We start from the raw sequence: 57,671 nt of genomic DNA on the forward strand, positions 1-57,671 counted from the left end.
GAGCTTGCTCGCGATGGTGTGTCAGTCTGCACCGCGGTGTCTGACACTCCATCGCGAGCAAGCTCGCTCCTACAGGGTCATTGATCCTGACCGCTGGCAATCGCCGCCGACGCCGCCAGCATCGCCCGCAACAACACCGCGCACCCGGCCGCGAGGTCATCCGGTGCGGCGTTTTCGATTTCGTTGTGGCTGATGCCACCTTCACACGGCACAAAAATCATCCCGGCCGGACCCAGTTCGGCGAGGAAGATTGCGTCATGCCCTGCCCCGCTGACGATGTCCATGTGCGACATGCCCAACCCTTGGGCGGCGCCGCGTACCGCTTCGACGCAGCCCTTGTCGAAATACAGCGGCGGGAAATCAGCCGTGGGGGTGAGCTCGTAGGTCAGGCCGTGTTCCTCGCAGGTGGCTTCGATGACTTCGCGGACCTCGGCAATCATCGAGTCCAGTCGCGCCGGTTCCAGATGCCGGAAATCGAGGGTCATGCGCACTTCGCCGGGGATGACATTGCGCGAGCCCGGATAGGCTTGCAGGCAGCCGACGGTGCCGCAGGCATGGGGTTGATGGCCGAGGGCGGCGCGATTGACCGCGCCGACAATTACGGCCGCGCCGACCAGCGCGTCCTTGCGCAGGTGCATCGGGGTCGGGCCGGCGTGGGCTTCGACGCCGCGCAGTTTGAGGTCGAACCATTTCTGGCCGAGGGCGCCCATCACCACGCCGATGGTTTTGTGTTCGTCTTCAAGGATCGGGCCCTGTTCGATGTGCGCCTCGAAATAGGCGCCGACCGCATGGCCGCTGACCTTGCGCGGGCCGGCGTAGCCAATCGCGTTCAGCGCTTCGCCAACTGTGACGCCATCGGCGTCGACTTTGGCCAGGGTTTCTTCAAGGGTGAATTTCTCCGCAAACACGCCGGAACCCATCATGCACGGGGCGAAGCGCGAGCCTTCTTCGTTGGTCCAGACCACGACTTCCAGCGGTGCTTCGGTTTCCACGCCGAGGTCGTTCAGGGTGCGCAGCACTTCGACGCCGGCCAGCACGCCGAAGCAGCCGTCGAATTTGCCGCCGGTGGGTTGGGTGTCAATGTGGCTGCCGGTCATCACCGGCGGCAGGTTCGGGTTGCGGCCCGGGCGGCGGGCAAAGATGTTGCCGACGGCGTCGATGCTGACAGTGCAACCGGCGGCCTCGCACCACTGGACGAAAATGTCCCGGGCCTGGCGGTCGAGGTCGGTCAGGGCCAGGCGGCAAACGCCGCCCTTGACCGTGGCGCCGAGCTGGGCGAGTTCCATGAGCGACTGCCACAAACGGTCGCGGTTGATGTGCTGATGGGTGGACTGCAGAACGTCTACGGCAGCGTTCATGGTGATCTCCTCAGGCAGTTGTTATAGGTTTCTTCAGGCGTATTTTTAGTGTTCTTGCGGCCGCCATCGCCAGCAGGCTAGTTCCCACAGGGAAATGCATTTCAAAATGTGGGAGCTAGCCTGCTAGCGATGACGGCCCTCACTTACACCGGCAATTTCAAGGCAGACTGGCTTGGCCGCATCACGCACAACCCGTAATAAATCACCCCACCCAGCGCCGAGCCAGTGAACCAGCCATAGCTGTAGAACCAGCTGAACGCATCGCTGCCCAGCGACAACAACGTCAGCACCACCGGCACACCAAAAGCAATAAACCCGAACCAGTTCCACGCCGGATACACGTCATCGCGGTACAGCCCGGCCAGGTCCAGCTGTTGTTTCTTGATCAGGAAATAGTCCACCACCATGATCCCGGCGATGGGCCCGAGCAGGCTGGAGTAGCCCAGCAGCCAGTTGGAATACACGGTTTCCAGGCTCACGTCGGACACAATCAGGCCAAGCTTTTTCAGCAACTCATGGCCCATCAGCAGTAGCCCCACCAAACCGGTGAGCAAAACCGCTTTGGTTCGGTTGATCACCTTCGGCGCGATGTTCTGAAAGTCGTTGGTCGGCGAGACGATGTTCGCCGCCGTGTTGGTGGACAGCGTGGCGATGATGATCAGCGCCATGGCCACGGCGACCCACACGGGGCTCTGGATATGACCGATCAGGGTGACAGGGTCCGAGACCGTAACACCGACCAGTTTGACGGATGCGGCGGTCATCACCACACCGAGTGAAGCGAACAGGAACATGGTCAACGGCAGGCCGAAAATCTGCCCGAGGATCTGGTCCTTCTGGCTTTTGGCGTAGCGGCTGAAGTCGGGAATGTTCAGGGACAACGTGGCCCAGAAGCCGACCATCGCCGTCAACCCGGCCGCGAAGTAACTGACCACGCTGGCACCTTCCGGACGCTTGGCCGGAATCGCCAGCAGTTCGGTCATCGACACGTTCGGCATCGCCCACACCAGCAATCCCAGGCCCACCAGGACCAGCAACGGTGCCGAGAGTGTTTCCAGCCATTTGATCGACTCGGCGCCGCGCAGTACCACCCATAAATTCAGTGCCCAGAAGATCATGAAGCCGATCACTTCACCGGTGCCGCCAAGGGATTTCCAGCCTTCGAAAATCGACCCCAGAAACAGGTGAATGGCCAGGCCACCAAACATCGTCTGGATACCGAACCAGCCGCACGCCACCAATGCCCGAATCAGGCACGGCACGTTGGACCCGAGAATGCCGAAGGATGAGCGCAACAGCACCGGGAATGGAATGCCGTACTTGGTGCCCGCGAAGGCGTTCAACGTCAGCGGGATCAGCACAATGAGGTTGGCAAACAAAATGGCCAGTAACGCCTCGCCCACGGTCAAACCGAAATACGCCGTCAGCACACCGCCGAGGGTGTAGGTCGGCACGCAGATCGACATGCCGATCCACAGCGCGGTGATGTGCCATTTGTTCCAGGTTCGTTCGTGCACCTTGGTCGGTGCCATGTCGTGGTTGTAACGGGGACTGTCGAGGACGTCGGTGCCGGCTTCGAGCTCAAACAAGCCGTCGCGCTCGGTCACTTGCGATCTGATCTGTTGCATGGCCGCTCCACTGTTCTTTGAATTATTTTTTGCTCATCAGGGGCAGTCGGCATCAATAAACGTGCCGGGCTCCCCGATTGCGCATCGGGCAGTTCCATAAAACTTTGCAAGCAACTGATGTTTATCAGTTTTATTTGTTTATCCAGCGAGTCCGCGGTGACGTGCCTGTTCACTCAGGCTAAAGGCCAGGCAAGTTGTCCGAAAGGTCAGGACTCAATCTGGTGCAACCCCTCTTTTTTCAACGTTGCGCATCAACCATAGACCCTCCTCAAGCGGCTGATTTCACATAGGAAATCTCGTCTATTTTTAGAACCTGTCAAGTGCGTCAAAATGGTGAGCGGTCGAACCATTTTGGTGATTTATGTATTTAATCGTTATTTATCAATACGTTATTACAGCTATAAGCTTATAAAAAATAATCTTGAACAATCCTTAAACTCAGACTAGCTTCTATTCCTGACAGCGCTGACAGGAATATGTCTGTTGACGTTGGCTTCATATAAAACAGTTAGAACCGGCACAAGTCGGTCATTGCCTGCGAGGAACTCGGAATGTCTCTGTTGATCCGTGGCGCCACCGTTATTACCCATGATGAAAGTTATCGCGCCGACGTCTATTGCGCCGACGGCGTGATAAAAGCCATCGGTGAACATCTTGATGTTCCGGCAGGTGCCGAAGTGCTCGACGGCAGCGGCCAATACCTGATGCCCGGCGGCATCGACCCTCACACCCATATGCAGCTGCCCTTCATGGGCACGGTCGCCAGTGAAGATTTTTTCAGTGGCACCGCTGCCGGTCTCGCCGGTGGCACCACTTCAATCATTGATTTCGTGATTCCCAATCCGCAGCAATCACTGATGGAAGCGTTTCATCAGTGGCGCGGCTGGGCTGAGAAGTCGGCGTCAGATTACGGCTTCCACGTGGCGATCACTTGGTGGAGCGAGCAGGTTCGCGAGGAAATGGCCGAGCTGGTCAGCCACCACGGGGTCAACAGCTTCAAGCATTTCATGGCTTACAAGAACGCGATCATGGCCGCCGACGACACCCTCGTGGCCAGTTTCGAGCGCTGCCTGGAGCTCGGCGCGGTGCCGACCGTGCACGCGGAAAACGGCGAGCTGGTTTATCACCTGCAACGCAAGTTGATGGCCCAGGGCATCACCGGGCCTGAAGCGCATCCGCTGTCGCGGCCTTCGCAAGTGGAAGGCGAAGCGGCCAGTCGGGCCATCCGCATCGCCGAAACCCTGGGCACACCGCTGTACCTGGTGCACGTTTCGACCAAGGAAGCCCTCGACGAAATCACTTACGCGCGCAGCAAAGGCCAACAGGTTTACGGCGAAGTATTGGCCGGGCATCTGCTGCTGGACGACAGCGTCTACCGGCACCCGGACTGGCAGACCGCCGCCGGTTACGTGATGAGCCCGCCCTTCCGTCCCCGCGGCCATCAGGAAGCGCTTTGGCATGGCCTGCAATCCGGCAACCTGCACACCACGGCCACCGACCACTGCTGTTTCTGCGCCGAGCAAAAAGCCGCGGGGCGTGACGATTTCAGCAAGATCCCCAACGGCACGGCCGGTATCGAAGACCGCATGGCGGTGCTGTGGGATGAAGGCGTGAACACCGGGCGTTTTTCGATGCAGCAATTCGTCGCGCTCACCTCCACCAACACCGCGAAGATCTTCAACCTCTACCCACGCAAGGGCGCGATTCGCGTCGGTGCCGATGCGGACCTGGTGCTGTGGGACCCCGAGGGCACACGCACGATTTCAGCGAAGACCCATCACCAGCAAGTCGACTTCAACATCTTCGAAGGCAAGATTGTGCGCGGTGTGCCGAGTCATACCATCAGCCAGGGCCGCGTGGTGTGGGCCGATGGCGATCTGCGCGCCGAGCGTGGTGCCGGGCGGTATGTCGAGCGGTCGGCGTATCCGGCGGTGTTTGATTTGCTGAGCAAGCGGGCGGAGTTGAATCAGCCTGTTGCAGTGAAACGCTGAAAGCGGCCTTCGGCCTATCGCGAGCAGGCTCGCTCCCACAGGTTGCATAGATCCTTGTAGGAGCAAGGCTTGCCCGCGAAGAGGCCGGCCCAGACAACAAAAAAACCAATGCCCACCAGAGGCAGTTACCTCAATAACCGTGAGGCCAACACCGTGATCAAGACCCTGAACCACCTCCCGCATCCCTACGAGAATGCGGCCGCCCTCGCCGGCCATTTCACCGACCTGGCGCCCCCGCTCAACGACCGCCAGGCGCACCTCGAAGCGTCGCGCTGCCTGTACTGCTACGACGCGCCGTGCGTGAATGCCTGCCCGAGCGAGATCGACATTCCGTCGTTCATCCGCAACATCCATCAGGAAAACGTCCAGGGCGCCGCGCAGAAAATCCTCTCGGCGAACATCCTCGGCGGCAGTTGCGCCCGGGTCTGTCCGACGGAAATCCTGTGCCAGCAAGCCTGCGTGCGCAACAACGATCATGAGTGCGCGCCGGTGCTGATCGGCCTGCTGCAACGCTACGCCGTGGACAACGCGCATTTCAGCGAACACCCGTTCCAGCGCGCCGCTTCCACCGGCAAGCGTATCGCCGTGGTCGGTGCGGGTCCCGCCGGGTTGTCCTGCGCCCATCGCAGCGCCATGCACGGTCATGACGTGGTGATTTTCGAGGCACGGGAAAAGGCCGGAGGTCTCAACGAATACGGAATTGCCAAATACAAACTGGTGGATGACTACGCGCAGAAGGAGCTGGATTTCCTGCTGCAAATCGGCGGCATCGACATCCGTCACGGGCAGAAACTGGGTGAGAACCTGACCCTGAGTGAACTGCATCAGCAGTTCGATGCCGTGTTCCTCGGCATCGGTCTCAACGCCAGCAAGCAATTGGGTTTGGCGCATGAGGACGCCCCCGGCCTGCTCGCCGCCACCGACTACATCCGCGAACTGCGCCAGGCCGATGACCTGACGCAACTGCCGCTGGCCGACCATTGCATCGTCCTCGGCGCCGGCAACACCGCGATCGACATGGCCGTGCAAATGGCGCGCCTCGGCGCTCGCGATGTCAATCTGGTGTACCGCCGGGGTGTCGAGGACATGGGCGCTACCGGTCACGAACAGGACATCGCCAAGGCCAATCAAGTACGCCTGCTGACGTGGGCACAACCCGAAAAAGTGTTGCTGGACGATCAGGGCCAGGTTCGCGGCATGCGTTTTGCGCGGACGAGAATGATCGAAGGTCGCCTGCACACCACTGGTGAAACGTTTGAGTTGGCTGCGGATGCCATCTTCAAGGCCATCGGCCAGGCCTTCGACAGCAGCGCCCTCGCCGACCCGCTGGCCCGGGAATTGAAGCGCCAGGGCGAGCGCATCCAGGTCGACGAACACCTGCGCACCAGCATTCCCGGCGTGTATGCCGGGGGCGATTGCACCAGCCTCGATCAGGACCTCACCGTGCAAGCGGTGCAGCATGGCAAACGCGCCGCCGAAGCCATCAACGCTCAACTCATGCTCAACGTGGAGGCTGCGTAAATGGCCGATCTCTCGATTGTCTTTGCCGGCATCAAAGCCCCCAATCCGTTCTGGCTGGCCTCCGCGCCGCCCACCGACAAGGCCTACAACGTAGTCCGCGCCTTCGAGGCCGGTTGGGGTGGCGTGGTCTGGAAAACCCTGGGTGAAGACCCGGCGGCGGTTAACGTGTCGTCGCGTTACTCGGCGCACTTCGGCGCCAACCGTGAAGTGCTGGGTTTCAATAACATCGAACTGATCACTGACCGCTCGCTGGAGATCAACCTGCGGGAAATCACCCAGGTCAAAAAAGACTGGCCCGACCGCGCGCTGATCGTGTCGTTGATGGTGCCGTGTGTCGAAGAGTCGTGGAAATACATCTTGCCGCTGGTGGAAGCCACCGGTGCCGACGGCATCGAGCTGAACTTCGGCTGCCCCCATGGCATGCCGGAACGCGGCATGGGTGCGGCGGTTGGTCAGGTGCCGGAGTATGTCGAGCAGGTCACTCGCTGGTGCAAGACCTATTGCAAACTGCCGGTGATCGTCAAGCTCACGCCGAACATCACCGACATTCGCGTCGCCGCCCGCGCGGCCCACCGTGGCGGGGCCGATGCCGTTTCGCTGATCAACACCATCAATTCGATTACCAGCGTCAACCTGGAACGCATGGTCGCCAACCCGATGGTCGGCAGCCAAAGTACCCACGGCGGTTATTGCGGTTCGGCGGTGAAGCCGATTGCGCTGAACATGGTCGCTGAAATCGCCCGTGACCCACAGACCCAGGGCCTGCCGATCTCTGGCATTGGCGGCATAGGCAGCTGGCGCGACGCCGCCGAGTTCATCGCGTTGGGGAGCGGCTCGGTGCAGGTGTGCACGGCGGCGATGCTGCACGGCTTTCGGATTGTCGAGGAAATGAAGGACGGCTTGTCACGCTGGATGGACAGTCAGGGCTACCGCAGCGTGTCGGATTTTTCCGGGCGGGCGGTGGGCAACACGACTGACTGGAAGTACCTGGACATCAACTACCAGGTCATCGCGAAGATAGATCAGGAGGCGTGCATTGGTTGCGGTCGCTGCCATATCGCTTGTGAGGATACGTCGCACCAGGCGGTGGCCAGCCTGAAACAGGCGGACGGGACGCACACGTATGAAGTGATCGAGGATGAATGCGTGGGCTGCAACCTGTGCCAGATCACGTGCCCGGTGCAGGATTGCATCGAGATGGTGCCGATGGAGAACGGCAAGCCGTTTCTGGACTGGAATCATGATCCGCGCAATCCCTATCATGTAGCCGTCTGAAATCCGAGTTGGCTGAACTGATGCCATCGCGAGCATGCTCGCTCCTACAGGGTTCTGTGGTGTACATAGCGTTTGTGTACAGCATAAAACCACTGTAGGAGCGAGCTTGCTCGCGATGAGGCCGTCAGCCGCACAGAACATCTCACGGCTCCAACCCGATCCCCCGCAAAATCACACTCGTCACCGTCTGCACCGCCCGCTCGAACTGCATGTCCGACAGCGGCTGGTGATCATTCAGGATATTCACCTGGTGATCGAAGTCCGCGTAATGCTGGGTCGACGCCCAGATCATGTACAGCAGGCTTGAAGGCTCCACCGGCAGGATGCGTTTGTCGTCCACCCACTGGCGAATTTTCGCTTCTTTCATCTTGGCCCAGTCGTACAGGCTGACGTCCAGTTTCTCACCCAGGGTCGGCGCGCCGTGGATGATCTCGTTGGCCCAGACTTTCGAGCCATGCGGCCGGCTGCGGGAGTGGTTCATCTTGGCGCGGATGTAGCTGCTGAGGACCACGCGCGGGTCGTCGAACATCTCGAAGCACAACGCGTCCTGTTTCCAGACCTCCAGCAGATCGAACAGCACCGCGCTGTACAGTTCGGTTTTGGTGCTGAAGTAGTAATGCAGGTTTGAACGCGGCAGTTGCACTTCAGCGGCGATGTCGGCCATGGCGGTGCCGCCGAACCCTTTTTCCGCGAACACCTTCTCGGCACCCAACAGGATTTTCTCGACGTTACTGCGACGAATCTCGATCTTGTGATTGCCCATGAGGGCTCCCTGACAACAGCGTTGGCCAAGACTAGCATCCGCTCTACATCGCGGCGACAGGGGAAAACGAAACTTCGTACTCAGGCCTTCCCGACGCTAAACTGACCCTTTTCAGAACCTGCCTCAGAGGGATTCCACGATGCTCAAGAAAACCCTGACCACCGTCGCACTGCTCGGCTCACTCTTCGCCGCCTCGTCGGTGTTTGCCCACGCGCATCTGCAAAGCCAGACACCGGCCGCCGACAGCACGGTCAGCGCGCCCAATGAACTGCGCCTGGTGTTTTCCGAGGGTGTTGAAGCTGCTTTCAGCAAGGTCACGATCACCAAGGACGGCGCCGACGTGCCGGTGAAAGGCGTGACCACTGAAGGCAGCGACAAGAAAACCCTGGTCGTCACCCCGGCCGCACCGTTAGCCGCGGGCGCCTATAAAGTCGAGTGGCATGCGGTCTCGGTCGACACCCACAAAAGTGAAGGCGCCTACAGCTTCAAGGTCGGCCAGTAATTGATGACGAGCGCGATGGTGTTGTGTCGTTTCCTGCATTTCACCGTGGTGCTGATGCTGTTCGGGGCCTGGATGTTCAGGCCTTTGCTGTTAGGTCGTGAAGCGGTACTGGAGCCATCGCTGGCGCGCATCGCACGCTGGCTCGCCGTGGTGGCGCTGGTCAGCGGTGTCGGTTGGTTGCTGCTGATCACTGCGAGCATGGCTGGAAATGCGAGTGCGGCCTTCGACCCATCGACGCTGGGCCTGGTGCTGGGCAAGACGTTTTTCGGTCAGGTCTGGAGCTGGCACCTGCTGATCAACGGGTTACTGGTAGCGCTCCTGCTGACCCCATGGCGTTCGAATTTCCCGCTGCGCATCGGCCTGGCCGGTCTTCTGCTGGCCACCCTCGCCCCGGTTGGTCACGGCGCAATGCTGGATGGTCTTAGCGGCCAGTTGCTGATCCTCAATCAGATCATCCACCTGATCTGCGTCGGTGCCTGGCTGGGTGGGCTGATGCTGTTGGTGATGATCCTGCGTGCACCTGCCGGCCTGGCTGTCGGCGATGTCCTGCGGCGATTCAGTGGTGTCGGTTACGTCTTGGTCGCGGGGTTGGTGCTGACCGGACTGATCAATGTGCGGGTGCTGACCGGGGCCTTTTGGCCGACGCCGTTGCTGAGCGGGTTCGCGTTGATTCTGTTGATCAAGGTCTCGCTGGTTGGGGTGATGTTGGGATTGGCGTTGTTCAACCGATTGCAGGTCAAGAACTGTGAGCAGCGCCTGTCGATGTTGCATGCCAGCGTGATCATCGAGTGGTTTCTGGGGATGGGCGCGGTGGCGGCGGTTTCGCTGTTGGGGACCATGCCACCGATGATCGCCGGTTGAAACGTAGATCAAATGTGGGAGCGAGCCTGCTCGCGATGGGGCCAGCACATTTAACATCGATGGTGGCTGATCGTCCGCCATCGCGAGCAGGCTCGCTCCTACAGGGTTCGTGTTCCAGCCTTTAGTTCAATCTTGGTCATCGTACAACTTCTGATTGACAACCCCGGAACACCTCGCAAATAATCGCCCCAATGTTGTACGACGACGTATGACAATTATAAAAACAATAAGCACAAGGGAGCGTTTCTGTGACCAAGCTCGTCCGCAATTCCGTCTGCACCCCTCGCCCGACTTTCGCACGCCGTCACACCCTGAGCCTGATTGGTTGGAGCGGCCTGGCCCTCGCCCTGCCGATGACTGCCCATGCCGAAGGGTTCGTCGATGACGCCAAAGCCACGCTCAACCTGCGCAACTTCTACATCAACCGTAATTTCACCAACCCGGCCAAGCCTCAGGGCAAGGCTGAAGAGTGGACGCAGAGCTTCATCCTCGATGCAAAGTCCGGTTTCACCCAGGGCACCGTCGGTTTCGGTCTGGATGTGTTGGGCGAATACTCGGTGAAGCTCGACGGCGGTAAAGGCACCGGCGGTACGTCGTTGCTGCCGCTGGACCACGATGGTCGCCCGGCCGACAACTACGGTCGCACCAACGTGGCGTTCAAGGCCAAGCTGTCCCAGACCGAAGTCAAGGTCGGCGAGTGGATGCCGGTGTTGCCGATCCTGCGTTCGGACGACGGTCGCTCCCTGCCCCAAACCTTCCGCGGCGGCCAGATCACCTCGAAAGAAATCGATGGCCTGACGCTCTACGGCGGGCAGTTCCGCCAGAACAGCCCGCGTGACGACAGCAGCATGACCGACATGTACATGAACGGAAAAGCGGGGTTCACCTCCGACCGTTTCAACTTCCAGGGCGGCGAATACCTGTTCAACGAGAAGCGCACCCAGATCGGCCTGTGGAACGCGGAACTGCAGGATATCTACAGCCAGCAATACATCAACCTGACGCATACCCAGCCCGTCGGCGACTGGACCCTGGGCGCCAACCTCGGGTATTTCTACGGCAAGGAAGACGGCAGCGCACTGGCCGGCGACCTGGACAACCGGACTATGTCGGGCATGTTCTCGGCCAAGTACGGCGGCAACACCTTTTACGTCGGCCTGCAAAAGTTGACGGGTGACAGCGTCTGGATGCGGATCAACGGCACCAGCGGTGGCACCCTGGCCAACGACAGCTACAACTCCAGCTACGACAATGCCCAGGAACGCTCCTGGCAACTGCGCCACGACTACAACTTTGTCGCCCTCGGCATTCCCGGCCTGACCTTGATGAACCGCTACATCAGCGGCGACAACGTGCACACCGGTGCGATCACCGACGGCAAGGAGTGGGGTCGCGAATCGGAGTTGGCCTACACCGTGCAGAGCGGCGTGTTGAAGAACCTCAACGTCAAATGGCGTAACGCGAGCATCCGTAAAGACTTCAGCACCAACGAATTCGACGAAAACCGGATTATCATCAACTACCCGCTTTCGTTATTGTAAAACCGGCAAGATCGAACTCTGTGGCGAGGGAGCTTGCTCCCGCTGGGCTGCGCAGCGGCCCCAAGCCCAGGGATTGGGAGCGCTTCGTGCTCCAGCGGGAGCAAGCTCCCTCGCCACAGGTTTGTGTGCGGCTGACCCTCCGTCATTTCCAGCCGAACCCGCGTTGACAACACCCGGACAGCCTGACGATACTTCAGCGCAGTCATACGACAACCTACAACGATTCAACAACAATAATTGCGCCAAGGGATTTTCCATGACCACCACGCCTACCGCCCCTTTCAATCGCCTGCTGCTGACCGGCGCCGCCGGTGGCCTCGGTAAAGTACTGCGCGAAACCCTGCGCCCTTACGCCAACGTGATTCGCCTGTCCGACATCGCCGACATCGCGCCGGCCATCGATGACCGCGAAGAAGTCGTCATCTGCGACCTGTCCGACAAACACGCCGTGCACCAACTGGTCGAAGGCGTCGATGCGATCCTGCACTTCGGCGGCGTATCGGTTGAGCGTCCGTTCGAGGAAATCCTCGGCGCCAACATTTGCGGCGTGTTCCATATCTACGAGGCCGCACGCCGTCATGGCGTGAAGCGCGTGATTTTCGCCAGCTCCAACCACGTCATCGGTTTCTACAAACAGGATGAAGTGATCGACGCGCGCTCCCCTCGCCGCCCGGACAGCTACTACGGCTTGTCCAAGTCCTACGGCGAAGACATGGCCAGCTTCTATTTCGATCGCTACGGCATTGAGACGGTCAGCATCCGTATCGGCTCGTCGTTCCCGGAACCGCAAAACCGCCGCATGATGAGCACCTGGCTGAGCTTCGGCGACCTGACTCAATTGATCGAGCGCGCGTTGTCCGCGCCGAACGTCGGCCACACCGTGGTCTACGGCGCGTCCGACAACAAGAATGTCTGGTGGGACAACCGCTACGCCACGAGCCTTGGTTACCAGCCACAGGACAGCTCCGAAGTGTTCCGCGAAAAAGTCGAAGCGCAACCGATGCCGGCCGCCGATGATCCGGCCATGGTTTACCAGGGTGGCGCATTTGTCGCGTCGGGCCCGTTCGGCGACTGAATCACCGCGCACCGCTTGAGCCCCACAACGAAACAAGGGTATGAGTTGCCATGCAAGCCGAATTGATTGTCGATGCCCGCAACGCGGTCGGTGAATGCCCGGTCTGGGTCCCCGAGGAAAACGCCCTGTACTGGGTGGATATTCCTGCCGGCACACTCCAGCGTTGGCGTGCCGACACTGGCCAGGTGGACCGCTGGACGGCGCCGGAAATGCTCGCCTGCATCACCCGCAGCAGCACCGGCGGTTGGGTGGCAGGCATGGAAAGCGGCTTTTTTCACTTGCGTACACACGACGACGGCAGCCTCGACAGCCATTTGCTGGCCCACGTCGAGCACGCCCGCACCGACATGCGCCTGAACGATGGCCGCTGCGATCGTCAGGGCCGTTTCTGGGCAGGCAGCATGGTGCTGAACATGGGCGCCAACATCGCCGACGGCACGCTCTATCGCTACAGTGCCGGACAACGCGGGCCGGTCGACGCACAGCTTGGCGGGTTCATCGTGCCCAATGGGCTAGGCTTCAGCCCTGACGGCAACACCCTGTACCTGTCGGATTCACATCCGCTGGTGCGGCAGATCTGGGCGTTCGACTACGACACCGAGACTGGCACGCCCTCCAATCGCCGGGTGTTCGTCGACATGACCCAATTCCCCGGCCGCCCCGACGGTGCGGCTGTCGATGCTGAAGGTTGCTACTGGATCTGCGCCAACGATGCCGGGCTGGTTCATCGTTTTACCCCGGATGGTCGACTCGATCGATCGCTGACGGTGCCGGTCAAGAAGCCGAGCATGTGTGCTTTCGGAGGCAGTCGACTGGACACCTTGTTCGTGACCTCGATCCGCCCCGGTGATGATCAGGATGAACAGTCGTTGGCCGGTGGGGTGTTTGCGCTGGATCCTGGGGTGAAGGGTTTGCCGGAGCCGCATTTCAACGATTCGCTGTAATTACGTTGCAGGACTTGAAGTCATGCCCAATGAAGATGCTCCGAGGGCACAATCCTTTGTGGCGAGGGAGCTTGCTCCCGCTGGACGCGAAGCGGCCCCGGCAACCACTCTGACGGACCGGGTTGACTGGATTTACGACTGCTTCGCAGCCGAGCGGGACGATGCGGCGTTCCGACAAGCTCCCTCGCCACAACAGCCCATCAGCATGCAGGAAAAACATGACGCCAACGATTGTTGATCTCCAAGACGAACTCACCCACCTCACCCTCGCCCCCGAGCTGGGCGGCAGCATCGTCAACTGGGCGGTGCGCGGCACGGGTCAGCCGCTGTTGCGCCACAACGACGTCCACGCGCTGAACACCGGACTGCCGGGCAAACTCGGTTGCTATCCGTTGGCGCCGTGGTCGAACCGGATTGCCAACGGCGGCTTCGAATGCCCCGATGGCTGGCTCGCCCTGACACCCAACAGCCTCACCGATCCACTGCCGATTCACGGCAGCGCCTGGCAGCAACCGTGGCAAGTGGTTTCGCAGACACCGGATGAGGTTGTCCTGCAACTAGACAGCGTCACGCCTTTCGCCTACCGCGCAACCCAGCGTTTTCAACTGCGCCAAGGCAAGCTCAGCATCGATTTGCAGGTCACCCACCTCGCTGAACAGGCGGCTTGGCACGGGCTCGGTTTGCACCCTTACTTCCCGCGCACCGCCAACACCCGGTTGCAGGCGCTATCCCGGCAAGTCTGGCAGTGCGATGCGAGCAAACTGCCGACCCATCTCGATTCGTTGCCCGCCGACTGGGATTTCCAGCAGCTCAAGGGCTTGCCCGAAATTTTGGTCGACAACGGTTTTTGTGAGTGGGATGGCCACTGCCTGATCCAGCAACCGGAGCTCGGCTATGAACTGGAATGCCAGGCCAGCGGCAGCGATTACTACCTGCTCTACTGCCCGGTGGGCCTGGGGTTTTTCTGCATCGAACCGGTGAGCCACCCGGTCAATGCGCACCATTTGCCTGGCCATCCTGGGTTGCGCTTGCTGGAGCAAGGCCAATCCGTCGCGTTGGGTTTCAGCCTGCAGTATCGAGGGATTTGAGTCTCAGGCCCGAAACAGCATGTACACCGCGACAATCAGGCAGACACTGGCGAAACCCAACTGTATTGCCCGGGGCGGTACATGCGCGCAAATCTTGCGGCCCAGGATCATGCCGACAACGCTCGCCCCGATGAAGGTGTAACCGAGGCCGTCGATCCGCACCCCGACCTGGAATGCGCCGATCACGCCAATGGCGGAAATCAGGCTGATCACCATCAGCGACGTGGCGACGATGCCGCGCATCTGCACGTCGGTCAGTTGCTTAAACGCCGGGACGATCAGGAACCCCCCGCCCACGCCAAGCAAGCCTGAAACCACCCCCGTCACCGCGCCCAGCGCAGCCAGTGTCGCAGTGCACTTGGCGGTCCAGGAAAAGCGTCCGGTCTGCTGATCGAGCATGCAGTTTTTCTGGCCCCAGTTGGCGTGGCCGTGATCGCTCGGGCCTTCGTCCTGACGCTCCTTGCGCAACATGCGCCAGGCGACCATGACCATCAGCAGGCTGAACAGGATCATCAAGACCTTTTCCGGCAACTGATGGGCGAAGAAGATGCCCATCGGCGAAAAGATTGACCCCAGCAGCGCAATCAGCAACGCCGCGCGATAGCGCACCAAACCGTGTCGCAATCCGTCGATGGCCCCGACTGCGGCGGCACTGCCCACCGCAAACAGCGCGACCGGCGCGGCTTGGGTCATCGTCAAACCCAGCCCCAGCACCAACGCCGGTACCGCAAGAATGCCGCCACCAGCCCCGGTCAAACCGAGTACCAGGCCCATGACCACACCAAAAAAACTTGCCAGCAACATAAAACACTCGTGATCCGCAATTGAGTCCGGGGCCGCCCGGTGTCGATGGATGACAGGATAGAGCGCGCGCAGCTTTTTTCCTTCATTCAATTGAACGAGGGCTGGTCAGCGCAGGGAAAATGAATCTACCCTCAAGGCTCGTCCAGCCAGAAACGGCCGCCATGTCAGCCTTGATTGAAGCTTTTTTTGACCCCGCCTCGTCGACCTACAGTTATGTCGTCTACGAACACGATGGCGGGCACTGCGCAATCGTCGACCCGGTGCTCGACTACGAACCGGCCGCAGGGCGCACGGCAACCGTTCAGGCAGACAAGATCATCGATTTTGTCCGCGCACACCAGTTGCAGGTGCAATGGCTGCTGGAAACCCACGCCCACGCGGACCATTTCTCCGCGGCTTGTTATTTGCGTCAGGCACTGGGCGGCAAGATTGCCATCGGCCAATCGATCAGCAAGGTTCAGGGGGTGTTCAAAGGCTTGTTCAATCTGGAACCGGAATTTGCCGTGGACGGTTCGCAGTTCGATCACCTGTTCGCGCCGGACGAGTCGTTCAAGATCGGCAACCTCAAGGCCACGGCGTTGCATGTGCCCGGCCATACCCCGGCCGACATGGCCTATTTGATCGACGGGGACGCAATTCTGGTGGGCGATACGCTGTTCATGCCGGACGTGGGCACTGCGCGCTGCGATTTTCCGGGTGGGAATGCCAATCAGCTGTTCGCGTCGATCCAGAAACTGCTGGCCTTCCCCGCGAGCGTCAGCCTGTATGTCTGCCATGACTACCCGCCTGAAGGCCGGGGCCCCAAGTGCATGACCACAGTGGGCGAACAGCGCAAAAGCAACATCCACGTCCATGATGGCATCGACGAAACAGCCTTCGTCGCCATGCGCACCAAGCGTGATGCCGGGCTAGGCATGCCGACGCTTTTACTGCCGGCGATTCAGGTGAACGTGCGGGCGGGCAATCTGCCCCCGCCCGAAGATAACGGTGTCTCGTACCTGAAAATCCCTCTGAATAAATTCTGAAGGTTTACGACGGCTTCGCCGCCGGACGCAGCCTCGCGTTGCTCGTCAGCTGCTACGGAAGGTTCGTGTTCCCCGCCTTTGTAGCAGCTGACGAGCAGCGCGAGGCTGCGTCTGCGGTCTGTCTGGAGAAACACTGTCCCCCGTTCAGTTATTGAGCGTCAGGCCATTCGCCGGTAGCGGCAGCGCGGTTTTATAGCGCACCTGCTTGAGCGCGAAGCTTGAGCGGATGTTGGCGACGCCGGGGACTTTGGTCAGGAAATCCATCATGAAGCGTTCCAGCGACTGGATGGTCGGCACCAACACACGGATCAAATAGTCCGGGTCGCCGGCCATCAAATAGCACTCCATCACTTCCGGGCGATCCGAGATCGCCTCTTCAAAATGCGCCAGCGCTTCCTCCACCTGTTTCTCCAGGCTGACGTGGATGAACACGTTGACGTGCAGCCCCAGCAGGTCGGGATCCAGCAGGGTCACTTGCTCGCGAATCAGGCCCAATTCCTCCATCGCCTTGACCCGATTGAAGCATGGCGTCGGCGACAGGTTGACCGAGCGAGCGAGGTCGGCGTTGGTGATACGGGCGTTCTCCTGGAGGCTGTTGAGAATGCCGATATCGGTACGGTCCAGTTTGCGCATGAGACAAAACCACCTGTTTTTTATGTTTATGCAGATTTTTTATCCTCAAATGATCTTCAGCGCAACGAAACAGAGATAAATATTCTTCTGGGGCCGGCCTATGATTGTTGTAGGACAAGATTCCTTTTACCGAAGGAAATCCTGTCAGCTCACTACAAGAAATTCACAAGATCGAGCGTAGAAGCCATGAACCAAGCGTACGAACCGCTGCAACTGCACGTTCCCGAACCATCGGGTCGTCCTGGCTGCAAAACCGACTTCTCCTACCTGCGTCTGACCGACGCCGGCACGGTGCGCAAACCCGCCATCGACGTTGAACCTGCCGAAACCGCCGATCTGGCCAAGGGCCTGATTCGCGTGCTCGACGATCAGGGCAATGCCCTTGGCCCATGGGCTGAAGGCGTGCCTGTCGAGGTCCTGCGCAAAGGCATGCGCGCCATGCTCAAGACGCGGATCTATGACAACCGCATGGTCGTCGCCCAGCGTCAGAAGAAAATGTCCTTCTACATGCAAAGCCTTGGCGAAGAAGCCATCGGCAGCGGCCAGGCCCTGGCCCTGAACGTCGATGACATGTGCTTCCCGACCTACCGCCAGCAAAGCATCCTGATGGCACGCGACGTGCCAATGGTGGACCTGATCTGCCAACTGCTGTCCAACGAGCGCGATCCGCTCAAGGGACGTCAGCTGCCGATCATGTACTCGGTCAAGGACTACGGTTTCTTCACCATTTCCGGCAACCTGGCGACCCAATTCGTACAAGGCGTGGGCTGGGGCATGGCGTCGGCGATCAAGGGCGACACTAAAATCGCCTCGGCCTGGATCGGTGATGGCGCTACCGCCGAAGCCGACTTCCACACCGCACTCACCTTCGCACACGTTTACCGGGCGCCAGTGATTCTCAACGTCGTCAACAACCAGTGGGCCATCTCCACGTTCCAGGCGATTGCCGGTGGCGAAGCGACCACCTTCGCCGGTCGCGGCGTCGGCTGCGGGATTGCCTCCCTGCGGGTCGACGGCAACGACTTCGTCGCCGTTTATGCCGCCTCTGCCTGGGCCGCCGAACGTGCGCGCCGCAACCTCGGCCCGACCATGATCGAATGGGTCACCTACCGCGCCGGCCCTCACTCCACCTCCGATGATCCGTCCAAATACCGTCCTGCCGACGACTGGAGCCACTTCCCGTTGGGCGATCCGATTGCGCGCCTTAAGCAGCATCTGGTGAAAATCGGCCAGTGGTCGGAAGAGGAGCACGTCGCCGTCAGCGCCGAACTGGAAGCCGAAGTCATCGCCGCACAGAAGGAAGCCGAGCAGTACGGCACCCTCGCCGGCGGTCAGATTCCGAGCGCCGCGACCATGTTCGAAGACGTCTATAAAGAGATGCCGGAGCACTTGAAGCGCCAGCGTCAAGAGTTGGGGATCTGACATGAACGACCACAACAATAATATCGAGCTGGAAACCGCCATGACCACGACCACCATGACCATGATCCAGGCCCTGCGCTCGGCCATGGATGTGATGCTTGAGCGTGACGACAATGTCGTGGTGTTCGGCCAGGACGTCGGCTACTTCGGCGGCGTGTTCCGCTGCACCGAAGGCCTGCAGACCAAATACGGCACCTCCCGGGTGTTCGACGCGCCGATCTCCGAAAGCGGCATCGTCGGCGTTGCCGTCGGCATGGGCGCCTATGGCCTGCGGCCGGTGGCTGAAATCCAGTTCGCCGACTACGTCTACCCGGCGTCGGACCAGATCATTTCCGAAGCCGCCCGCCTGCGTTATCGCTCGGCCGGCGAGTTCACCGCACCGATGACCCTGCGCATGCCTTGCGGCGGTGGCATCTACGGCGGCCAGACCCACAGCCAGAGTATCGAGGCGATGTTCACCCAGGTCTGCGGCCTGCGTACCGTCATGCCCTCCAACCCTTACGACGCCAAAGGTTTGCTGATCGCCTCCATCGAAAACGATGACCCGGTGATCTTCCTTGAGCCAAAACGCCTGTACAACGGCCCGTTCGACGGCCACCACGATCGCCCGGTAACCCCGTGGTCGAAACACCCGGCCGCCCAAGTCCCGGACGGTTACTACACCGTGCCGCTCGACGTCGCCGCCATTACCCGTCCGGGCAAGGACGTGACCATCCTGACCTACGGTACCACCGTATATGTGTCGCAAGTGGCCGCCGAAGAAACCGGCATCGACGCTGAAGTCATCGACCTGCGCAGCCTGTGGCCGCTGGACCTGGAGACCATCGTCAAGTCGGTGAAGAAGACCGGCCGCTGCGTGGTCGTCCACGAAGCGACCCGCACCTGCGGTTTCGGCGCCGAACTGGTCGCCCTGGTGCAAGAACACTGCTTCCACTACCTCGAAGCGCCTATCGAGCGCGTAACCGGTTGGGACACGCCCTACCCGCACGCACAAGAGTGGGCGTATTTCCCTGGCCCGTCCCGAGTGGGCGCGGCTTTGCATCGGGTCATGGAGGTCTGAATGGGCACGCACGTGATTAAAATGCCGGACATTGGTGAAGGCATTGCAGAAGTTGAACTGTCGGTGTGGCACGTCAAGGTTGGCGACATGGTCGTCGAAGATCAGGTGCTCGCCGATGTCATGACGGACAAGGCGATGGTGGACATCCCTTCTCCCGTCCACGGCAAAGTGATTGCCCTGGGCGGCGTGCCCGGCGAAGTCATGGCCGTGGGCAGCATCCTGATCAGCATTGAAGTCGAAGGCGCAGGCAACGTTAAAGAGTCGGCCCAGCCGGCGGCTGCCGCTGCCGTGAAAGAGGCACCGGTTGCGCCAGCGAAAGTGGCAGCCGTTGAGCAAAGCAAACCGGCTGCGGCCCCTCGCCCGGCTGCCGTTTGCCAGGGTCCGATGGTGGCTCGCGAGGCCGATGAGCGCCCGCTGGCCTCCCCGGCCGTGCGCAAACATGCGCTGGACCTCGGTATCCAGTTGCGTCTGGTGCGCGGCACCGGCCCTGCCGGTCGTGTCTTGCACGAAGACCTCGACACTTATCTGGCCCAGGGTCAGTCGAATGCGTCGACCGCTACCGCCGCTTACGCCCAGCGTCTCGACGAAGAGCAAATCCCGGTGATCGGCATGCGCCGCAAGATTGCCCAGCGCATGCAGGACGCTACTCAACGTGCCGCTCATTTCAGTTATGTCGAAGAAATCGACGTCACGGCGGTGGAAGAGCTGCGTGCGCACCTGAACGAAAAACACGGTGCTACCCGCGGCAAGCTGACCTTGCTGCCGTTCCTGGTCCGCGCCCTGGTCGTCGCCCTGCGCGACTTCCCGCAGATCAACGCCCGTTACGACGACGAAGCCCAGGTCATCACCCGCCTCGGCGCCGTACACGTCGGCATCGCCACCCAGGCCGACATCGGGTTGATGGTGCCGGTGGTGCGGCACGCCGAAGCCCGCAGCCTGTGGGATAGCGCTTCCGAAATCTCACGCCTGGCCACCGCCGCGCGCAATGGCAAGGCCAGTCGCGATGAGCTGTCCGGCTCCAGCATCACCCTGACCAGCCTCGGCGCCTTGGGCGGAATCGTCAGCACGCCGGTACTGAACCTGCCGGAAGTGGCGATCGTCGGCGTCAACAAAATCGTCGAACGCCCGATGGTCGTCAAAGGCCAGATCGTGATTCGCAAGATGATGAACCTCTCCAGCTCCTTCGATCACCGCGTGGTCGATGGCATGGACGCGGCGCAATTCATCCAGGCTGTACGTGGCCTGATCGAACAACCCGCCACGCTGTTCATGGACTCTTTTTAACTGGAGCAGACATGCAAACTTTGAACACCACGCTGCTGATCATCGGTGGCGGCCCCGGCGGTTACGTGACGGCGATCCGTGCCGGCCAACTGGGCATTCCGACCATTCTGGTGGAAGGCGAATCCCTGGGCGGTACCTGCCTGAACATCGGCTGCATTCCATCGAAAGCGCTGATCCACGTCGCTGAACAGTTTCACCAGACACAGCACCACAGCCAACACTCGGCGTTGGGCATCAGCGTATCGGCACCGACCCTCGACATCCGCAAGAGCGTTGAATGGAAGGACGGCATCGTTGATCGCCTGACCACCGGCGTTTCGGCACTGCTGAAAAAGCACAAGATCCAGGTCATACAAGGCTGGGCGAAGGTGATCGACGGTAAAACCGTCGAAGTCGGTGACACACGCATTCAGTGCGAGCACCTGGTGCTGGCCACCGGATCGAAAAGCGTAAACCTGCCGATGCTGCCGATCGGCGGGCCGGTCATTTCCTCCACCGAAGCGCTGGCGCCGACGTCCGTGCCAAAACGGCTGATCGTGGTCGGTGGCGGTTACATCGGGCTGGAACTGGGGATCGCCTATCGCAAGCTGGGCGCTGACGTCAGCGTGGTCGAGGCTCAGGATCGCATCCTGCCGGCTTACGATGCCGAACTGACTCAGCCGGTGCATGACGAACTGAAAAAGCTCGGGATAAAGCTTTACTTGAAACACAGCGTTCAAGGCTTTGATTCTCATAGCAATACACTTCAGGTTCTGGCGCCTGGCGGCGACACCTTGAACCTGGAAACCGATCAGGTGCTGGTGGCGGTTGGCCGTAAACCCAATACCCAGGGCTTCAACCTCGAAGCGTTGAAACTGGACATGAACGGCTCGGCGATCAAGATCGACAACCGTTGCCAGACCAGCATGCGCAACGTCTATGCCATCGGCGACCTGAGCGGCGAACCGATGCTCGCGCACCGGGCCATGGCTCAGGGCGAGATGGTGGCCGAGCTGATCAGCGGCAAGTCCCGCGAATTCAACCCGACCGCTATTGCAGCCGTGTGCTTCACCGACCCGGAACTGGTGGTGGTCGGCAAGACCCCGGACGACGTCAAAGCGGCGGGCCTGGACTGCATCGTGTCGAGCTTTCCGTTTGCAGCCAATGGCCGGGCGATGACCCTGGAGTCGAAAAGCGGCTTCGTACGGGTGGTCGCTCGTCGGGACAATCATGTGATTGTCGGCTGGCAGGCGGTTGGCGTGGGTGTCTCGGAGTTGTCGACGGCGTTTGGCCAGAGCCTGGAAATGGGCGCCCGGCTGGAAGACATCGCCGGCACCATCCATGCGCACCCGACGCTCGGCGAGGCCGTGCAGGAAGCCGCGCTGCGCGCCTTTGGCCACGCATTGCATCTGTGATTCAGCACGATTGATGACGGCAGGGATGGCCCCATCGCCAGCAGGCTGGCTCCCACAGTTGGAATGCATTCTCCTGTAGGAGCCAGCCTGCTGGCGATTTCTTGAGACCAACTCGATTTATCTGCCCGTCATCCGATAGTCCGGGGGCAGGCGGGCTCCCACAGTTGGAATGCATTTCCCTGTGGGAGCCAGCCTGCTGGCGATTTCTTGAGACCAACTCTATTTATCTGCCCGTCATCCGATAGTCCGGGCTGCGAAACAGGCCCGGAATGAAGTATTGTTGTCCCCATCCAGAAAAACGTCAGAAGCCTTGAACCGTTTCGGCGGTTGTTAAGTGATAGAGGGTGTCATGGGTAACGAAAGCATCAATTGGGACAAGTTGGGTTTTGACTACATCAAGACAGACAAACGCTATCTGTCGCACTGGAAAAATGGCGAGTGGGACGCGGGCACCCTGACCGAAGACAATGTGCTGCACATCAGCGAAGGCTCCACTGCCCTTCACTATGGCCAGCAATGCTTCGAGGGCCTGAAGGCCTATCGTTGCAAGGACGGCTCGATCAACCTGTTCCGTCCGGATCAGAACGCCGCACGCATGCAACGCAGCTGCGCTCGCCTGCTGATGCCACAGGTGTCCACCGAGCAGTTCGTCGAAGCCTGCAAGGAAGTGGTTCGTGCCAACGAGCGTTTCATCCCGCCTTACGGCACCGGCGGCGCGCTGTACCTGCGCCCGTTCGTGATCGGCGTGGGTGACAACATCGGCGTGCGTACCGCTCCCGAGTTCATCTTCTCGATCTTCTGCATCCCGGTCGGCGCTTACTTCAAAGGTGGCCTGACCCCGCACAACTTCCTGATCTCCAGCTACGACCGCGCAGCCCCACAAGGCACCGGTGCAGCCAAGGTCGGTGGCAACTACGCCGCCAGCCTGATGCCAGGTTCCCAGGCCAAGAAAGCGCACTTCGCCGACGCCATCTACCTGGACCCGATGACCCACACCAAGATCGAAGAAGTCGGTTCGGCCAACTTCTTCGGGATCACCCACGACAACAAGTTCGTCACCCCGAACTCGCCGTCGGTGCTGCCGGGTATCACCCGTCTGTCGTTGATCGAACTGGCTAAATCGCGTCTGGGTCTGGAAGTGGTTGAAGGTGACGTGTTGATCGACAAGCTGTCGGACTTCAAGGAAGCCGGCGCTTGCGGTACCGCTGCCGTGATCACCCCGATCGGCGGCATCAGCTACAACGACCACCTGCACGTGTTCCACAGCGAAACCGAAGTCGGCCCGGTCACCCAGAAGCTCTACAAAGAGCTGACCGGTGTGCAGACCGGCGACGTCGAATCCCCAGCGGGCTGGATCGTCAAGGTGTGACCTGACACTCGTGGCATCGAAGCCCTCCATCGCACTGGCGATGGGGGGCTTTTTTATGCGCCCGTGCCTCGTTCGTCCGCACCCGACATGATCCGCTTGCCTCCCCTGCCCTTGATGCCACTGGCCTGTCCGTCCTGCTGCTTGCCGGTACGTGCCTGGGTGATCAACCCGGGAATCAACGCACCCTCTGGCAGGTTCTTCCAGAACCGCGCCGGCAGGTGTCCTTGCATGACTTTCGGGTTCAGACGAGCCGGGTTGAAGGTGTGACTGTAGTACGTCAACCACATCGTGCCGTGCGGGTCGTCGGCGTTCTGCGCCAGTTGTTGCCATTCAACCGGACAGCGGCGTTGATGAATCAGCTGCTCGCCATCGTAGTAAACCCCGTCCCGTGGCGTCGCGATCATCCAGCGATGACGGCCCATGCGCCCGATGAAGTGCTCGCTGGCCCGGTGCAGGATGTCGTGCGCCGGTTCGTGCCACGCGACGTACTGCGGCCCTTCTTCCTGCGGCGTTGCAACGAAGCGGACAAATGCATGCAGATGATGAGATTCACGCTGTATCTGTTTGATTCTTCTTTGAAATTCACTGCCAAGCTTGTCACCCGCCAGCATCGCCGTGCGATCACCATGGCTGACGCGCCACAGCACTTCGTACAGCAGGCTCCAGCGCTGGTCACCGCGATAACACGCGGCACGCTCAAGGGTATCCAGCAGCGTTCGCGGAATGCGCGCCTGAAACGGACCCTGTGTGTCCGGCAGCCCCTCGTCGCTGGCAAACAGGTCTGCCACCCCTTCATTGGCCCAACTGACCAGGCTCGGGTCCACCTCATGGCTGAGCAGCCAACGGGCTTGCTGTCGCCACGTGTCGAACAGGTCGTCGCAATCGAGGGTGATCATCCCCACAACCCCATTTGCTGCGGTTGCGGGCGGTCGCGTAACTGCTGGTACAACAGCTGACTGGTGACCTCCGCCTGCTGCGGGTGGTAATCACTGGTGATGAAAAACGGCTTGGCCTTGGCCAGCACGCAGCGCATTCGGGCCAGGTCTTCATAGCGGATACGGCGCTGTTGGCGCAATTCCACCAGGCGCTCGGTGGTGCGAAGGCCGATGCCGGGAATCCGCGAGATCAACGACGCCTCGGCGCGGTTGAGGTCCAGCGGAAACACTTCTCGATGCTCCAGGGCCCAGGCCAGTTTCGGGTCGATGTCGAGCGCCAAGTGCCCCGGCCCCTTGAACAGTTCCCCGGCGGTAAAGCCGTAGCTACGCAACAGAAAATCGGCCTGGTACAAGCGGTGTTCGCGCATCAGCGGCGGTGCCGCCAGGGGTACGCTTTTCGGGCTGTTGGGGATCGGGCTGAACGCCGAGTAGTAAACGCGGCGCAATCGATAGTTGCCGTACAGCGCCTGAGCACTGTGGAGAATGGTGCTGTCGTCGGTGTCATCGGCGCCCACGATCATTTGCGTGCTCTGCCCGGCCGGGGCGAACTTTGGCGCTCGGGGTTCGTTGAGGGCGGTCTGCTCGCCGGTGTAGATGGTCTGCATGGCTTGCTTGATCGAGCCCAGTTGTTTTTCAGGGGCCAGGGTTTGCAGGCTGGCGTCGGTGGGCAGTTCGATGTTGACGCTCAACCGATCGGCATAGCGCCCGGCTTCTTCGATCAGCGCCGGGTCGGCTTCAGGAATGGTCTTGAGATGGATGTACCCGCGAAACTCATGGTCTTCACGCAGCAATTTGGCGACACGGATCAACTGCTCCATGGTGTAGTCCGCCGAGCGAATGATCCCCGAGCTGAGAAACAGTCCGCTGACGCAATTGCGCCGGTAGAAATCTAGGGTCAGCGTCACCACTTCTTCCGGCGTGAAGCGCGCGCGGGGCACGTCACTGGAGCGACGGTTGACGCAATACTGGCAATCGTAGAGACAGAAGTTGGTCAGCAGGATCTTCAGCAACGACACACAGCGCCCGTCCGGCGTATAGCTGTGGCAGATGCCCATGCCGTCGGTCGAGCCCAGCCCGCGCTTGCCCTCGGAGCTGCGCTTCGGCGCGCCGCTGCTGGCGCAGGACGCGTCGTACTTGGCGGCGTCGGCGAGAATGCTGAGCTTGTCGATGAGTTCCATGGGGCACGCCTTATACTGTGTGGATATACAGTATAGAGACAACGACTCAGACACAAGCCATCAACACGCCGGTGATCGGATTCAGAAAAGGGCTCGCGCCCGCCATGCAAGGTCTCCCCCTCTCGAACCGTTAAATGCTAATTACTGATTACCATCTGTTTTTATATGCATATTTTTAATAATTAGCTTAGATCGAACCGGTATTTCCAAGTCTCTGCTTAGATCTTTAAGGTAACCCTACCGCCGGCCCAATGCCGATCCGGTTGATCGAGACGAGCACACGCCGCTCACGCCCCCACTCATTCCGCGTCAAAACGCCCAAGCGGCGCACGGAGCTCAATCGGCCCGCTGCTGCCTGGCGCGTGCGAACAATTTGAACAATGGCCTCTCCATGCGTGCAGCTTCCCGTTTTGTCCCTGCCAAGGCTCGCCAGCGCCTGCCTTATTTTGCCCCGTGCCTGCTGGCGCTGGCATTACCGTCGAGTTTTACCTGGGCGGACAGTACCGACCCGGACAGCGAGAAACGCCTTGATACGGTAACGGTCGTGTCCACCGGCAACCGTGGCAGCCAGCGCACCGTCGCCGACAGCCCGGCGCCTATCGATGTGATCAGCAATGAGCAACTGACCAAGACCGGCAAGACCAACCTCAAGGACATCCTCGGCGCCTTGATCCCGTCGCTCAACTTTCCCTCACGCAACATCGGCGGCACGTCCTGGCTGGTGCCCGGCTTCACGATGCGTGGCTTGAATGGCGACGAAGCGCTGGTCCTGGTCAACGGCAAACGCCGGCACAACACCGCCGTGATGAACAACCAGGCGCGCCTGGCCAACGGCGGCACCCCGGTCGACCTCGACCGGATTCCGGTGTCGCTGATCGACCACATCGAAGTCCTGCGCGACGGTGCCTCGGCGCAATACGGTTCCGATGCGATTGCCGGCGTGATCAACATCATCCTCAAAACCAAGGACAACGGCGGTACGTCGGACACGACCACCGGGCAGACCTATTCCGGTGACGGTTTCGTGCTCAACCAGCAGACCAACTACGGTGTGGCGTTGCCCAACGATGGCTTCCTCAACTTCTCCATCGATGCCAAGAAGAGCGAGCGCACGTACCGAAACGAGGTGGCGACCTCGCGGCTGTACCCGCTGGTCAATGGTCGTCCCGACCCGCGTGAAGCGACCGCCGACCGGCACTTCTATGGCAAGTACTACGGCAACCCCGACGAGCGCACCGTGGACACCGGCTACAACCTTGAGCTGCCGCTGCCCGATGACCTGCTGTTTTATTCCTTCTCGACTTTCAGCTACAAGGACGCGGCGTCCTATACCGGCAGCGTGCTGCCCAACAGCGTACGAAACATCGAGTCGGTCTACCCCAACGGCTTTCTCGGCGAGCGCGGTATCTATGAGCGTGATTACCAGGTGGCGGCCGGCCTGAAAGGCGCACTGCCCTTTAACGGTTGGGAACAATGGTCGTGGGACGCCAGTTCGACCTACGGCGAGGATCACGCGAATTTGAATGGCCTGACCGGCCTCGCAGCGTCTTTCGGGCCGACCAGCCCGACCTCGTTCCACCTGTCCACGCAAACCTTCAACCAGTGGACCAACAACCTCGACTTCAGCCGCCACTTCGACGTCGGGTTGCCAAAACCGCTGGACGTCTCGTTGGGCGTCGAGCACCGCCGGGAAGAATTCAAGGTTGAGTCCGGCGACCCCGAGGCGTATCTGCTCGGCCCTTACACCACGCCGGCCGGCGTCCATCCACCCGCGGGCGGTGGCATTTACAGCGCCTTGACCCCGGATGACGCGGGCGACATCTCGCGCAACAGCTATGCCGGTTATGTCGACCTAGGCACCAACATCACCGAAAAATGGTACACGGGCCTCGCCGGACGTTTCGAACACTACGACGACGCGTCGGGCAATACCGCCATCGGCAAGCTGACCACCCGTTATGAACTCACCCCGGAATGGGCCGTTCGCGGCACTTACAACACCGGTTTCCGCGCGCCGTCCCTGGCGCAGATCAACTACTCGACCACCGCCGCGACCGCCACGGTCAACGCCGACGGCAGCTACAACCAGTTCTATACCAAGCTATTGCGGCCGGATTCTCCCGAAGCACGTGCCCTGGGCGCAGAGCCGCTGAAGCCGGAAAAATCGCAGAACGTCAGCGTGGGCGTGGTGTACCAGCAAGGGCCGGACCTGCGCGTGACCCTCGATGCGTACCAGATCGAGGTCAAGGACCGCATCGTGCAAACCGGCCTGCTCACCGGGCCCGCCGTGTCAAACGTGCTCTTGAGTGCCGGCCTGAACCCGGATCTCGCCGGTCAGTACTACACCAACGCGGTGGACACCCGCACTCGGGGCGTTGACCTGGTCGGCGAATACACCCAGCACCTGATCAACGGCTGGGGCAAGGTCAACTGGAGCGCCGCCTACAGCTGGAACCGCACCACCATCCTCGATATCGCCAATACCCCGGCGCAGCTTTCGTCCCTGGGCAACACCCTGTTTGACCGTCAGAAGCAGGCCGACCTGACCAAGGCCTTGCCGCGCGACCGCATTGCCCTCAACGGTTTGTGGAGCGTGAACGACTACAACGTGAACCTGCGCCTGACCCGCTACGGCAGCTACACCGAAGTCAGCACCCTGCCGATCAACGACCGCACCTTCAGCCCGAAATGGATCACCGACCTGGAAGTGTCCAAGGACCTGACCAAGTCCCTGAGCCTGGCGCTGGGCGCCAACAACCTGTTCGACAAATACCCCGACAAGATCGGCGTGGTCAGCCCCGACAACGGCGCCGGCCAGTACGGCATCTTTTCGCCGTTCGGCATCAACGGCGGCTTCTATTACACCAAGGTTTCCCTGCGCTTCTAACCCGCAACATGAGCTCCGATACTTTATCCAGAAAAGGAAATGGCCATGACCAACAGACAGATCAAACTGGGCGCCGTACCGACAGGCGCCGGAGGACCAGGACACCACAAACTGTGGCTGGACCCGGCGATTCCGGCCGACGCCAGTGTCAGCATCGACTGGTACATCGACATCGCGAAGCAGGCCGAAGCGGCCCGATTCGATTTGATTTTTATTGTCGACAGCCAGTTCATCACCGAGCATTCGCCGCCGCATTACCTGAACCGGCTTGAGCCGCTGACATTGCTGTCGGCGCTGGCCGTGGTCACCCGGAACATTGGATTGGTCGGCACCCTGACCACCTCCTACAACGATCCCTACAACGTGGCGCGGCGTTTCGCCTCCTTGGACCTGATCAGCAAGGGCCGCGCCGGCTGGAACGTCGTGACCAGCGGCGACGCCGGGACGGCGGGCAATTACGGCAAGGACGAGCACTACGATTACGACACGCGCTACGGTCGCGGCCTGGAGCACGTCCAGGTCGCCCAAGGCTTGTGGCACTCCTATGAGGACGATGCCTTCCCGCGTGACCGCGAGACCGGCGTGTTTCTCGATACGAGCAAATTGCGTCCGTTGCATCACAAAGGCACTCACTTCTCCGTGGTAGGCCCGCTCAACATCCAGCGCTCCCCCCAGGGGCAGCCGGTGATCTTCCAGGCCGGCGACTCCGAACAGGGTCGCGACCTCGGTGCAACGATTGGCGACGCCATCTTCACCCACGCCCCGACCCTGGAGCGAGGCCAGGCGTTCTATCGGGACATCAAGGAGCGGGCCGCGCGGCTGGGGCGCAACCCTGACGACGTGCTGATTTTGCCGGGCGTGCAGATCTACGTCGGCGATACCGATGAGCAGGCCCGGGCAGCAGAGTTGCATTACCACGAGGTCGATCACGGTTTTGATGAGGCGCTTGCGGAGTTCGGACGATCCTTTGGCTGGCATGACTTCCGCCAGTACGATCTGGACGCGCCATTTCCGGTGGCCGCGCTCGAGTTCGCCCGGAACAGCTTTTTCACCCGCTCCGAACAGATTACCCAGCTCGCCGTGAGCAAAGGCTTTTCCCTGCGCCAGACCGTGGAGTTTTTCACTGGCTTCAAGCCGGGGCCTTTTGTGGGCTCACCCGAGACGGTGGCCAACGAAATGATTCGCTGGTTCGAAGGCCGGGCGCTGGATGGGTTCAATGTGCACATTGGCCATCCCGAACAGTTCAAACGCTTCACCGAACAAGTGATCCCCATTCTTCAGGCTCGCGGGCTGTTCCGCACCGAGTATGAAGCGACGACCCTGCGCGGCAACCTGGGGCTGCCGATCCCCTTGCATCAGGCCAGACTTTATCGGGAGTAATGCAGCGGACCGGCAAGACCATAAGGCCGCGAACTCAGGAATGAGTTCGCGGCCTTATGCGTTGTTCGCCAGTGCTTCGCGCAGTTCGTGGCGGCGTGCGCGGTCGGCGGCGCCGCTGGTCAGCGTCGGGGCGGAGCCCACCAGCAATTGCGTGTAGGGATGCTGCGGATGCCGCAAAACCTGCATCGTAGGGCCCGACTCGACAATGCGGCCCTGATAGAGCACCGCAATGCGGTCGGCAATCCCGGCCACGGAGCCCAGGTCATGGGACACGAACACCTGGGCAATGCCGCGCTCGCGACCCAAAGTCTTGAGCAATCGCAACATCTGCACACGGCTGGCTGAATCCAGCGCACTCACCGGCTCATCCAGCAGCAACAACGCCGGCTCAAGCACCAGCGCCCGGGCGATCACCACGCGTTGCCGCTGCCCCCCGGAGAGCGCCCGGGGATTTCTCTGCGCGATAGCGGCGTCCAGTCCGACGCTGTGCAACGCAGCCGCCACGCGCTCGTTGATTTGCCCGTGATTGAGTTTGCCTTGTATGTGCAAGCCCTCCGCCACTGAGTCGCTCACCGACAGGTCCGGATCGAGACTTTGCAGAGGGTCCTGAAACACGTATTGCAGCCGGCCAGTGCGCCGAAAATCGCGCAATGCACGCCCCTTCAGTGCGCTGATCTGCACCTGGGCAAAATCTATCGAGCCTGCGCTTACCGGCACGGCGCCCAAAATCGAGCGCACCAGCGTGGTCTTGCCCGAACCTGTTTCGCCGATCAGCCCGATGGTTTCGCCCGCGAACACATCGAAGTCGATTGAATGCAGGACGCGCTTTTTTCGGGCGCCGAAGCCATAACTGACTTCAATCCCTCGCAGGCGCAGCAGCGGGTTCGCTTGCGGGTTGTGTTCATCAGGCATTTTCAAGTTCCCGTTCGAGAAACCGTTCAAGCCCGTATTCCTGATGATTGTCCACCAGGGATCGGGTGTAGGGGTGTTTCGGATCAGCGAGCACCTGCGCCGTGGTTCCGGCCTCGATGATGACCCCGTGGCGCATGACGATGACGCGATCGCACACCTGCGCCACAACCGCGAGGTCGTGGGAGACCAGAATCAGCGCCAGGTTCAGTTCGCGCTTGAGCTCTGCCAGAAGGTCGAGCACCTCGGCCTGGACGGTGACGTCCAGCGCCGTGGTTGCCTCATCGGCGATCAATAATTCAGGGCCCGCCGACACGGCAATCGCGATCAGCACCCGTTGCAACATGCCTCCCGACAGCTCGAAAGGGTATTGGTAATAAACGGCTTCGGGGTTGCGCAGCCCTACTTTCGCCAATAGCTCGAGACCGCGCTTGCGTGCCTCCGAACGGGACAGCGACAGGCACGCACGCAAGGCTTCGGCCAGCTGCCGACCGACCGGAATCGAGGGGTTCAGATAAGAAGCCGGGTCCTGGAACACCGCCGAAATCCGCGTGCCCCGAAGTGGCTTCCAGCCGCGCCGACTCAAGCGCGTCAAATCGGCGCCCCGGTACAGAGCACTTCCAGCGGTCACTTCCAGCCCCGCCGGTAAAATGCCCAGCAAGGAATGGCAGGTCAGGGACTTACCGCTGCCGGATTCGCCGACGATCCCCAAGGTTCCCCCCGCGTGCAGTTCGAAACTGACGCCATGCACCAGCTGCTTGGAACCTACGACGCCGACGTGCAAATTGCGCACGGACAACAGAGGCTCAGGCCGACCTGGGGGTGGGACATTCAGATGGCTAGGCATCGGCAGTCTTCCTTACATCCAAAGGACGCTTGTCCAGATTGACCGGTTCACGGCGAGCCACCGGTTTTTTTCGACGGCGACGGGTCGCCCTTTGCTCAGGCACTCGTTTGCCACCGACATCCCGCAGAACATCAGCCAGGGCATTCAGCGCCCATACCGTGGCGATGATGATCCCGGCGGGTGCGAGGGGACCGTAGGGACGGTCATAGAGGTTCTTCAGATCCGTCGCCAACAACCCGCCCCACGTGGGTTCCGGAGGCACCACACCGATCCCGAGGAAGGTCAGCGAGGCGACAATGGCCAGGCAGGCACCGGTCATGGATGCGGTGGTCACGGCCACGGCAGGTATGACCTTCAGCCACACATGGCGTACGATAATCCACCCGGTCGAGGCGCCCATGAGCAGCGCGGCCTCCACGTACTGGGCGTTGTACGCCGAAAGTGCCGCGGCCCGGCTGACCCGGAAGAACGCCGGCGTGATGAGAATGCCCACCGCAAACATCGCCTGCACCAGGCCATTGCCCAGCAGCGCGGTCATGGCGATGGCGAACACCAGAAAAGGCAGGGTGATCAGCGCATCGATGAAACGCAGGGAAATCCACTCAAAGGTCCGCCCCAGGTAAACCGACAACAACCCCGGCACAACCCCCAGCACAAGCCCGATCACCACGGACTGCAGCGCGGCCAGCACAGAGAGCGTTGAGCCTGCCAGCAGTCGACTGAAGACATCCCGGCCCAGGCCGTCAGTTCCCAGCCAATAATGGGCGGAGGGTCCCTGGAGCATGGCGTTGGTGTGCTGCGCCAAAGGGTCCTCGGGCGCCAGCAACGGCCCGAACGCGGTGAGGAATGCGACGATGGCGAGCACGCCGAAGGCGGCCTTGGCGCTGGGATAGACCCAGACTCGTCGTAATAAGCCGGTCATGATCTTCGCCTCGAAGCAGGCTGCAAGGTGCCCTGCATAATATTGATGAGAATGTTCGCCGCCAGCACGAACGCAATCGAAACCACCAGCGTGCCCTGGACCACGGGAACATCCCCGCGCAGGGCCGAATCGGCGGACAGCATGCCCAGGCCCGGCATGGTGAAAATGGTTTCAGTCACCACCGCGCCACCGAGCAGCGTGGGGATCTTCATCCCCAGGATCGACAGCGCGGGGGCGGCGCCATTACGCAACACGTGGACAAACAGGATTCGCGGCCAACTGAGACCGCGAACGATGGCGCCAGTGACGTAGTTTTCCGAGAGGGTCGACACCAGGCCGGTGCGCAGCTGCCGAGCCAGTTCGGCCGCGACATCGACGCTCAAGGCAATCGCCGGCATGGTGATCAGCTTCAGCCAGACGCTGAAGTTTTCACTGGGCGAGACGTAACCCGCCGAAGGTAGCCAGCGCAGCCAAAGGCTGAAGATCAGGATCAAGCCGATGGCCACGACAAAGGCCGGGAGCGTGGAAATGACCGTGGTCACTCCCGTGATCGCCCGGTCAATCCAGCGCCCCTCATAGACCGCCGCCAGAATGCCCAGCAACACGCCGAAGACGATCCCGATCACCAACGCCAGGCCTGCGACGGACAGGCTGACGGCCAACCTTTGCTGGATCAATTCCGAGACGTGGACCTGATTGAACCAGGAATTGCCGAGGTCGCCGGTAAAGATGCCCTGCATCCACGACAGGTATTGCTGGAGCAGCGGCCGGTCGAGCCCGAGCTCTGTGTTGATCTGCGCGATCATCTCGGGCGTCGCGCTGTCGCCGGCGATACCGGCCGCGGGGTTGAGACCGCTCGCCGCGCCCAGCGCGAAGGTGATCAAGGTCGAGAACAGGAACACCGGCAGGATAATGCCGATGCTGGACAGCACCCAGCGCACGAAGGTTTTGGCATGACGCCAGCGAATCGCCCAAGGGCCTGGCGGGATCATTGGACCGTCACACCTTCCCAGCGGACCTGGGACGGCTGGATGTTCAGGTTTTTCAGCTTCTGGTTCGAGACCAGCACCCATGGATTGGCGTAGATGTAATTGGTCGGCGACTGCTTGACCCCGATCTCTTCAGCGGCCCACAGCACGCGCTGATAGTTCGGGTCATCGAGCGGCGTCCGGCGAACGGTGCGCAGCGCGTTGATGAACTCGTCACTGGCATGGGGGCCGCTCAGGTTCATGATGCCGTCCGGACCATAGACCGCCAGCAGGTTCTGCACCGGCGACTCTCGACCGATGGTGCCATCCAGCGCCAACTGCGGCGTCTTGGCCAGGTAGACCTCGCTTTGCCAGGTTGAAGAACCCGGCGGCACCAACTTGATGACCGACTTGACGCCGACTTTTGCCAGCTGGGATTGCAGGAGCTCCGCCGAGTTTTCCTCAGCCAGAGCGTTGTTGGTGATGACAATCGACAGCTGCCCTGGCCCGTAGCCCGCCTCGGCCAGCAGCTTGATCGCCCGGTCCGGGTCGTAGCTCCAGAGTTTTTCAACCTCCGGGTTGAACGCCAGATGCCCCTGAGGGAACGGCTGATGCACGATCGACGCCGTGCCGGCCGTAATCACATCGATGAACTCTTGCCGATTGAAGGCATAACGAAAGGCTTCGACCACCTTGGGATTATTGAACGGCGCCTTGTTCAGGTTGATCGAAATGTCCCGGACCGACAGCGACGGTGCGATGGTGACATTCAGCCCCGAGGCCTGGGCTTCCTTGACCTTTCTGGCAGGCAACGTGGCCAGGTCGATCGAACCGGACAACACGCTGGGCACCAGGGTTGATGAGTCCGGGGTCACCGTCAGTTCGAGCCGGTCAATGTGGATGTTGGCGGCGTCCCAGTAGTCGGGATTTTTAACAAAATAGGCGTGGGATTCGGTCACGAAATCCACCATTTTGAAAGGCCCCGCCCCCACCGGCCACAGGCTCAGTTTGCCGAGGTCCTGCTCAGCCGCCGCAGGACTGGAAATCGCCCCCGTGCGCCCCGCCAGCAAGTAAGGAACCTGATAGTTCGGCTCGCTCAAATGCAGGGTGACCTTTGTCGCACCCTCCGTGCTGATGCTCTGGACTTCCGCGAGCTGATCCTTGAGGAACGAGTTCTTCTGATTCTTGCCACGCTCGAAGAACGCCTTGACCGCGTTGGCATCAAGCGGCGTGCCATCGGTGAATTTCAAGCCATCGCGCAGTTCGAAGGTGATCAGGGTGCCGTCTGCACTGTAGACCCAGCTTTTCGCCAACGAGGGCTGCACCCCTCCCGCGTTGTCCAGCCGTGTCAACGACGCATAAGGAAGGCTGATGGTGTTGATGTCCGCACCGGTTCGACTGGTCACCGGGTCCCATGAGGTGGGAAGCGTATAGGCCCACTTCACGGTTGCAGGCTTACTGGCCACCGCTTGAGCCTGGCCTTTTTCGCTGTTCTCCGATGGCGAGCACGCGGCCAGAAGCCCGAGGCCGGCCATCACCAGGAGTACTTTGGCTATTCGGTGTTTTCCATTGATCACACGGCCACTGGCGGGCTGGTGCCAAGTGCGTGAGGTATCCGTCAGGTGTTCGCAGAGGCTAGCGTTCATACGGCGAGATTCCAGGCGTCGAGAGATGTCAGAGATGACATCCGCCTGAAAAGCGGTCTGCCTTTGATGACGATATGTGCATAAAAGGCGGATTGAAAGTATTTATTAGTTATAAGCTAATATGCGGATAACTGATGCAGAAGGTAAAACGTATAAACAGTTAGCATTTATTGGCGCGACGGGGTGCACCTGTCGCACTCACCGGAGATTCCACATCGACGCGAATTTCAGAACGGTCCTACATCAGTCGAATGCCCGTTCATATAGCGTCCGCATCGCAACAAACAGCCTCGACACTCAATGAGCGGTTGCAGACAGAACTTGATCTCTTCACAGGGACGCGGGAGTAAAAAGTGAGCCTTATCTATAAAGACCCATCAGTGAGCCATGATGAAGCAATAACGTTACTTGCCAGCGGCGTAAGTACGAAGGTTATCGTGGGATTGATCTCTATTGGTCTGAATGAAACAGATCGAATCTGGGCTGAGAACATCTGCCTCCAGTACCTTGCGAATGAGGATGAAGCCGTTGCAGCCTCGGCCATCAAGGCTCTTGGTCATATCGCTCGCAGGCATAGCGAACTGGATAAGGAAACGGTCCTTGCGGCGCTCGAGGCCCTCAAGAAAAAATTCCCGTCACTAGAAGGCGTTATTGCGGACACGCTTGACGATATTGAAATATTCACCTGAACCGTCAAGCATTCCAAGACAGAACAAAGTGGCAAGGGATCTTGCACCCTCGCCACAAGCTCAATTCATTGCGAATAGCAGTCAATCATCCCGCGTCAGCACTTCCAGCAACTCAATCTCGAACACCAGGTTCGAATTCGGCGGAATCGCCCCCATCGAACGCTCGCCGTACCCCAGATGCGCCGGTACCAGCAGCTTGCGCTTGCCGCCAACCTGCATGCCCATGATTCCCTGGTCCCAGCCCTTGATCACCCTTCCCGTGCCAATCACGCACTGAAAAGGTTTCCCACGGCTGTAGGAAGAGTCGAACTCGGTGCCGTCTTCCAGCCAGCCACGGTATTGGGTGGTGATCAGCGCCCCTTTGACGGCGGCTTTGCCCTCGCCCATTACAAGATCGATTACCTGCAATTCATCATTCATCACTTTCACTCTATTGTTCACGCACCCGACAGGGCCTCATGGGCGCCGTTTTCCCAGAAATACGCGGGATTGGCAACCGATTCGAACTGTTTCCGGCTTTCGTCGTGAACTACCATAAGCCTCACCTATCCCGGACGGTTCAATACGCCATGATGGCAGCCCTGAAATGAATGTCGATTGGACCAGCGCAGCCATCGGCTCAGTGTTGCTTGCCCTGATCGTCGTGTTGATCCTCCGCGAGCGCTCGCTGCGAAAGCAGCTTGAGGCGTGTCGTCTGCTGATTGGCAGCCTGACCGTTGGGCAGAATTTCCGTCAGGACCATGACGTCGAACGCTTCAAGCGCAGCCAGTATTTCGCTCGCATCGGCACGTGGGACTGGGATGTCGACACGGACAGGCTTTACTGGTCCGACGCGATCTACGGCATGTTCGGCTTCCGGATCGGCGAGGTCACGCCCTCCTACGCGTTGTTTTGCTCGTGCGTGCACCCGGACGACCGCGCCAGGGTCCGGGCGGGCGAACTGCACTGCCTGGAAACCGGCGAAAACCACGACGAGGAATACCGCGTGGTCTGGCCCGACGGCACCATTCGCTGGCTTCGCGAAACCGGCAACGTGGTCAAAAACGACCACGACGAAACGATCAAGATGATGGGCGTGGTGCGCGACATCACCGAGGAAAAAGCCTCTGCCAGCTACCTGCAACACCTGGCCCACTTTGACCCGCTGACCGGCCTGCCCAACCGCCTCGTGCTGGAAGAGCGCCTGTCCGACGCGCTGGAGCAGGCGCGCATCAGCGGCACACGGGTGGCGCTGGTGTTTGTCGACCTCAACGGGTTCAAGGCTATCAACGACCACTACGGACACGCCGCCGGAGACCGGGTGTTGATCACCACCGCCACGCGGTTGAAGCGCATCCTGCGCGCGACCGACACCGTTGCGCGCATCGGCGGCGACGAATTCGTGGTCATCCTGCAAGGACTCGCCCAAGGCATCAGCCTGCAGGACGAGGCTCGCAGCATCTGCCAGAAAATCTTCGTCGAACTCTCACCACCCATCACCATCGGCAACGACCAGCGCCACATCGGCACCAGCTTGGGGGTCGCGGTGTTCCCCGACCATGCGCCGAGCATGGACCGGCTGATCCACATCGCGGACCTGGCGATGTATGAGGCTAAACGTAGCGGGAATAATCAGTATCGGTTGGGCGATCAGGCGCTGAGTCATAGTCGGGTTGAATAACGCTGCTCAGTCCTTGCGTTGACCAAAGACAGCGCCGTTGAAGGTGTGAGTGCAGCAAGGGCAGTAAGGCTTCATGTGCTCAGCCGTTAATTCAGGATTGACGATTTGCAGAAGCCCCTGATCATCGACATACAAGCCACTGAAATAGCTGGACTCCCCCAACCTGACATGTTCCTGCCTTTCGCTTTCATGCAGCGCAACCATCCAGTACACCGGATCCGCCCGATCAAGACGAGACACAGCCTCGCTGAATACCTGATCCCATCGCCTGCCGACGCGAGATAACAGGAACCGGAATAACGGCGTGTAATCGAATCCGTACCGGCGAGTTCCATGCATCGAACCTCGCGGTGAATCGTTTTGCATGTCAGCCTTGGTATTGCGTTGATGCCGATAGTGTCCGGTGTAATCGTTCCGCCAGACACCCCAGGTTCGGGTGTTGACCTTTCGGTATAGGGGGTTCTTTTCCAACGAGTCGCTCCTGACATCCAGCCAATAAAATCGCCGGCGAGCTTTGCCGGAACGCCGGATGATTTCAATCAGCCTTCCATGGCCAATTGTTGCTGCCCGCCTACTTCTCCACTGGCGTGACATCCATGATCGTCCCGTTGGTAATCATCACCATCATGTACTTGTCGTTGATCTGCACCCACTGGGCCTGTGCTTTCGGTGGTTTCAGGCCTTTCTGTTTCCAGTTGACCAGGGCTTTTTCGCTGCGTTGGTAGACGTCCGGGGCGCGGTCGCCGACCACCAGTTTGCGGGCGTTGTTGACGCCGGGCTGGACGGTTTTCTGCGGTGGGTCATCCGCTTGAACGATCGGGCTGATACCGGCGAGGCCGGCAACGAGGGCCAGGCTGGCGATAAGGGTCTTGTTGTTCATCGGTGAACCTCCAGTGATGTCGTCGTACCCGAATTCCGACTGCGCCCGGGTCAAATCATTCATTACTGTTGCGATGATTCTGTGCCGGACTGTACGGGACGCTTCACCCAGTGTCGGCGTAGGCTGCCAAAAAAACCCACCGGGATTCGCCATGCACATCGCCATTCTGACCTTCGACGGCTTCAACGAACTCGATTCCCTGATTGCCTACGGCATGCTCAGCCGGATTTCCTTGCTCGGTGACAAGGACTGGCGGGTGAGCATCGCTTCGCCGACGTCGCGGGTCACGTCCATGAACGGCTTGACCATCGATGCGCACATCGATCTGGCCGAGGCCTGCCGGGCGGACGCGGTGCTGGTGGGCAGCGGCATGAAGACCCGTGAAGTGGCCAATGATGCGGCCATCATGGATCAGCTGCGTTTTGATTCGTCCCGCCAGTTATTGGCGTCGCAATGTTCCGGGACGTTCCTGCTGGCGAAACTCGGCCTGCTCGGCGAGGCTCCGGCCTGCACCGACACCACCAGCAAGCCGTGGGTGCAGGCGGCGGGCGTTAATATCGTCAATCAGGCGTTTTACGCCAACGGCAACATCGCCACGGCGGGCGGTTGTTTCTCCGCGCAGTACGTGTCGGCCTGGTTGCTGGCACGGTTGAAGGGCAAGGAAACGGCGCAAGAGGTGCTGCATTACTTCGCTCCGGTGGGTGAGAAGGAAGAGTATGTGGCCCGGGGGTTGGCGCATATTCAGGTGCATATCTGAGAGACGGGGTGTCTGTTCTGGCGCCATCGCGAGCAAGCTCGCTCCTACATTGGATCTGTGTCGCCCACAGAAGCCCTGTGGGAGTGAGCCTGCTCGCGATGGCGGTACTTCATTCAACAACAATTTATGTTCAGGCTGACGCCTGTGGCTGCAACCCTTATCCTTGACGCTCCGCCGTACCGAGTCCAGGAGTAAGTCATGCCCCACGAAGGCAACCTGTTGCAAGCCGCTGTCGTTTTTCTGTTCGCGGCCGTGCTCACCGTGCCCTTGGCCAAGCGTCTGCAATTGGGGGCGGTGCTGGGTTATCTGTTTGCCGGCGTCATCATCGGGCCGTCGGTGCTGGGCCTGATCGGCAACCCGCAGAGCGTCAGCCACATCTCCGAGCTCGGCGTGGTGTTGCTGCTGTTCATCATTGGCCTTGAGCTGTCGCCCCGGCGTTTGTGGGTGATGCGCAAATCGGTGTTCGGCGTCGGCTTGGCGCAGGTGCTACTGACCGGTTCCGTGATCGGCGTGCTGGCGCTTTTCGTGTTTGGCCAACCGCTGAACAGTGCAATTGTGCTGGGCCTGGGGCTCGCGCTGTCGTCCACTGCGTTTGGCCTGCAAAGCCTGGCCGAACGCAAGGAACTGACCAGCCCCCATGGGCGGCTGGCGTTTGCGATCCTGCTGTTCCAGGACATTGCCGCCATCCCGCTAATTGCCATGGTGCCGCTGCTGGCCGGTGGCGACCACACCACCAGCGCTGCCGAAGATTTGAACCATGGCTTGCGCGTGCTGGGCAGCATCGCGGTGGTGGTGATCGGCGGGCGCTACCTGTTGCGACCGGTGTTCCGTGTCGTGGCAAAGACCGGTTTGCCCGAGGTATCCACCGCCACCGCGTTGCTGGTGGTGATCGGCACGGCGTGGCTGATGGACCTGGTCGGTGTCTCCATGGCGTTGGGCGCGTTCCTCGCCGGGTTGCTGCTGGCGGACTCCGAGTATCGCCATGAGCTGGAAGCGCAGATCGAACCGTTCAAGGGCCTGTTGCTCGGGCTGTTCTTCATCAGCGTCGGCATGGGCGCCAACCTGAGTTTGCTGCTGAGCGCACCGATCACAGTACTGGGCCTGACACTGTTGCTGATCGCCATCAAGTTGCCGCTGCTGTTCGTGGTCGGGCGCCTGGCCGGTGGGCTGGGCAAGGTCAGCGCGATTCGCCTCGGTATCGTGCTGGCTGCCGGTGGTGAGTTTGCGTTCGTGGTGTTCAAGATCGGGCGCGATCAAGGCCTGTTCGAGCCGCGCCTGTATGACTTGCTGGTGCTGACGATCACCTTGTCCATGGCGGTGACGCCGCTGCTGTTGCTGCTGTGCGCACGACTGTATTCACCCCGGGTTCAACCGGTGGTGGTGCCGGAAAAATTCCGCGAGATCGATACCGACGAGCCGCGCGTGGTGATCGCCGGCATGGGCCGGATGGGGCAGATCGTGGCGCGGATCCTGCGGGCGCAGAACATCAAGTTTGTCGCCCTCGACACCTCGGTCGAAACCATCGAACTGTCCCGCAGCTTCGGCGGCGTGCCGGTGTTCTACGGCGACCCCATGCGCCCGGAAATCCTCAGCGCGGCCAAGGTCGAGCAGGCGGAATATTTCATCATCGCCACTGATGACCCGGACACCAACATCAAGACCGCCGAGGTGGTGCACCGGCTCTATCCGCACATCAAGATCATCGCCCGGGCGCGTAACCGCCAGCACGTGCACCGCCTGGTCGACCTTGGCGCCGAGGCCATTCGCGAAACCTATTATTCGAGCCTGGAAATGAGCCGGCGCACGCTGGTCGGCCTGGGGCTGACCCAGGCTCAGGCGGATGCGCGGATCAAACGCTTCAAGCATCACGATGAACAAGTGCTGGAAGCGCAGCATGCGGTGTATGACGATGCCGCGAAGGTGTTGCAGACGGCGCAGGAAGCCAGGGCGGAATTGGCGAAGTTGTTTGAATCGGATCAGCTGGAAGAGCAATCGGGCAAGAGTTGATGTGCATTTGAGGGCCCCATCGCGAGCAGGCTCGCTCCCACATTGTTCTCGGTCGTACACAAGTCATGTGTTCACCGAAGACCCCTGTGGGAGTGAGCCTGCTCGCGATGAACGATAACGCGGTACATCTGGATCAATAAACAATCTCAAAGGAATCCACAATGGCTGCCGACCAACCCGCCCCCGCCCTGAAAGAAATCTTCAACACCGAACGCCTGCAGCACATCGCCACCGAGATGACCGCGGTCTACCCCGCGTTCAACGCCAAGGCCTTCCTGAACATGGCCAACGAAGACCTCGCGTCGTTATCGATCATGCAGCGCATGGCGCGGGTCAGCGAATGCCTGCATGCGGTGCTGCCGCTGGATTACGAAGAAACCCTCGACGTACTGCGCGCCCTCGCCCCGCGGCTGAACAGCGGCTTCGTCAGCATCTCGTTGCCGCATTACGTCGCGATGTATGGCGCCCATGCCTTCGAATCGTCGATGGACGCGCTGAAATACTTCACGACCTTCGGCTCTGCGGAATTCGCCATCCGGCATTTCCTGCGCAGCGATTTCGAGCGCTCGCTCGAGCGCCTGCACGATTGGTCGCTGGATGAAAACGAACACGTCCGGCGCCTGGCCAGCGAAGGCAGCCGACCGCGCCTGCCGTGGTCGTTCCGCCTGGAACGAATCCAGGCCGACCCGAGCCTGGCGGCGGCCATCCTCGACAACCTCAAGGCCGACACCAGCCTCTACGTGCGCAAGTCCGTGGCCAACCACCTGAACGACATCACCAAGGACCATCCCGACTGGGTGCTGGACCTGATCGAGGACTGGTCGCTGGACAACAAACACACCGCCTGGATCGCCCGGCATGCCCTGCGCAGCCTGATCAAACAGGGTAACCAACGAGCACTGGCGATCATCGGTGCAGGCGGTAAACCGGAGGTCGAGATCATTGACCTGAACATCACGCCAGCGGTGATCGGGCTCGGAGAGAAAATCACCCTGTCGTTTACCGTCAAATCCACGGTCGAAAACAGCCAGCGCCTGGTGATCGACTACGCCATCGATTACGTGAAGGCCAACGGCAGCACCTCGGCGAAGGTGTTCAAGCTCAAGGCCCTGACACTTCCCGGCAACGCCTGCGAAGCGGTTGCCCGCAGCCAGCACATCAAGGAACTCACCACCCGCCGTCATTACGCGGGGATGCATGCGGTGCATATCCTGGTGAACGGCGAACGGCTGGCGAGCACCGCGTTCGAAATCCTCGCGTAATTTGTCGCGCCGCAAAACTGTGGCGAGGGGATTTATCCCCGTTGGGCTGCGAAGCAGCCCCCTGCGTTTTGCAGTCCTACACCGGTTTTGCGACTGCTGCGCAGCCGAACGGGGCGGTGCGACGGGTCGCTAAATCCCCTCACCACAGAAGCAAGACAGCCACACCAAACGTGGTGTTGCCGATTTAGCCCAGTAGTAGCGTTTGCTCACGCTCACACAACTCCACCACGTAATCCCACAACACCCGCAACCGCACGGATTTGTGCAATTCACGGCGGGTGCTAATCCAGTAGCTGCGCTGGATGCTTTCCTCCGGCAGCAGCGGCACCAGGCCCGGATCTGCGCTGGCCATGTAGCACGGGAGCACCGCAATCCCCAGGCCTGAACGCGCCGCCTGGTGCTGGGCGATCACGCTGGTGCTGTGAAAGACCACCTGCGGGTTGCGGCAAAAACTGTTGAGAAACATCAATTCCTGGCTAAACAGCAAGTCGTCGACATAACCGATCCAGGCATGACGGCCGAGGTCTTCGCGGCTGCGCAGCGGTGGCGCGCGATCCAGGTAATCCTGGCTGGCGTAAAGCGCCAGACGATAGTCCGTCAGTTTGCGGGTGACCAGCATGTCGGCGGCCGGGCGTTCGAGGTGAATGCTGATCTCAGCCTCGCGGTTAAGGATACTGACAAAGCGCGGCACCGCCACCAGTTCCACTTCCAGGCCCGGATAGCGCTCGAACAAACCGTTCATGCGGCTGGCGAGGAACATGATGCCCAGGCCCTCGGTCACCCCGACCCGGATCTTGCCCAGCGGCGCCGTGGATTGAGTGATTTCTTCCTGCGCCAGCAGCGCGACGTTTTCCATGGCCTCGGCGTGTTTAAGCAGGGCCTCCCCGGCCGGGGTCAGTTCGTAACCCTGCGCATGCTGGACAAACAGCGCAGTGCCGAGACTTTTTTCAATGGCCTCGATGTGCCGGGCCACCGTGGCATGGGTCGTGTTCAAACGGCGAGCAGCGGTGAGCAAACGCCCGCTGCGCTGCAACTCGAGAAAAAACCGCAGGTCATTCCAGTCAAACATGAAGCGTCCTCAGGGCTATGCTGTTTAAAAACGCACAGCGGCTGCGCAAAAACTAACATTCTTTTGACGAAAGCTAACAACTAGGATGACCGACAACAATAACAACACGCGAGGTCAGGGATGCAGACTTCCCTGGATGAATACGATTACATCGTGGTCGGCGCAGGGCCAGCCGGCTGCTTGCTGGCCAATCGGCTGTCGGCCAATCCGCAACACCGAGTGTTGCTGCTCGAAGCGGGCGGCCGCGATAACTACGCGTGGATTCATATCCCGGTGGGCTACCTGTTCTGCATCGGCAACCCGCGCACCGACTGGTGCTTCAAGACTGAAGCACAATCTGGCCTGCAAGGCCGTGCCTTGAGCTACCCACGGGGAAAAGTGCTCGGCGGCTGCTCTTCAATCAACGGCATGATCTACATGCGCGGCCAGGCCGGGGACTACGAAAGCTGGGCGGCCGACGGCAATCCCGGCTGGAGCTGGAACGATGTGTTGCCCTTGTTCAAGAAAAGCGAAAACCATTTTGCCGGCGATTCGCAGTTTCACGGCGCCGCCGGCGAATGGCGGATCGAGCGCCAGCGCCTGTCGTGGCCGATTCTTGATGCATTCCGCAACGCGGCCGAGCAAAGCGGCATCGCCAGCATCGACGACTTCAACCAGGGCGACAACGAAGGTTGCGGTTACTTTCAGGTCAATCAGAAAGGCGGAATTCGCTGGAACGCGGCCAAGGCGTTTCTCAAACCGATCCGCCACCGGCCCAATCTCACGGTCCTGACCGATGTTGAAGTGGACCGCGTGTTGCTGGAAAACGGTCGCGCATCGGCGGTCAGCACGCGCTGGCAAGGTCAGGCGAAAACCTTCAAGGCGCGCAAGGAAATCATTCTGTGCGCAGGCGCCGTGGGTTCGCCCACCATCCTTCAACGCTCCGGCATCGGCCCTCGCCCACTCCTGGAAAAACTCGGGATCGGCGTTGCCCATGAGTTGCCCGGCGTGGGCGGCAACCTGCAGGATCACCTGCAACTGCGGCTGATCTACAAACTCGAAAACGCCCGCACCCTGAACCAGATCGCCGGCAGCCTGTGGGGCAAAATGGGCATGGGCCTGCGTTATCTGTATGACCGCAGCGGCCCGCTGTCGATGGCGCCGAGTCAGCTCGGCGCGTTTGCCCGCTCGGGACCGGAGCAGACCTCGGCCAATCTCGAATACCACGTGCAACCCCTGTCGCTGGAACGCTTCGGCGAACCCTTGCACGCCTTCCCGGCTTTTACTGCATCGGTGTGCGATTTGCGTCCGCAAAGCCGTGGGCGCATCGACATTCGCTCGGCCAATCCGCAGGAAGCACCGCTGATTCAGCCCAATTACTTGAGCCACCCCGAAGATTTGCGCGTCGCGGCCGACGCCATCCGCCTGACCCGGCGCATCGTTGCTGCACCGGCCTTGCGAGCGTTCAAACCGGTGGAATACCTGCCGGGTGACAGCCTGCAAAGCGAAGCAGAACTGCACGAAGCCGCCGCCCGCATCGGCACCACGATTTTCCACCCGGTGGGCACCTGCCGCATGGGCAACGACGCCGACTCGGTGGTGGATGCGCAATTGAACGTCCACGGCATCCCCGGCCTGCGTATCGCCGATGCGTCGATCATGCCGCGCATCACCTCGGGCAACACCTGCTCGCCTACGCTGATGATTGCCGAGAAAGCCGCGCAACTCATCCTCAATCCCGCCACAAGGAGCCTCACCGAACAAAAGGAACTGGCCACTCACCCTTGATCAACACACGAGCACTGTAGGAGCGAGCTCGCTCGCGAAAAACTCGAAAGCGCCGCAGGAAAACAGACAGACAGCGTTATCGTTTTCGACCATCGCGAGCAGGCTCGCTCCCACATGGAACGAGTACACCCGATACATCGACAGTAGCGGCACCACCCACAAGGACGGCGCCGACAGTGGAACAACAAAAACAATCACTGTAAGGGATACCGATATGTCAGAACATGTTCAGCCACTGGAAATCACAAGCAGCGCCGATGCCGGCCGCGACACTCGCAAAGTCATCTTCGCGTCGTCCCTCGGTACCGTGTTCGAGTGGTACGACTTTTTCCTCTACGGCGCGCTCGCGGCCGTCATCAGCAAACAGTTTTTCGCCGGGGTCAACGACACCACCGCGTTCATCTTCGCGCTCATGGCGTTCGCCGCTGGCTTTGTCGTGCGGCCATTCGGTGCGCTGGTGTTCGGGCGGTTGGGGGACATGATCGGGCGTAAATACACGTTCCTCGCGACCATTATCCTCATGGGCCTGGCGACCTTCTGCGTCGGGTTGCTGCCGACATACGCGAGCATCGGCATCGCCGCGCCGATCATCCTGGTGGTGCTGCGCATGCTTCAGGGCCTGGCCCTTGGCGGGGAATACGGCGGCGCGGCCACGTACGTCGCGGAGCACGCGCCCATCGGCAAACGCGGTTTCCACACCAGCTGGATTCAGTCCACCGCGACCCTCGGGCTGCTGCTGTCGTTGCTGGTGGTACTCGGCTGCCGCTACTTCACCGGCGACCAGTTCGAAGTCTGGGGCTGGCGGATTCCGTTTCTGTTTTCGATCCTGCTGCTGGGCATCTCGACCTGGATTCGCTTGAGCCTGCACGAGTCGCCCGCCTTCGTGAAAATGAAAGAGGAAGGCAAGCTCTGCAAATCGCCACTTCGTGACTCTTTCGGCAAATGGGAAAACCTCAAAGTCGTCTTGATCGCGCTGTTCAGCATCAACGCCGGGCAAGCGGTGACCTTCTATGCGGCGCAGTTCTACGTGCTGTTCTTCCTCACCCAGTTCCTGAAAATGGACCCGGCGCTGGCCAACGGTCTGCTGATTGTCAGCGTGATCATCGGCGCACCGTTCTTCATTTTCTTTGGCTGGCTGTCGGACAAGGTCGGACGCAAGCCAGTGCTGATGATCGGCCTGCTGTTGGCCACCGCGCTGTACTTTCCTATCTTCAAGAGCCTGGCCCACTACGCCAACCCGGCCATCGACCAGGCCAGCCGTCAGGCGCCGATCACCGTGCTGGCTGACCCGGCCACCTGCACGTTCCAGTTCGACCCGGTGGGCAAGGCGAAATTTGACAGCCCTTGCGACAAGGTCAAAACCTTCCTGGTGAAACAGGGCCTGCCCTACAACAGCGAAGCGGCCCCGGCCGGCAGCGGCGTGCAGGTCAGCGTCGGTGACGTGAAGATCGATGGCTTTGACGAAGCGGCCCTGCGCGGCGCGGTGACGTTGGGCGGCTATCCGTCTCAAGCCGACACCCAGTCGATCAACAAGCCCATGATCGTGGCCTTGATCGTCGCGCTGATCATCATCTCGGCCATGTGCTACGGCCCACTGGCGGCGTTGATGGTCGAACTGTTCCCGACCCGCATCCGCTACACCTCGATGTCGCTGCCCTACCACATCGGCAATGGCTGGTTCGGCGGGTTCCTGCCAACGGTGTCGTTCGCGTTGGTGGTGTACACCGGGGACATTTTCTACGGGCTCTGGTACCCGGTGGTGATTACCGCCGTAAGCCTGGTGGTGGGGATGATCTGTTTGCGTGAAACCAAAAACGTGGACCTGCACACCAACTGACATCAACTGCAATGCCCCTTGTAGGAGCGAGCTTGCTCGCGAAAAACCCGAGAGCGCCGTAGGGAAAAACAGACCGACAGCGTTATCGTTTACGACCATCGCGAGCGAGCTCGCTCCTACATTCGACCGAGGCACCATGATCATTTCATCCGCATCCGACTACCGTGAGGCCGCCCGCCGCAAACTGCCGCGTTTTCTGTTCGACTACATCGATGGCGGAGCTTATGCGGAGCACACGCTCAGGGCCAACAGCGCCGACCTGACGCACATCAGCCTGCGCCAGCGCATTCTGAAAAATGTCGAATCCCTGAGCCTTGAAACCACCCTCTTCAATCAACCGCTTTCGATGCCGATCATCCTGGCGCCAGTCGGCCTGACCGGTATGTTCGCCCGCCGGGGTGAAGTGCAGGCGGTCAAAGCCGCGCAGAACAAAGGCATCCCGCTGTGCCTGTCGACGGTCTCGGTGTGCTCCATCGAGGAAGTCGTGGCCCAAAGCCAACAACCCATCTGGTTTCAGCTGTATGTGTTGAAAGACCGCGGTTTCATGAAAAATGCGCTGGAGCGTGCGAAGGCCGCCGGGGTGAAAAACCTGGTGTTCACCGTCGACATGCCCACCCCCGGCGCACGATACCGGGACGCACATTCGGGCATGTCCGGGCCGTTTGCGTCGTCGCGACGAATACTTCAGGCCATGACCCGACCCGACTGGGCCTTCAATGTCGGACTCATGGGCCGCCCGCACGACTTGGGGAATATCTCGAAATACCTGGGCAAGGCCGTCACGCTGGAAGACTACATGGGCTGGCTGGCGAACAACTTCGACCCGTCCATCAGCTGGAGCGACCTGGAATGGATTCGTGATTTCTGGAAAGGCCCGATGATCATCAAAGGCATTCTCGACCCGCAGGACGCCAGGGACGCGGTCAGCTTTGGCGCAGACGGCATCGTGGTCTCGAACCATGGCGGACGACAACTCGACGGCGTGCTGTCCACGACCCGGGCATTGCCGCCGATCATGCAAGCCGTCGGCAATGACCTGACCGTGCTGGTCGACTCGGGGATTCGTTCGGGGCTGGATGTCGTGCGGATGTTGGCGCTGGGGGCGAAAGGCGTATTGCTCGGGCGTTCGATGGCCTATGCGCTGGCGGCCGATGGTCAGCGCGGGGTGGAAAACATGCTGGATATTTTCGCCAAAGAGATGCGCGTGGCCATGACCCTGACCGGAGTGACTTCAATTGGCCAGATCGATGAAACCACGCTGGTAGGTGCTGTTAGCTGAAAACAAGCATCAGACCTCGGCGTCGAGGAGCTCGAACTTCACTTGATCGGGGTAAAACGCCACGTAGTTTTTGATCTGATCCACTGACACTTTCGGATTCTCATAGCTCCACACTGCATTGGCGCCTTCATGCCCTGGGACTTGCAGGCTGAAGTAACTGGCATCGCCCTTATAGGGGCAATAACTGGTGTGATCGGTGCGGGCAAAGTACTTTTCCTCGATGTCTTCGCGCGGAACGTAATACACCGGCGGGTAGTTGGCCTCGAGCAACACCAGCGCCCGTGCGGACGCGGCCACCTGGATACCGTGAAACTTCACCAACAGGCAGCCTGGCTGCTCGGCGATGGTGATGACAGGACTGGGACCGGACGTTTTCATCGGATACTCCTGATTCACGGGATGAGCTCATCCCCGTTGGGTGGTGAAGCGGTGCTCAAGCCTGCGACCGCTACCCAACAGGTATACCTCATGTTTCGCCTCTGCGAGGGCTGCGCAGCCGAACGGGTCAATACGCTGCCCGGACAGCCCCCTCCTCTCACGAAACATTCGAAGCCGTTCAAACTTCGTCTACGATCAATACCACCGTTGACACCCTTACTGCGCAGTCGAGCAGTCGTGGCGTGGGGGTTCGAGTCTCACACGCTTGAGGGACCCCACATGCCTGCCTCGCAGTTCGCGCTCGATCAGAAAATCATCACCCTCGACGCCCGCCCCGATCGCCTGGACCTGCGCGATCGCCTGTTCACGCCGCGCGTCCAGTCCCTTCCGCCCTCCTGGCCCGCCGACAAAACCATTGCGAGCGAGCTGTCGGCTTATCTGGAAAAAGGCATGATCCTTAACCAGGGCAATGAAGGCGCTTGCACCGGTTTCGGCCTGGCGGCCGTGGTCAACTACCTGCTGTGGCTGCGTGACCGTGCGGCCATCCAGACCAGCCCGCGCCAGCTCTATCACCTGGCCAAGCTGTATGACGAGTGGCCGGGCGAAGACTATTCCGGCTCCAGTTGCCGTGGCGCGCTGAAGGGTTGGCACAAGCATGGCGTCTGTGCAGAGTCGCTTTGGCCGTACACGGTCAAGCCCAATGGCTCGGTGCCCGCGTTTGAAGCGCCGGCGGAGAACTGGGCCATCGACGCCATGACTCGCCCGCTGGGGGTCTACTACCGCGTCGAGAAGGACGACATCACCGCCATGATGGCGGCGCTCTTCGAAGCCCGCGCGCTCTACGTTTCCGCGAATGTGCATCAGGGTTGGGCGCTGATGCAGCCCAAGGCCAAAAAACGCCCGCCTGTGGTGTTCCAGGGCATGTCGCAATTGCCGGTCATCAAATGGCCGGGCAAGCCTCAGGGCGGTCACGCGTTCGCCCTGATCGGCTACACCCATCAGGGCTTTATCGTACAGAACTCCTGGTCCACCGACTGGGGGTTTTCCGGCTTCGCCATCCTGACGTTCGAGGACTGGCTGGCCAATGGCACGGACGCCTGGACCGTGGCCCTCGGCGTTCCCATCGAACACGGCGCGCCCGCACACAACCTGTCGACGCGTGCCAAAGTCGACGCCAAGTCGCCGTTTCGTAATGCGCTGTCGAGCGTCAGCGCCAAGCGCGAAGGCGTCTCGCTGTTCACCTCCAGCGCCCGCGATTCCGACCGCAAGGGCCCGCCCCTGCTGACAAAAGACCAGGCGTATGGGCTGACCATCGTGATGGAAAACAACGGCAGCATCGGCCCCCGCCTCACCGACGTGGAAAACGTCCGGGCGGGCGTCAAGCGCATCGTCTACGAGGCACCGCGCGCCTGGTACGACAAGCTGCCGGCAGCCAACAAACCGGCCGTGCTGCGGATCGCCATCTACGCCCACGGCGGACTCAATTCAGAAGCGGACTCCATCAACCGGATCTGCGCGATGGCGCCGTACTTTCTCGAAAATGGCATCTATCCGCTGTTTGTCACCTGGCGCACCGGCGCTCTGGAAACCTTCGCGGACATCGTTCAGGACGCGTTGCCGGGGTTGTTTCCTGAAGCGGGTGGCTTCGGCGACATGCTGAAAAACCTCAAGGACAAAGCCCTGGAAGGCCTGGATCGCACCGTCGAACTAGCCACCAAAAAACTCGGCGGCGATCAATGGAGCCAGATGAAACAGAATGCCGACGCCGCTTCCGTGGCGGGTTTCACCCCGCGCGGGCTGGTGGAACTGGCGGACAACCTGAAAAAACTGGTGACCGACATCGGCCAGAAAAACGTCGAGCTGCACCTGATCGGGCACTCGGCGGGTTCGTTGATCAACGGCCATTTGATTCAACTGTTGTCGGCCCGAGGCCTGTCCATTGAAACATCGACGTTGATGGCCCCGGCGTGCACCCTCGATTTCGCCAACCAGACTTATCGCAAAGTCATCGAAGCCGGTGGGCTCAAGCGCCAGGATTTCCACATTCACATGATGTCCGACGCCCGTGAACAGGACGATAACGTCATCAACGTGTATCACAAGTCGCTGCTGTATCTGGTTTCCCGAGCCTTTGAAGAACTGCAACGCATGCCGCTGCTGGGTATGGCCAAGGCGCTGGATAAAAACTACCAGGACTTCAGCGATCCGGCCCTGGCCGAGTGGAACATTGCCGCGAAAAACATGACCGAGCAGTGGAATCAGTTTTACTGGGGCAAAACCATTCCTGCCGGGTTTGCCGCCACGGGCCGGGGTTTACCCGACGAATTCGCGAAAACCCTGCATATTTTCAACGACGCAAAGATGAACTACGGCGCGGGGACCAAGGCCGATACGTCCCACGGCGGTTTCGACAATGATGTGAATGTCATTACCGCGGTGCTGTTGACCATCCTCAGGCGCGACCCCGACGGGAAACTGGACCTGCCGGTGGTGAACCTGAATTACTGATGTATGAGGTCCAATGTGGGAGCGAGCCTGCTCGCGATGGCGTCTGATCAGCAAACATAGATGTCGAATGTGAAATCGCCATCGCGAGCGGGCTCGCTCCCACAGGGTTATGGGCTGAGCCTGTTAATCGTCAGTCGCAACGAATCGCAATGCGAAAGCTGTACATCCATACAGATTTTTATTGCCCCATCGCTCATCAACCGCCATTCTGTCCGCCTCTCGGCAGTTGATGGACGATGGTGGTTATGCGGCTGTACCTCTGTGAAAAACCTTCCCAGGCCAAAGACATTGCGGCCGTGCTCGGCGCCAAGCGTCGGGGCGACGGCTGCTGGCTGGGAACGGACGTCACGGTGACCTGGTGCATCGGCCACCTGCTGGAAACCGCACCGCCGGATGCCTACGACGCGCGCTACAAACGTTGGGTGCTGGCAGACCTGCCGATCATTCCAGACAAGTGGAAGATGACCGTCAAACCGCGCACGGCCAGCCAGTACAAAGCCGTGAAGCGCTTGCTCGGCGAGGCCAGCGAACTGGTGATCGCCACCGACGCCGACCGCGAAGGGGAAATGATCGCCCGGGAACTGGTGGAACATTGCCGGTATCGCGGGCCGATCCAGCGGTTGTGGCTATCGGCGCTGGACGATGCGTCGATCCGCAAGGCCCTCGCGGCCCTCAAGCCCGGTGCCGAAACGTTCAGCCTGTACCATTCGGCACTCGGCCGATCCCGGGCAGACTGGCTGATCGGGATGAACATGAGCCGGTTGTTCACGCTGCTGGGCCGACAGTCCGGGTATCAGGGCGTATTGCCGGTCGGCCGGGTGCAAACGCCGACCTTGCGCCTGGTGGTGGACCGCGACCGCAGCATTGCCGACTTCGTGCCGGTGGCCTACTGGGCCATCGACGTGCAACTGCTGCACCACGGCACCGCGTTCACCGCCCAGTGGCGGGCTGCGTCCGACGTCTGCGACGATCAGGACCGTTGCCTCAATCAGGCGCTGGCCCAACAGGCCGCCACGGCGATGGGCAACGCGTCGAGTGCCCGGGTGATCAAATTGCGCACCGAGCGCATGCGCGAAGTGGCACCCCTGCCCTTCGATCTCGGCACCCTGCAGGAAGTCTGCTCGAAGAAGCTCGGCCTCGGCGCGCAGGAAACCCTCGACATTGCCCAGGCGCTCTACGAAACCCACAAAGTCATTACCTACCCGCGAAGCGACTGTGGCTACCTGCCCGTGAGTCAGCACAGCGAGGCACCGGGCATTCTGGCTGCGCTGCGGCAGGCCGATCCGGCGCTGAATGCCTTGAGCGATTACCTTGAGCCTCAGCGACGATCCCGTGCCTGGAACGACGCCAAGGTCAGCGCGCACCATGGCATCATCCCAACCGCAGCGGCGAAAAACCTCGAACGACTGGCCGGCAAGCAGCGAGCGGTCTACACCTTGATTCGTGCGCGCTACCTGGCGCAATTTCTGCCCAATCACGAATACGACCGCACCCAGGCCGACTTCGACTGTGCCGGCGAAGCCCTGCGCGCGGTGGGCAAACAGATCGTCGAGCCTGGCTGGAAGCGCGCCCTGCCCGAAGCCCTCGCCCCGGCCAAGGGCCGCGAAGCACCGCCACCGCAGACGCTGCCGGCACTGGCCGAGGGGCGCGACTGTGCGGTGGCCGACGTGAAGCTCAAGGACCTCTGGACGCAGCCGCCGAAACCGTTCACCGAAGGTGACCTGATCAAGGCGATGAAGAATGTCGCCAAACTGGTCGAAGACCCGCTGCTCAAGCAAAAGCTCAAGGACACCACCGGCATCGGCACCGAAGCGACCCGCGCCTCGATCATTCAAGGCCTGCTCGATCGTGGTTACCTGATTAAGAACGGCAAGGCCCTCGCCGCAACACCGGCGGCGTTCAGCCTGATCGATGCCGTGCCGCGCGCGATTGCAGATCCCGGGACCACGGCGATCTGGGAACAGGCACTGGACATGGTGCAAAGCGGAGAAATGAGCCTGGAAGAATTCGTCACCAAGCAAGCGGCGTGGATGAGCAAGCAAGTCGCCCGTTGTGCCGGCCTGAGCCTGACCATCAGCGGACCAGCAAGCCCGGCCGGGCGCGGTGCCACGCCGTGGAAAAACAAACGGAAACCGGCCAAGCGCAAGCCGTCGACCGGTACCCGGCGTGCGGCCAAACCGGCGAGCAAATGAAAGGGTCAATTACACAGGTAACACAAAGCCGCATCGTCCGTTCGGAGGGCTGTCGTACAACCTGTGTCGCGCTAAGATTTCTGATGACAGTCCCCTGGAGGTTCGATGCACACTGAACGTGTTTACCTGAAAATCAGTCCCGAAGAATTCGACACAACGACACTGGCGGAGTTGATTCAGGATCAGTCGTCCCCACTCTGGTTCACCGCAATCGACTTCAGCGGCCAGGATCTGTCGCGGATCAATCTGCAGGGCATGCGCTTCGAACGTTGCCTCTTCGCCGGCAGCAACCTGACGGCGGCAAAACTCGATAACACCGAATGGCTGAATTGCCGGGCAGCTCAGGCGATATTCCGCTCGGCGACGTTGGTCGACGCCAAATTTTCCAGCTCCGATCTGAACAATACCCAGTGGCAGCACAGCAAGCTGGCTCACGCTTCCTTCGAAGGCTGCAAGCTGACGGGCGCCAATTTTGTCGACGCCGCCACCTTGGGCTTGAATTTTTCCGACTGCGTGCTGCGCAGTGCCTGTCTGTCCGGCCTTTCCTTCTACAAATCGAAGTTGCGTGGCCTCGACTTTGCCGACGCAGACTTGAGTTACTGCGATTTCCGTCAGGCCGAATTTCTTGAGGGCGGAAGTTTGTCCATGGCGCGGGTCAATAACGCTCGTTTTGACCAGGCTGATTTACGGGAAGCAAGTCTGGATGGACTGCGCCTTGTTGACGCGAAGCTGTTCAAAGGCGCCATTATTTCCAAGAGTCAGGCTTCAATGCTTCTGTCAGGACTTGGATTAACCGTCATGTAGTCAGGAGTCAAACCGCATGCTTTCAATAGAACTGCACGCCGCCCAGCGCGACGAATGCGAAACGATTGAAAACCTGATGCAGTTCTACCTGTACGACTTCAGCGAGTGGTTGCCGCTGAAGCTCGCGGAACATGGTTTCTTCAACCACCGCCCCAAACCCGACTACTGGCGCCAACCTGCTACCCAGCCGTTTTTGATCCGCGTTGACGGGGAACTGGCCGGTTTCGTGACCGTGGATGACGACACTCATCTTGACGGCGCCGAACACAACATCAGCTACCTGTTTGTCACTCGACGCTTTCGTGGCCAAGGCGTCGCGGAATTTGTCGTGTCTGCCCTCTTGAGTCGAATCCCCGGGCAATGGCAAATTTTCCATCTCGATGCCAACCCGCCTGCACGGCGGTTTTGGGCCCGGGTCATGCCCGAACTGGGCGGCATCGGGCTTTCCGTGCATCAACGCGACGTCGACGGCTATCCGTGCACGTTCTATCGCTTCCAGACCCCGCCCCCGCAGGGCTGACCGCCCGTTTTCTAATTCCAAAGCGCTTTGTCCGACAATATGTAGTGCATAAAAATAATCACTACATAACTGTTGACGCGTCCGATTTGGCCTTGCATGATGCAGACATCTCCCCGATCGGGAGTACAGCAACATGTTTGAGCAAGCTCGTCTGACCGCCGAGCTGTTTTCCCCGGATACACGCTGCCCACAAGGCAGATTGAAGAAACTGACCTGGCCCGAACGTCCAGTACAAGGACGAGAAGCGCTGGCGATCTATCCTCATGAAGCTTGTGGCCGACCCTGAAAACGTCGGCAGTGGCCTGAAGGTTTTCGCTGCTTCTCTTCGTTGTGACGCTAACGCGTAGCAGTTATTCAACACGACTACATGCAACAGACGCGTGACTCGCCGACTATGGCGGACGAACGCTGACGTCCTGGTTTCGGTGCCAGGGATCAACTAACCGATGGGCTACTTGTATTAGCGAACCAACTTTGAAAGATCACCAAATGGTCAAGGGGCATAATTATGAATCTGAACAATCAACCCACTATCGATGAACTGGCTCGTATGTTTGCCGCGCAAAAAGATACCCTGGACAGCCATATCCTGTGGATCAGCAAGTCGGGCCAGGTTCATATCGACTGCCTGTCGCCTCACGCTCATGAAGCGGAGTTCGACCAGAACAACCAGAACCTGCTCGCTCGACTGAAGATGTACCGTCGCGGCCAGGGCTATGTTGGCAAGAAAGCCGCAGCCGACAAGGACTTCATCGGTAATGTGCTGCAAACGCTGAAACAGGCGTGGGCCTCGATGCAGAACCACAACGAAGTTCGGGTGATTGACCGGTTCTACTGATAGCGCGATGGGGTTTTAACGCTCCCCTCCATGAAAAAGGCCCCGCTCGTTAAATCGAGCGGGGCCTTTTTGTTTGTCTCGCGCGCAGCAAACGAAGCTATCGTTAAGCGTATCCACCGACCATTGGAGCCTTGCGATGAAGAAAACCCTGACGATCCTGGTGCTGCTGTCGCTGGCAAATAGTGCCCACGCCAACAGCACCCCCGGTATGCCTGCTTTTGATGTCGACTGCCCGGGCAAAGTCGCTGTTCATGCGGATCCGGACGGCCCGGTGTTGATCGATAGTAAGGAAGCCGAGTCAAAAATCATCGACGAACGCCATTTCGAAGCCAACGGCAAGGGCATCAAACTCTCGATCACCGTCAACGATGATGACTCGGTGACCGTGAGCGCCACGGGCAAGGCCTCCAATGGACAGTGCCAATCGGTAGAAGATTGAGTTCACCCTGAGCAGCATGGAATCTCTATCTATAGGTAGTGCTTATGCGCTGCATTGGGTATCGGTCTTGGACGCTATGAATCAATCGGAAGAAGATTGCTTCACACCCAAGCACTCCCCACCGATAGGAGAAACACCATGCAACAGTCCCACGCTTACAACGACACCAGCCTCGAACTGACCACCCAAATTCTGGATGCAAAAGCCCGCAAAAATCTGTCCTGGCAGGACCTGACCGACGGCACCGGCCTCGGCCTGGCGTACGTCACCGCAGCCCTGCTCGGCCAGCACCCGCTGCCGGAAAGTGCCGCCAAAGTGATTGGCGAGAAACTGGAGCTGGACGCTGATTCGGTCGCCCGCCTGCAAATCATCCCGCTGCGCGGCAGCCTGTCGGGGGTGCCCACCGACCCGACCATCTACCGCTTCTACGAAATGATCCAGATCTACGGCACCACCTTGAAAGCCCTGGTTCATGAGCAGTTCGGCGACGGCATCATCAGCGCGATCAACTTCAAGCTCGACATGAAGAAAGTCGAAGACCCGGAAGGCGGTCACCGTGCAGTCATTACCCTGGATGGCAAGTTCCTGCCGCTGCGCCCTTTCTAATTTCACACGAGACGCACACAACATCCGCATCACCTTGTGGCGAGGGGATTTATCCCCGATCGGCGGCGAAGCCGTCGCAATCCGTCAGACACGGTATCACAGGAAAACGGGGCTGCTGCGCAGCCCAACGGGGATAAATCCCCTCGCCACAATTCGCAGGCGGCGACACAAACCGCATCCAGATTACGTATGAGGCATTACCCATGAAAGCGCTTATCGACGGTCTTTTGAAGTTTCAGAAAGAAGCCTTCCCGCAACGGACCGACCTGTTCAAACACCTGGCCACCACGCAACACCCCGGCACCCTGTTCATCACCTGCTCCGACAGCCGTGTAGTACCGGAACTGCTGACCCAGCAAGAACCCGGCGAACTGTTCGTGATCCGCAACGCCGGCAATATCGTGCCCTCTTACAGCCCGCATCCGGGCGGTGTGTCGGCCACGGTCGAGTACGCGGTCGCCGTGCTGGGCGTCACCGACATTGTGATTTGCGGCCATTCCGATTGCGGCGCCATGACCGCCGTCGCCAAGTGCACCTGCATGGATCACCTGCCTGCAGTAGCCGGCTGGTTGCAACATTCAGAGTCGGCGAAAGTCATTAACGAGTCGCGCCCTCATGCCAATGAAGCCGCCAAAGTGAGTTCGATGGTTCGGGAAAACGTGATCGCCCAACTGGCCAACATCCAGACCCACCCGAGCGTGCGCCTGGCTCAGGAAAAAGGTCAGCTGAACCTGCACGGCTGGGTCTACGACATCGAAACCGGTTCGGTCGATGCACTGGATTCCAGTACTCGCACATTCGTATCGCTGGCCGAGCACCCGACCACCTGCGCCGTGCACGGCAAAGCGGTTGAAGCCGCTTGATCAACGCCGGAGCTAAAGCTCAAGTACCAGCGGCTCCGCGCCCTCCGCCGGCACCGCGCAACAGATCAGCACTTCCCCTTCAGCCGGCAACTCGGCGGGCATGTTC

At 60.4% G+C, this 57,671-nt stretch carries 51 protein-coding genes (1 of these 51 running past the window's edge); 33 read left to right on the top strand and 18 right to left on the bottom strand.

Features of this window, described 5'->3' with window-relative positions:
• Positions 1-77: 77 nt before the first annotated feature.
• Both EJA72_RS20625 and EJA72_RS20630 read right to left on the bottom strand, forming a co-directional pair.
• On the bottom strand, positions 78-1,358 hold the full coding sequence (locus EJA72_RS20625; RefSeq protein ID WP_157713215.1) for a Zn-dependent hydrolase: 1,281 nt from the start codon (positions 1,356-1,358) through the stop codon (positions 78-80).
• Positions 1,359-1,501: 143 nt separating this feature from the next.
• On the bottom strand, positions 1,502-2,986 hold the full coding sequence (locus EJA72_RS20630) for an NCS1 family nucleobase:cation symporter-1 (protein WP_157713216.1): 1,485 nt from the start codon (positions 2,984-2,986) through the stop codon (positions 1,502-1,504).
• A 551-nt stretch (positions 2,987-3,537) separates the two neighbouring features.
• On the opposite strand from EJA72_RS20630, the gene hydA reads away from it, so the two are divergent.
• From hydA to preA, 3 genes are all read left to right on the top strand, one after another.
• Complete coding sequence (gene hydA / locus EJA72_RS20635; RefSeq protein ID WP_157713217.1) at positions 3,538-4,977, top strand: dihydropyrimidinase; 1,440 nt, start codon at positions 3,538-3,540, stop codon at positions 4,975-4,977.
• Between the two features lie 153 nt (positions 4,978-5,130).
• Positions 5,131-6,498 carry an NAD(P)-dependent oxidoreductase gene (locus EJA72_RS20640; protein ID WP_178129495.1) on the top strand — a complete coding sequence of 456 codons (1,368 nt, stop codon included), beginning with the start codon at positions 5,131-5,133 and terminating at the stop codon, positions 6,496-6,498.
• Positions 6,499-7,773 (top strand): NAD-dependent dihydropyrimidine dehydrogenase subunit PreA, encoded by a 1,275-nt coding sequence (gene preA / locus EJA72_RS20645; RefSeq protein WP_157713219.1) that lies wholly within the window; start codon positions 6,499-6,501, stop codon positions 7,771-7,773. It begins immediately after the preceding gene.
• Between the two features lie 142 nt (positions 7,774-7,915).
• Here the strand turns inward: preA and EJA72_RS20650 are convergent, their stop codons facing one another.
• Positions 7,916-8,536: a TetR/AcrR family transcriptional regulator gene (locus EJA72_RS20650; protein ID WP_157713220.1), complete on the bottom strand. Its 621-nt coding sequence runs from the start codon at positions 8,534-8,536 to the stop codon at positions 7,916-7,918.
• 139 nt (positions 8,537-8,675) lie between these two features.
• Between EJA72_RS20650 and copC the strand changes: the two genes are divergently transcribed.
• From copC to EJA72_RS20680, 6 genes are all read left to right on the top strand, one after another.
• A complete protein-coding gene (gene copC, locus EJA72_RS20655) occupies positions 8,676-9,038 on the top strand; it encodes a copper homeostasis periplasmic binding protein CopC (protein ID WP_157713221.1) in 363 nt (120 codons plus the stop codon).
• 3 nt (positions 9,039-9,041) lie between these two features.
• Positions 9,042-9,899, top strand: coding sequence for a copper homeostasis membrane protein CopD (gene copD / locus EJA72_RS20660; RefSeq protein ID WP_157713222.1), 858 nt, complete (start codon positions 9,042-9,044; stop codon positions 9,897-9,899).
• A gap of 311 nt (positions 9,900-10,210) precedes the next feature.
• Positions 10,211-11,440, top strand: coding sequence for an OprD family porin (locus EJA72_RS20665; RefSeq protein ID WP_256679733.1), 1,230 nt, complete (start codon positions 10,211-10,213; stop codon positions 11,438-11,440).
• A gap of 256 nt (positions 11,441-11,696) precedes the next feature.
• The gene (locus EJA72_RS20670) at positions 11,697-12,515 is read left to right on the top strand and encodes an NAD(P)-dependent oxidoreductase (RefSeq protein WP_157713223.1); all 819 of its coding nucleotides are present in this window, start codon (positions 11,697-11,699) and stop codon (positions 12,513-12,515) included.
• 50 nt (positions 12,516-12,565) lie between these two features.
• On the top strand, positions 12,566-13,459 hold the full coding sequence (locus EJA72_RS20675) for an SMP-30/gluconolactonase/LRE family protein (RefSeq protein WP_157713224.1): 894 nt from the start codon (positions 12,566-12,568) through the stop codon (positions 13,457-13,459).
• A 218-nt stretch (positions 13,460-13,677) separates the two neighbouring features.
• A complete protein-coding gene (locus EJA72_RS20680) occupies positions 13,678-14,547 on the top strand; it encodes an aldose 1-epimerase (RefSeq protein ID WP_157713225.1) in 870 nt (289 codons plus the stop codon).
• A 3-nt stretch (positions 14,548-14,550) separates the two neighbouring features.
• On the opposite strand, the gene EJA72_RS20685 is transcribed toward EJA72_RS20680, so the two are convergent.
• Positions 14,551-15,351, bottom strand: a complete 801-nt coding sequence (locus tag EJA72_RS20685) for a sulfite exporter TauE/SafE family protein (protein WP_157713226.1) — start codon at positions 15,349-15,351, stop codon at positions 14,551-14,553.
• A 161-nt stretch (positions 15,352-15,512) separates the two neighbouring features.
• On the opposite strand from EJA72_RS20685, the gene EJA72_RS20690 reads away from it, so the two are divergent.
• Positions 15,513-16,376: an MBL fold metallo-hydrolase gene (locus EJA72_RS20690; RefSeq protein WP_157713227.1), complete on the top strand. Its 864-nt coding sequence runs from the start codon at positions 15,513-15,515 to the stop codon at positions 16,374-16,376.
• A 144-nt stretch (positions 16,377-16,520) separates the two neighbouring features.
• On the opposite strand, the gene bkdR is transcribed toward EJA72_RS20690, so the two are convergent.
• Positions 16,521-17,009: a Bkd operon transcriptional regulator BkdR gene (gene bkdR / locus EJA72_RS20695; RefSeq protein ID WP_157713228.1), complete on the bottom strand. Its 489-nt coding sequence runs from the start codon at positions 17,007-17,009 to the stop codon at positions 16,521-16,523.
• Between the two features lie 186 nt (positions 17,010-17,195).
• Here bkdR and EJA72_RS20700 point away from each other — a divergent pair, with 186 nt between their 5' ends.
• From EJA72_RS20700 to EJA72_RS20720, 5 genes are all read left to right on the top strand, one after another.
• Complete coding sequence (locus tag EJA72_RS20700; protein WP_157713229.1) at positions 17,196-18,431, top strand: 3-methyl-2-oxobutanoate dehydrogenase (2-methylpropanoyl-transferring) subunit alpha; 1,236 nt, start codon at positions 17,196-17,198, stop codon at positions 18,429-18,431.
• Position 18,432: 1 nt separating this feature from the next.
• The gene (locus EJA72_RS20705; protein ID WP_157713230.1) at positions 18,433-19,491 is read left to right on the top strand and encodes an alpha-ketoacid dehydrogenase subunit beta; all 1,059 of its coding nucleotides are present in this window, start codon (positions 18,433-18,435) and stop codon (positions 19,489-19,491) included.
• On the top strand, positions 19,492-20,775 hold the full coding sequence (locus EJA72_RS20710; RefSeq protein WP_157713231.1) for a dihydrolipoamide acetyltransferase family protein: 1,284 nt from the start codon (positions 19,492-19,494) through the stop codon (positions 20,773-20,775). It begins immediately after the preceding gene.
• Positions 20,776-20,786: 11 nt separating this feature from the next.
• The gene (gene lpdA / locus EJA72_RS20715; RefSeq protein WP_157713232.1) at positions 20,787-22,169 is read left to right on the top strand and encodes a dihydrolipoyl dehydrogenase; all 1,383 of its coding nucleotides are present in this window, start codon (positions 20,787-20,789) and stop codon (positions 22,167-22,169) included.
• A 349-nt stretch (positions 22,170-22,518) separates the two neighbouring features.
• Positions 22,519-23,538 carry a branched-chain amino acid aminotransferase gene (locus EJA72_RS20720; protein ID WP_157713233.1) on the top strand — a complete coding sequence of 340 codons (1,020 nt, stop codon included), beginning with the start codon at positions 22,519-22,521 and terminating at the stop codon, positions 23,536-23,538.
• A 53-nt stretch (positions 23,539-23,591) separates the two neighbouring features.
• Here the strand turns inward: EJA72_RS20720 and EJA72_RS20725 are convergent, their stop codons facing one another.
• Together EJA72_RS20725 and EJA72_RS20730 are read right to left on the bottom strand one after the other, a co-directional pair.
• Entirely contained in the window at positions 23,592-24,434 is an 843-nt protein-coding gene (locus EJA72_RS20725) for a TIGR03915 family putative DNA repair protein (protein WP_157713234.1), read from the bottom strand.
• Positions 24,431-25,651, bottom strand: coding sequence for a putative DNA modification/repair radical SAM protein (locus tag EJA72_RS20730; RefSeq protein WP_157713235.1), 1,221 nt, complete (start codon positions 25,649-25,651; stop codon positions 24,431-24,433). Before EJA72_RS20730 ends, EJA72_RS20725 begins: the two co-directional genes overlap by 4 nt.
• 391 nt (positions 25,652-26,042) lie before the next feature.
• Between EJA72_RS20730 and EJA72_RS20735 the strand changes: the two genes are divergently transcribed.
• Positions 26,043-28,538, top strand: coding sequence for a TonB-dependent siderophore receptor (locus tag EJA72_RS20735; RefSeq protein WP_157713236.1), 2,496 nt, complete (start codon positions 26,043-26,045; stop codon positions 28,536-28,538).
• 45 nt (positions 28,539-28,583) lie between these two features.
• Positions 28,584-29,918, top strand: a complete 1,335-nt coding sequence (locus tag EJA72_RS20740; protein WP_157713237.1) for an LLM class flavin-dependent oxidoreductase — start codon at positions 28,584-28,586, stop codon at positions 29,916-29,918.
• 54 nt (positions 29,919-29,972) lie between these two features.
• On the opposite strand, the gene EJA72_RS20745 is transcribed toward EJA72_RS20740, so the two are convergent.
• The 5 genes from EJA72_RS20745 to EJA72_RS20765 are packed head-to-tail and all read right to left on the bottom strand — an operon-like array spanning position 29,973 to position 35,210.
• Positions 29,973-30,830 carry an ABC transporter ATP-binding protein gene (locus EJA72_RS20745; RefSeq protein ID WP_157713238.1) on the bottom strand — a complete coding sequence of 286 codons (858 nt, stop codon included), beginning with the start codon at positions 30,828-30,830 and terminating at the stop codon, positions 29,973-29,975.
• Entirely contained in the window at positions 30,823-31,620 is a 798-nt protein-coding gene (locus EJA72_RS20750; RefSeq protein WP_372240727.1) for an ABC transporter ATP-binding protein, read from the bottom strand. Before EJA72_RS20750 ends, EJA72_RS20745 begins: the two co-directional genes overlap by 8 nt.
• Positions 31,621-31,666: 46 nt before the next feature.
• Positions 31,667-32,596: an ABC transporter permease gene (locus EJA72_RS20755; RefSeq protein WP_157713240.1), complete on the bottom strand. Its 930-nt coding sequence runs from the start codon at positions 32,594-32,596 to the stop codon at positions 31,667-31,669.
• Entirely contained in the window at positions 32,593-33,588 is a 996-nt protein-coding gene (locus tag EJA72_RS20760) for an ABC transporter permease (protein WP_157713241.1), read from the bottom strand. The genes EJA72_RS20755 and EJA72_RS20760 overlap by 4 nt, the downstream gene beginning before the upstream one ends.
• Positions 33,585-35,210 (bottom strand): ABC transporter substrate-binding protein, encoded by a 1,626-nt coding sequence (locus EJA72_RS20765; RefSeq protein WP_218574379.1) that lies wholly within the window; start codon positions 35,208-35,210, stop codon positions 33,585-33,587. Before EJA72_RS20765 ends, EJA72_RS20760 begins: the two co-directional genes overlap by 4 nt.
• Before the next feature lie 353 nt (positions 35,211-35,563).
• Between EJA72_RS20765 and EJA72_RS20770 the strand changes: the two genes are divergently transcribed.
• The gene (locus EJA72_RS20770) at positions 35,564-35,899 is read left to right on the top strand and encodes a hypothetical protein (RefSeq protein WP_178129493.1); all 336 of its coding nucleotides are present in this window, start codon (positions 35,564-35,566) and stop codon (positions 35,897-35,899) included.
• Positions 35,900-35,980: 81 nt separating this feature from the next.
• Here EJA72_RS20770 and EJA72_RS20775 read toward each other — a convergent pair whose 3' ends face one another.
• Positions 35,981-36,319 (bottom strand): FKBP-type peptidyl-prolyl cis-trans isomerase, encoded by a 339-nt coding sequence (locus EJA72_RS20775; RefSeq protein WP_157713242.1) that lies wholly within the window; start codon positions 36,317-36,319, stop codon positions 35,981-35,983.
• 166 nt (positions 36,320-36,485) lie between these two features.
• Between EJA72_RS20775 and EJA72_RS20780 the strand changes: the two genes are divergently transcribed.
• Complete coding sequence (locus EJA72_RS20780; protein ID WP_157713243.1) at positions 36,486-37,559, top strand: sensor domain-containing diguanylate cyclase; 1,074 nt, start codon at positions 36,486-36,488, stop codon at positions 37,557-37,559.
• Positions 37,560-37,565: 6 nt separating this feature from the next.
• Here the strand turns inward: EJA72_RS20780 and EJA72_RS20785 are convergent, their stop codons facing one another.
• Together EJA72_RS20785 and EJA72_RS20790 are read right to left on the bottom strand one after the other, a co-directional pair.
• Complete coding sequence (locus EJA72_RS20785; RefSeq protein WP_157713244.1) at positions 37,566-38,030, bottom strand: hypothetical protein; 465 nt, start codon at positions 38,028-38,030, stop codon at positions 37,566-37,568.
• Positions 38,031-38,130: 100 nt separating this feature from the next.
• Complete coding sequence (locus EJA72_RS20790) at positions 38,131-38,439, bottom strand: RcnB family protein (protein WP_157713285.1); 309 nt, start codon at positions 38,437-38,439, stop codon at positions 38,131-38,133.
• Positions 38,440-38,590: 151 nt separating this feature from the next.
• Here EJA72_RS20790 and EJA72_RS20795 point away from each other — a divergent pair, with 151 nt between their 5' ends.
• From EJA72_RS20795 to EJA72_RS20805, 3 genes are all read left to right on the top strand, one after another.
• Positions 38,591-39,196 (top strand): DJ-1/PfpI family protein, encoded by a 606-nt coding sequence (locus EJA72_RS20795; RefSeq protein ID WP_157713245.1) that lies wholly within the window; start codon positions 38,591-38,593, stop codon positions 39,194-39,196.
• A gap of 198 nt (positions 39,197-39,394) precedes the next feature.
• Entirely contained in the window at positions 39,395-41,203 is a 1,809-nt protein-coding gene (locus EJA72_RS20800) for a monovalent cation:proton antiporter-2 (CPA2) family protein (protein WP_157713246.1), read from the top strand.
• Positions 41,204-41,364: 161 nt separating this feature from the next.
• Positions 41,365-42,465, top strand: coding sequence for a DNA alkylation repair protein (locus EJA72_RS20805; protein WP_157713247.1), 1,101 nt, complete (start codon positions 41,365-41,367; stop codon positions 42,463-42,465).
• A 184-nt stretch (positions 42,466-42,649) separates the two neighbouring features.
• On the opposite strand, the gene EJA72_RS20810 is transcribed toward EJA72_RS20805, so the two are convergent.
• Positions 42,650-43,534: a LysR family transcriptional regulator gene (locus tag EJA72_RS20810; RefSeq protein WP_157713248.1), complete on the bottom strand. Its 885-nt coding sequence runs from the start codon at positions 43,532-43,534 to the stop codon at positions 42,650-42,652.
• Positions 43,535-43,654: 120 nt separating this feature from the next.
• Between EJA72_RS20810 and EJA72_RS20815 the strand changes: the two genes are divergently transcribed.
• The 3 genes from EJA72_RS20815 (at position 43,655) to lldD (ending at position 48,417) form a co-directional block, all read left to right on the top strand.
• Positions 43,655-45,301 carry a GMC family oxidoreductase gene (locus EJA72_RS20815; RefSeq protein WP_157713249.1) on the top strand — a complete coding sequence of 549 codons (1,647 nt, stop codon included), beginning with the start codon at positions 43,655-43,657 and terminating at the stop codon, positions 45,299-45,301.
• A 214-nt stretch (positions 45,302-45,515) separates the two neighbouring features.
• Positions 45,516-47,138: an MFS transporter gene (locus tag EJA72_RS20820; protein WP_157713250.1), complete on the top strand. Its 1,623-nt coding sequence runs from the start codon at positions 45,516-45,518 to the stop codon at positions 47,136-47,138.
• Positions 47,139-47,274: 136 nt separating this feature from the next.
• Positions 47,275-48,417, top strand: a complete 1,143-nt coding sequence (gene lldD / locus EJA72_RS20825; RefSeq protein WP_157713251.1) for an FMN-dependent L-lactate dehydrogenase LldD — start codon at positions 47,275-47,277, stop codon at positions 48,415-48,417.
• 9 nt (positions 48,418-48,426) lie between these two features.
• Here lldD and EJA72_RS20830 read toward each other — a convergent pair whose 3' ends face one another.
• Positions 48,427-48,795 carry a DUF427 domain-containing protein gene (locus EJA72_RS20830; protein WP_157713252.1) on the bottom strand — a complete coding sequence of 123 codons (369 nt, stop codon included), beginning with the start codon at positions 48,793-48,795 and terminating at the stop codon, positions 48,427-48,429.
• Between the two features lie 279 nt (positions 48,796-49,074).
• On the opposite strand from EJA72_RS20830, the gene EJA72_RS20835 reads away from it, so the two are divergent.
• The 8 genes from EJA72_RS20835 to EJA72_RS20870 all read left to right on the top strand — a co-directional run bounded on the left by EJA72_RS20835 (position 49,075) and on the right by EJA72_RS20870 (position 57,565).
• Complete coding sequence (locus EJA72_RS20835; RefSeq protein ID WP_157713253.1) at positions 49,075-51,303, top strand: C1 family peptidase; 2,229 nt, start codon at positions 49,075-49,077, stop codon at positions 51,301-51,303.
• A gap of 245 nt (positions 51,304-51,548) precedes the next feature.
• The gene (locus tag EJA72_RS20840; RefSeq protein WP_157713254.1) at positions 51,549-53,495 is read left to right on the top strand and encodes a DNA topoisomerase III; all 1,947 of its coding nucleotides are present in this window, start codon (positions 51,549-51,551) and stop codon (positions 53,493-53,495) included.
• Between the two features lie 105 nt (positions 53,496-53,600).
• Positions 53,601-54,299 carry a pentapeptide repeat-containing protein gene (locus EJA72_RS20845; RefSeq protein WP_157713255.1) on the top strand — a complete coding sequence of 233 codons (699 nt, stop codon included), beginning with the start codon at positions 53,601-53,603 and terminating at the stop codon, positions 54,297-54,299.
• A 16-nt stretch (positions 54,300-54,315) separates the two neighbouring features.
• Positions 54,316-54,819, top strand: coding sequence for a GNAT family N-acetyltransferase (locus tag EJA72_RS20850; RefSeq protein ID WP_157713256.1), 504 nt, complete (start codon positions 54,316-54,318; stop codon positions 54,817-54,819).
• 508 nt (positions 54,820-55,327) lie between these two features.
• Positions 55,328-55,657: a hypothetical protein gene (locus EJA72_RS20855; RefSeq protein WP_157713257.1), complete on the top strand. Its 330-nt coding sequence runs from the start codon at positions 55,328-55,330 to the stop codon at positions 55,655-55,657.
• 136 nt (positions 55,658-55,793) lie between these two features.
• Positions 55,794-56,096, top strand: coding sequence for a hypothetical protein (locus EJA72_RS20860; RefSeq protein WP_157713258.1), 303 nt, complete (start codon positions 55,794-55,796; stop codon positions 56,094-56,096).
• Positions 56,097-56,234: 138 nt separating this feature from the next.
• Positions 56,235-56,702 (top strand): cyanase, encoded by a 468-nt coding sequence (cynS, locus tag EJA72_RS20865; protein WP_157713259.1) that lies wholly within the window; start codon positions 56,235-56,237, stop codon positions 56,700-56,702.
• Positions 56,703-56,905: 203 nt separating this feature from the next.
• Positions 56,906-57,565 (top strand): carbonic anhydrase, encoded by a 660-nt coding sequence (locus EJA72_RS20870; protein ID WP_157713260.1) that lies wholly within the window; start codon positions 56,906-56,908, stop codon positions 57,563-57,565.
• Positions 57,566-57,577: 12 nt separating this feature from the next.
• Here EJA72_RS20870 and EJA72_RS20875 read toward each other — a convergent pair whose 3' ends face one another.
• A protein-coding gene (locus EJA72_RS20875; RefSeq protein WP_372240726.1) for a pyridoxamine 5'-phosphate oxidase family protein crosses the window boundary here: on the bottom strand, positions 57,578-57,671 show its 3' portion. 1,970 nt of this gene lie beyond the right edge of the window; the window shows 94 of its 2,064 coding nt (coding positions 1,971-2,064); the start codon falls outside the window, past its right edge — the gene reads right to left on this strand; the stop codon is at positions 57,578-57,580.

The sequence above is a fragment of the Pseudomonas sp. PB120 genome, from assembly GCF_009761815.1.
Classification (GTDB): Bacteria; Pseudomonadota; Gammaproteobacteria; order Pseudomonadales; family Pseudomonadaceae; genus Aquipseudomonas.

Bases quoted from the DNA above. Each gene is read 5' to 3' on its own strand.
- EJA72_RS20625 (WP_157713215.1), bottom strand. From the start codon at position 1,358: ATGAACGCTGCCGTAGACGTTCTGCAGTCCACCCATCAGCACATCAAC.
- EJA72_RS20630 (WP_157713216.1), bottom strand. From the start codon at position 2,986: ATGCAACAGATCAGATCGCAAGTGACCGAGCGCGACGGCTTGTTTGAG.
- hydA (WP_157713217.1), top strand. From the start codon at position 3,538: ATGTCTCTGTTGATCCGTGGCGCCACCGTTATTACCCATGATGAAAGT.
- preA (WP_157713219.1), top strand. From the start codon at position 6,499: ATGGCCGATCTCTCGATTGTCTTTGCCGGCATCAAAGCCCCCAATCCG.
- EJA72_RS20650 (WP_157713220.1), bottom strand. From the start codon at position 8,536: ATGGGCAATCACAAGATCGAGATTCGTCGCAGTAACGTCGAGAAAATC.
- copC (WP_157713221.1), top strand. From the start codon at position 8,676: ATGCTCAAGAAAACCCTGACCACCGTCGCACTGCTCGGCTCACTCTTC.
- copD (WP_157713222.1), top strand. From the start codon at position 9,042: ATGACGAGCGCGATGGTGTTGTGTCGTTTCCTGCATTTCACCGTGGTG.
- EJA72_RS20670 (WP_157713223.1), top strand. From the start codon at position 11,697: ATGACCACCACGCCTACCGCCCCTTTCAATCGCCTGCTGCTGACCGGC.
- EJA72_RS20675 (WP_157713224.1), top strand. From the start codon at position 12,566: ATGCAAGCCGAATTGATTGTCGATGCCCGCAACGCGGTCGGTGAATGC.
- EJA72_RS20680 (WP_157713225.1), top strand. From the start codon at position 13,678: ATGACGCCAACGATTGTTGATCTCCAAGACGAACTCACCCACCTCACC.
- EJA72_RS20685 (WP_157713226.1), bottom strand. From the start codon at position 15,351: ATGTTGCTGGCAAGTTTTTTTGGTGTGGTCATGGGCCTGGTACTCGGT.
- EJA72_RS20690 (WP_157713227.1), top strand. From the start codon at position 15,513: ATGTCAGCCTTGATTGAAGCTTTTTTTGACCCCGCCTCGTCGACCTAC.
- bkdR (WP_157713228.1), bottom strand. From the start codon at position 17,009: ATGCGCAAACTGGACCGTACCGATATCGGCATTCTCAACAGCCTCCAG.
- EJA72_RS20700 (WP_157713229.1), top strand. From the start codon at position 17,196: ATGAACCAAGCGTACGAACCGCTGCAACTGCACGTTCCCGAACCATCG.
- EJA72_RS20705 (WP_157713230.1), top strand. From the start codon at position 18,433: ATGAACGACCACAACAATAATATCGAGCTGGAAACCGCCATGACCACG.
- EJA72_RS20710 (WP_157713231.1), top strand. From the start codon at position 19,492: ATGGGCACGCACGTGATTAAAATGCCGGACATTGGTGAAGGCATTGCA.
- lpdA (WP_157713232.1), top strand. From the start codon at position 20,787: ATGCAAACTTTGAACACCACGCTGCTGATCATCGGTGGCGGCCCCGGC.
- EJA72_RS20720 (WP_157713233.1), top strand. From the start codon at position 22,519: ATGGGTAACGAAAGCATCAATTGGGACAAGTTGGGTTTTGACTACATC.
- EJA72_RS20725 (WP_157713234.1), bottom strand. From the start codon at position 24,434: ATGATCACCCTCGATTGCGACGACCTGTTCGACACGTGGCGACAGCAA.
- EJA72_RS20730 (WP_157713235.1), bottom strand. From the start codon at position 25,651: ATGGAACTCATCGACAAGCTCAGCATTCTCGCCGACGCCGCCAAGTAC.
- EJA72_RS20735 (WP_157713236.1), top strand. From the start codon at position 26,043: ATGCGTGCAGCTTCCCGTTTTGTCCCTGCCAAGGCTCGCCAGCGCCTG.
- EJA72_RS20740 (WP_157713237.1), top strand. From the start codon at position 28,584: ATGACCAACAGACAGATCAAACTGGGCGCCGTACCGACAGGCGCCGGA.
- EJA72_RS20745 (WP_157713238.1), bottom strand. From the start codon at position 30,830: ATGCCTGATGAACACAACCCGCAAGCGAACCCGCTGCTGCGCCTGCGA.
- EJA72_RS20755 (WP_157713240.1), bottom strand. From the start codon at position 32,596: ATGACCGGCTTATTACGACGAGTCTGGGTCTATCCCAGCGCCAAGGCC.
- EJA72_RS20760 (WP_157713241.1), bottom strand. From the start codon at position 33,588: ATGATCCCGCCAGGCCCTTGGGCGATTCGCTGGCGTCATGCCAAAACC.
- EJA72_RS20765 (WP_218574379.1), bottom strand. From the start codon at position 35,210: ATGAACGCTAGCCTCTGCGAACACCTGACGGATACCTCACGCACTTGG.
- EJA72_RS20775 (WP_157713242.1), bottom strand. From the start codon at position 36,319: ATGAATGATGAATTGCAGGTAATCGATCTTGTAATGGGCGAGGGCAAA.
- EJA72_RS20780 (WP_157713243.1), top strand. From the start codon at position 36,486: ATGAATGTCGATTGGACCAGCGCAGCCATCGGCTCAGTGTTGCTTGCC.
- EJA72_RS20790 (WP_157713285.1), bottom strand. From the start codon at position 38,439: ATGAACAACAAGACCCTTATCGCCAGCCTGGCCCTCGTTGCCGGCCTC.
- EJA72_RS20795 (WP_157713245.1), top strand. From the start codon at position 38,591: ATGCACATCGCCATTCTGACCTTCGACGGCTTCAACGAACTCGATTCC.
- EJA72_RS20800 (WP_157713246.1), top strand. From the start codon at position 39,395: ATGCCCCACGAAGGCAACCTGTTGCAAGCCGCTGTCGTTTTTCTGTTC.
- EJA72_RS20805 (WP_157713247.1), top strand. From the start codon at position 41,365: ATGGCTGCCGACCAACCCGCCCCCGCCCTGAAAGAAATCTTCAACACC.
- EJA72_RS20810 (WP_157713248.1), bottom strand. From the start codon at position 43,534: ATGTTTGACTGGAATGACCTGCGGTTTTTTCTCGAGTTGCAGCGCAGC.
- EJA72_RS20815 (WP_157713249.1), top strand. From the start codon at position 43,655: ATGCAGACTTCCCTGGATGAATACGATTACATCGTGGTCGGCGCAGGG.
- EJA72_RS20820 (WP_157713250.1), top strand. From the start codon at position 45,516: ATGTCAGAACATGTTCAGCCACTGGAAATCACAAGCAGCGCCGATGCC.
- lldD (WP_157713251.1), top strand. From the start codon at position 47,275: ATGATCATTTCATCCGCATCCGACTACCGTGAGGCCGCCCGCCGCAAA.
- EJA72_RS20830 (WP_157713252.1), bottom strand. From the start codon at position 48,795: ATGAAAACGTCCGGTCCCAGTCCTGTCATCACCATCGCCGAGCAGCCA.
- EJA72_RS20835 (WP_157713253.1), top strand. From the start codon at position 49,075: ATGCCTGCCTCGCAGTTCGCGCTCGATCAGAAAATCATCACCCTCGAC.
- EJA72_RS20840 (WP_157713254.1), top strand. From the start codon at position 51,549: ATGCGGCTGTACCTCTGTGAAAAACCTTCCCAGGCCAAAGACATTGCG.
- EJA72_RS20845 (WP_157713255.1), top strand. From the start codon at position 53,601: ATGCACACTGAACGTGTTTACCTGAAAATCAGTCCCGAAGAATTCGAC.
- EJA72_RS20850 (WP_157713256.1), top strand. From the start codon at position 54,316: ATGCTTTCAATAGAACTGCACGCCGCCCAGCGCGACGAATGCGAAACG.
- EJA72_RS20855 (WP_157713257.1), top strand. From the start codon at position 55,328: ATGAATCTGAACAATCAACCCACTATCGATGAACTGGCTCGTATGTTT.
- EJA72_RS20860 (WP_157713258.1), top strand. From the start codon at position 55,794: ATGAAGAAAACCCTGACGATCCTGGTGCTGCTGTCGCTGGCAAATAGT.
- cynS (WP_157713259.1), top strand. From the start codon at position 56,235: ATGCAACAGTCCCACGCTTACAACGACACCAGCCTCGAACTGACCACC.
- EJA72_RS20870 (WP_157713260.1), top strand. From the start codon at position 56,906: ATGAAAGCGCTTATCGACGGTCTTTTGAAGTTTCAGAAAGAAGCCTTC.